The sequence below is a fragment of the Streptomyces sp. NPDC030814 genome (assembly GCF_055572155.1).
Window position 1 is genome coordinate 228735 of sequence record NZ_JBVIDX010000011.1, and the last position, 55459, is coordinate 284193.

Annotated in this window: 55 protein-coding genes and 1 pseudogene (2 of these 56 only partly in view); 26 read left to right on the top strand and 30 right to left on the bottom strand. The window is 71.7% G+C overall.

Annotated features, from left to right (window positions below; all coding sequences use genetic code 11):
* A protein-coding gene (locus ACZ43N_RS24050; protein ID WP_468100336.1) for a thymidine phosphorylase crosses the window boundary here: on the top strand, positions 1-435 show its final stretch. 843 nt of this gene lie to the left of the window's left edge; 435 of the gene's 1278 nt are visible here — the last part of the coding sequence; its start codon lies off the left edge, out of view; it ends in the stop codon at positions 433-435.
* A 42-nt stretch (positions 436-477) separates the two neighbouring features.
* On the top strand, positions 478-867 hold the full coding sequence (locus ACZ43N_RS24055; protein ID WP_468100337.1) for an STAS domain-containing protein: 390 nt from the start codon (positions 478-480) through the stop codon (positions 865-867).
* Here the strand turns inward: ACZ43N_RS24055 and ACZ43N_RS24060 are convergent.
* Both ACZ43N_RS24060 and ACZ43N_RS24065 read right to left on the bottom strand, forming a co-directional pair.
* The gene (locus ACZ43N_RS24060) at positions 760-1770 is read right to left on the bottom strand and encodes a sigma-70 family RNA polymerase sigma factor (protein ID WP_468100243.1); all 1011 of its coding nucleotides are present in this window, start codon (positions 1768-1770) and stop codon (positions 760-762) included. The two genes, ACZ43N_RS24055 and ACZ43N_RS24060, sit on opposite strands and share 108 nt — an antisense overlap.
* 142 nt (positions 1771-1912) lie before the next feature.
* Positions 1913-3214: an MFS transporter gene (locus ACZ43N_RS24065; protein ID WP_468100245.1), complete on the bottom strand. Its 1302-nt coding sequence runs from the start codon at positions 3212-3214 to the stop codon at positions 1913-1915.
* Positions 3215-3280: 66 nt separating this feature from the next.
* Between ACZ43N_RS24065 and ACZ43N_RS24070 the strand changes: the two genes are divergently transcribed.
* Together ACZ43N_RS24070 and ACZ43N_RS24075 are read left to right on the top strand one after the other, a co-directional pair.
* Positions 3281-4378 carry a LysR family transcriptional regulator gene (locus tag ACZ43N_RS24070; RefSeq protein WP_468100247.1) on the top strand — a complete coding sequence of 366 codons (1098 nt, stop codon included), beginning with the start codon at positions 3281-3283 and terminating at the stop codon, positions 4376-4378.
* 83 nt (positions 4379-4461) lie between these two features.
* On the top strand, positions 4462-5430 hold the full coding sequence (locus ACZ43N_RS24075; RefSeq protein ID WP_468100248.1) for a hypothetical protein: 969 nt from the start codon (positions 4462-4464) through the stop codon (positions 5428-5430).
* A 56-nt stretch (positions 5431-5486) separates the two neighbouring features.
* Here the strand turns inward: ACZ43N_RS24075 and ACZ43N_RS24080 are convergent, their stop codons facing one another.
* On the bottom strand, positions 5487-6257 hold the full coding sequence (locus ACZ43N_RS24080; protein ID WP_468100250.1) for a prolyl oligopeptidase family serine peptidase: 771 nt from the start codon (positions 6255-6257) through the stop codon (positions 5487-5489).
* 113 nt (positions 6258-6370) lie between these two features.
* On the opposite strand from ACZ43N_RS24080, the gene ACZ43N_RS24085 reads away from it, so the two are divergent.
* The gene (locus tag ACZ43N_RS24085) at positions 6371-7531 is read left to right on the top strand and encodes an adenosine deaminase (RefSeq protein WP_468100251.1); all 1161 of its coding nucleotides are present in this window, start codon (positions 6371-6373) and stop codon (positions 7529-7531) included.
* A 136-nt stretch (positions 7532-7667) separates the two neighbouring features.
* Positions 7668-8036 carry an ATP-binding protein gene (locus ACZ43N_RS24090; protein ID WP_468100253.1) on the top strand — a complete coding sequence of 123 codons (369 nt, stop codon included), beginning with the start codon at positions 7668-7670 and terminating at the stop codon, positions 8034-8036.
* Positions 8037-8124: 88 nt separating this feature from the next.
* Here ACZ43N_RS24090 and ACZ43N_RS24095 read toward each other — a convergent pair whose 3' ends face one another.
* The 5 genes from ACZ43N_RS24095 to afsQ1 all read right to left on the bottom strand — a co-directional run bounded on the left by ACZ43N_RS24095 (position 8125) and on the right by afsQ1 (position 12039).
* Entirely contained in the window at positions 8125-8325 is a 201-nt protein-coding gene (locus tag ACZ43N_RS24095; RefSeq protein ID WP_468100255.1) for a PspC domain-containing protein, read from the bottom strand.
* A gap of 122 nt (positions 8326-8447) precedes the next feature.
* Positions 8448-8999: a VanZ family protein gene (locus ACZ43N_RS24100; protein WP_468100257.1), complete on the bottom strand. Its 552-nt coding sequence runs from the start codon at positions 8997-8999 to the stop codon at positions 8448-8450.
* 87 nt (positions 9000-9086) lie between these two features.
* Entirely contained in the window at positions 9087-9686 is a 600-nt protein-coding gene (locus ACZ43N_RS24105) for a hypothetical protein (RefSeq protein WP_468100338.1), read from the bottom strand.
* An 86-nt stretch (positions 9687-9772) separates the two neighbouring features.
* The gene (locus tag ACZ43N_RS24110) at positions 9773-11365 is read right to left on the bottom strand and encodes an ATP-binding protein (RefSeq protein WP_468100259.1); all 1593 of its coding nucleotides are present in this window, start codon (positions 11363-11365) and stop codon (positions 9773-9775) included.
* The gene (afsQ1, locus tag ACZ43N_RS24115) at positions 11362-12039 is read right to left on the bottom strand and encodes a two-component system response regulator AfsQ1 (protein ID WP_201452638.1); all 678 of its coding nucleotides are present in this window, start codon (positions 12037-12039) and stop codon (positions 11362-11364) included. Before afsQ1 ends, ACZ43N_RS24110 begins: the two co-directional genes overlap by 4 nt.
* A gap of 276 nt (positions 12040-12315) precedes the next feature.
* Between afsQ1 and ACZ43N_RS24120 the strand changes: the two genes are divergently transcribed.
* Positions 12316-13071, top strand: a complete 756-nt coding sequence (locus ACZ43N_RS24120) for a SigE family RNA polymerase sigma factor (protein ID WP_468100260.1) — start codon at positions 12316-12318, stop codon at positions 13069-13071.
* A 226-nt stretch (positions 13072-13297) separates the two neighbouring features.
* On the opposite strand, the gene ACZ43N_RS24125 is transcribed toward ACZ43N_RS24120, so the two are convergent.
* The 4 genes from ACZ43N_RS24125 to deoC form a co-directional block, all read right to left on the bottom strand.
* Positions 13298-13927, bottom strand: a complete 630-nt coding sequence (locus ACZ43N_RS24125) for a uridine kinase family protein (protein ID WP_468100262.1) — start codon at positions 13925-13927, stop codon at positions 13298-13300.
* Between the two features lie 227 nt (positions 13928-14154).
* Positions 14155-15048, bottom strand: a complete 894-nt coding sequence (locus ACZ43N_RS24130) for an aldehyde dehydrogenase family protein (protein WP_468100264.1) — start codon at positions 15046-15048, stop codon at positions 14155-14157.
* A complete protein-coding gene (locus tag ACZ43N_RS24135) occupies positions 15041-16477 on the bottom strand; it encodes an aldehyde dehydrogenase family protein (RefSeq protein WP_468100266.1) in 1437 nt (478 codons plus the stop codon). The genes ACZ43N_RS24130 and ACZ43N_RS24135 overlap by 8 nt, the downstream gene beginning before the upstream one ends.
* 21 nt (positions 16478-16498) lie before the next feature.
* Positions 16499-17449 carry a deoxyribose-phosphate aldolase gene (gene deoC / locus ACZ43N_RS24140; RefSeq protein WP_468100340.1) on the bottom strand — a complete coding sequence of 317 codons (951 nt, stop codon included), beginning with the start codon at positions 17447-17449 and terminating at the stop codon, positions 16499-16501.
* Between the two features lie 503 nt (positions 17450-17952).
* Here deoC and ACZ43N_RS24145 point away from each other — a divergent pair.
* Positions 17953-18516, top strand: coding sequence for a PH domain-containing protein (locus ACZ43N_RS24145; RefSeq protein ID WP_468100341.1), 564 nt, complete (start codon positions 17953-17955; stop codon positions 18514-18516).
* Between the two features lie 244 nt (positions 18517-18760).
* The gene (locus ACZ43N_RS24150) at positions 18761-20626 is read left to right on the top strand and encodes a hypothetical protein (protein ID WP_468100268.1); all 1866 of its coding nucleotides are present in this window, start codon (positions 18761-18763) and stop codon (positions 20624-20626) included.
* A gap of 91 nt (positions 20627-20717) precedes the next feature.
* Here the strand turns inward: ACZ43N_RS24150 and ACZ43N_RS24155 are convergent, their stop codons facing one another.
* The 3 genes from ACZ43N_RS24155 to ACZ43N_RS24165 form a co-directional block, all read right to left on the bottom strand.
* The gene (locus tag ACZ43N_RS24155; RefSeq protein WP_468100270.1) at positions 20718-22349 is read right to left on the bottom strand and encodes a phospho-sugar mutase; all 1632 of its coding nucleotides are present in this window, start codon (positions 22347-22349) and stop codon (positions 20718-20720) included.
* A 274-nt stretch (positions 22350-22623) separates the two neighbouring features.
* Complete coding sequence (locus ACZ43N_RS24160) at positions 22624-23448, bottom strand: purine-nucleoside phosphorylase (protein ID WP_468100271.1); 825 nt, start codon at positions 23446-23448, stop codon at positions 22624-22626.
* Between the two features lie 195 nt (positions 23449-23643).
* Entirely contained in the window at positions 23644-24081 is a 438-nt protein-coding gene (locus ACZ43N_RS24165; protein ID WP_107463474.1) for a gamma-glutamylcyclotransferase family protein, read from the bottom strand.
* 682 nt (positions 24082-24763) lie between these two features.
* Here ACZ43N_RS24165 and ACZ43N_RS24170 point away from each other — a divergent pair.
* Positions 24764-26212, top strand: coding sequence for an NAD(P)H-quinone dehydrogenase (locus tag ACZ43N_RS24170; protein ID WP_468100273.1), 1449 nt, complete (start codon positions 24764-24766; stop codon positions 26210-26212).
* A gap of 144 nt (positions 26213-26356) precedes the next feature.
* Entirely contained in the window at positions 26357-27358 is a 1002-nt protein-coding gene (locus ACZ43N_RS24175) for a DeoR/GlpR family DNA-binding transcription regulator (RefSeq protein ID WP_468100274.1), read from the top strand.
* Positions 27359-27775: 417 nt separating this feature from the next.
* On the opposite strand, the gene ACZ43N_RS24180 is transcribed toward ACZ43N_RS24175, so the two are convergent.
* On the bottom strand, positions 27776-28339 hold the full coding sequence (locus ACZ43N_RS24180; protein ID WP_468100343.1) for a TetR/AcrR family transcriptional regulator: 564 nt from the start codon (positions 28337-28339) through the stop codon (positions 27776-27778).
* Between the two features lie 205 nt (positions 28340-28544).
* Positions 28545-30320: an acetyl/propionyl/methylcrotonyl-CoA carboxylase subunit alpha gene (locus tag ACZ43N_RS24185; protein WP_468100275.1), complete on the bottom strand. Its 1776-nt coding sequence runs from the start codon at positions 30318-30320 to the stop codon at positions 28545-28547.
* Positions 30321-30701: 381 nt separating this feature from the next.
* On the opposite strand from ACZ43N_RS24185, the gene ACZ43N_RS24190 reads away from it, so the two are divergent.
* On the top strand, positions 30702-31250 hold the full coding sequence (locus ACZ43N_RS24190; RefSeq protein WP_468100276.1) for a hypothetical protein: 549 nt from the start codon (positions 30702-30704) through the stop codon (positions 31248-31250).
* Between the two features lie 7 nt (positions 31251-31257).
* Here ACZ43N_RS24190 and ACZ43N_RS24195 read toward each other — a convergent pair whose 3' ends face one another.
* The 4 genes from ACZ43N_RS24195 to ACZ43N_RS24210 all read right to left on the bottom strand — a co-directional run bounded on the left by ACZ43N_RS24195 (position 31258) and on the right by ACZ43N_RS24210 (position 34008).
* Positions 31258-31881 carry a Maf family protein gene (locus tag ACZ43N_RS24195; protein WP_468100277.1) on the bottom strand — a complete coding sequence of 208 codons (624 nt, stop codon included), beginning with the start codon at positions 31879-31881 and terminating at the stop codon, positions 31258-31260.
* Positions 31882-31985: 104 nt separating this feature from the next.
* Positions 31986-32114, bottom strand: coding sequence for a morphogenic membrane protein MmpB (mmpB, locus tag ACZ43N_RS24200; RefSeq protein ID WP_468100278.1), 129 nt, complete (start codon positions 32112-32114; stop codon positions 31986-31988).
* 71 nt (positions 32115-32185) lie between these two features.
* Positions 32186-32395 carry an acyl-CoA carboxylase epsilon subunit gene (locus ACZ43N_RS24205; RefSeq protein ID WP_468100345.1) on the bottom strand — a complete coding sequence of 70 codons (210 nt, stop codon included), beginning with the start codon at positions 32393-32395 and terminating at the stop codon, positions 32186-32188.
* A gap of 14 nt (positions 32396-32409) precedes the next feature.
* Positions 32410-34008, bottom strand: a complete 1599-nt coding sequence (locus ACZ43N_RS24210) for an acyl-CoA carboxylase subunit beta (protein WP_468100279.1) — start codon at positions 34006-34008, stop codon at positions 32410-32412.
* 186 nt (positions 34009-34194) lie between these two features.
* Between ACZ43N_RS24210 and ACZ43N_RS24215 the strand changes: the two genes are divergently transcribed.
* Both ACZ43N_RS24215 and ACZ43N_RS24220 read left to right on the top strand, forming a co-directional pair.
* On the top strand, positions 34195-35064 hold the full coding sequence (locus ACZ43N_RS24215) for a biotin--[acetyl-CoA-carboxylase] ligase (RefSeq protein WP_468100280.1): 870 nt from the start codon (positions 34195-34197) through the stop codon (positions 35062-35064).
* 240 nt (positions 35065-35304) lie between these two features.
* A complete protein-coding gene (locus tag ACZ43N_RS24220; RefSeq protein ID WP_468100281.1) occupies positions 35305-36435 on the top strand; it encodes an adenylate/guanylate cyclase domain-containing protein in 1131 nt (376 codons plus the stop codon).
* 205 nt (positions 36436-36640) lie between these two features.
* On the opposite strand, the gene ACZ43N_RS24225 is transcribed toward ACZ43N_RS24220, so the two are convergent.
* The gene (locus tag ACZ43N_RS24225) at positions 36641-37300 is read right to left on the bottom strand and encodes a hypothetical protein (protein WP_468100283.1); all 660 of its coding nucleotides are present in this window, start codon (positions 37298-37300) and stop codon (positions 36641-36643) included.
* A gap of 584 nt (positions 37301-37884) precedes the next feature.
* On the opposite strand from ACZ43N_RS24225, the gene ACZ43N_RS24230 reads away from it, so the two are divergent.
* The 3 genes from ACZ43N_RS24230 (at position 37885) to hutH (ending at position 42024) form a co-directional block, all read left to right on the top strand.
* A complete protein-coding gene (locus ACZ43N_RS24230) occupies positions 37885-38712 on the top strand; it encodes an enoyl-CoA hydratase/isomerase family protein (RefSeq protein ID WP_468100285.1) in 828 nt (275 codons plus the stop codon).
* Between the two features lie 175 nt (positions 38713-38887).
* Complete coding sequence (locus ACZ43N_RS24235) at positions 38888-40057, top strand: GGDEF domain-containing protein (RefSeq protein WP_468100286.1); 1170 nt, start codon at positions 38888-38890, stop codon at positions 40055-40057.
* Between the two features lie 428 nt (positions 40058-40485).
* The gene (gene hutH / locus ACZ43N_RS24240; protein WP_468100347.1) at positions 40486-42024 is read left to right on the top strand and encodes a histidine ammonia-lyase; all 1539 of its coding nucleotides are present in this window, start codon (positions 40486-40488) and stop codon (positions 42022-42024) included.
* Between the two features lie 67 nt (positions 42025-42091).
* Here the strand turns inward: hutH and ACZ43N_RS24245 are convergent, their stop codons facing one another.
* Positions 42092-42424, bottom strand: coding sequence for a hypothetical protein (locus ACZ43N_RS24245; RefSeq protein ID WP_468100288.1), 333 nt, complete (start codon positions 42422-42424; stop codon positions 42092-42094).
* 110 nt (positions 42425-42534) lie between these two features.
* Between ACZ43N_RS24245 and ACZ43N_RS24250 the strand changes: the two genes are divergently transcribed.
* From ACZ43N_RS24250 to ACZ43N_RS24260, 3 genes and pseudogenes are all read left to right on the top strand, one after another.
* Complete coding sequence (locus tag ACZ43N_RS24250) at positions 42535-42879, top strand: hypothetical protein (RefSeq protein ID WP_468100289.1); 345 nt, start codon at positions 42535-42537, stop codon at positions 42877-42879.
* A gap of 221 nt (positions 42880-43100) precedes the next feature.
* Positions 43101-44366, top strand: a complete 1266-nt coding sequence (locus ACZ43N_RS24255) for a L,D-transpeptidase (protein WP_468100290.1) — start codon at positions 43101-43103, stop codon at positions 44364-44366.
* Between the two features lie 196 nt (positions 44367-44562).
* Positions 44563-44709 (top strand): annotated as a pseudogene (locus ACZ43N_RS24260) (ABC transporter permease); the annotation flags it as partial.
* A 37-nt stretch (positions 44710-44746) separates the two neighbouring features.
* On the opposite strand, the gene ACZ43N_RS24265 reads toward ACZ43N_RS24260, so the two are convergent.
* Positions 44747-45673: a helix-turn-helix domain-containing protein gene (locus ACZ43N_RS24265; RefSeq protein WP_468100292.1), complete on the bottom strand. Its 927-nt coding sequence runs from the start codon at positions 45671-45673 to the stop codon at positions 44747-44749.
* A 174-nt stretch (positions 45674-45847) separates the two neighbouring features.
* Between ACZ43N_RS24265 and ACZ43N_RS24270 the strand changes: the two genes are divergently transcribed.
* Positions 45848-46891: an NAD(P)-dependent alcohol dehydrogenase gene (locus ACZ43N_RS24270; RefSeq protein ID WP_468100294.1), complete on the top strand. Its 1044-nt coding sequence runs from the start codon at positions 45848-45850 to the stop codon at positions 46889-46891.
* 208 nt (positions 46892-47099) lie between these two features.
* On the opposite strand, the gene ACZ43N_RS24275 is transcribed toward ACZ43N_RS24270, so the two are convergent.
* Together ACZ43N_RS24275 and msrA (ACZ43N_RS24280) are read right to left on the bottom strand one after the other, a co-directional pair.
* Positions 47100-47924 carry a hypothetical protein gene (locus ACZ43N_RS24275; RefSeq protein WP_468100295.1) on the bottom strand — a complete coding sequence of 275 codons (825 nt, stop codon included), beginning with the start codon at positions 47922-47924 and terminating at the stop codon, positions 47100-47102.
* A gap of 9 nt (positions 47925-47933) precedes the next feature.
* Entirely contained in the window at positions 47934-48626 is a 693-nt protein-coding gene (gene msrA, locus ACZ43N_RS24280) for a peptide-methionine (S)-S-oxide reductase MsrA (protein ID WP_468100296.1), read from the bottom strand.
* 210 nt (positions 48627-48836) lie between these two features.
* Between msrA (ACZ43N_RS24280) and ACZ43N_RS24285 the strand changes: the two genes are divergently transcribed.
* The 5 genes from ACZ43N_RS24285 to ACZ43N_RS24305 all read left to right on the top strand — a co-directional run bounded on the left by ACZ43N_RS24285 (position 48837) and on the right by ACZ43N_RS24305 (position 51587).
* Positions 48837-49673, top strand: a complete 837-nt coding sequence (locus ACZ43N_RS24285) for an MBL fold metallo-hydrolase (protein WP_468100298.1) — start codon at positions 48837-48839, stop codon at positions 49671-49673.
* 239 nt (positions 49674-49912) lie between these two features.
* The gene (locus ACZ43N_RS24290) at positions 49913-50113 is read left to right on the top strand and encodes a hypothetical protein (protein WP_468100299.1); all 201 of its coding nucleotides are present in this window, start codon (positions 49913-49915) and stop codon (positions 50111-50113) included.
* Between the two features lie 366 nt (positions 50114-50479).
* Complete coding sequence (locus ACZ43N_RS24295; protein WP_468100300.1) at positions 50480-50932, top strand: DUF5707 domain-containing protein; 453 nt, start codon at positions 50480-50482, stop codon at positions 50930-50932.
* Positions 50933-51030: 98 nt separating this feature from the next.
* Positions 51031-51387 carry a hypothetical protein gene (locus ACZ43N_RS24300; protein WP_468100302.1) on the top strand — a complete coding sequence of 119 codons (357 nt, stop codon included), beginning with the start codon at positions 51031-51033 and terminating at the stop codon, positions 51385-51387.
* A complete protein-coding gene (locus ACZ43N_RS24305) occupies positions 51384-51587 on the top strand; it encodes a hypothetical protein (RefSeq protein ID WP_468100303.1) in 204 nt (67 codons plus the stop codon). Before ACZ43N_RS24300 ends, ACZ43N_RS24305 begins: the two co-directional genes overlap by 4 nt.
* A 42-nt stretch (positions 51588-51629) precedes the next feature.
* On the opposite strand, the gene msrA (ACZ43N_RS24310) is transcribed toward ACZ43N_RS24305, so the two are convergent.
* From msrA (ACZ43N_RS24310) to ACZ43N_RS24325, 4 genes are all read right to left on the bottom strand, one after another.
* A complete protein-coding gene (msrA, locus tag ACZ43N_RS24310; RefSeq protein WP_468100305.1) occupies positions 51630-52340 on the bottom strand; it encodes a peptide-methionine (S)-S-oxide reductase MsrA in 711 nt (236 codons plus the stop codon).
* Between the two features lie 101 nt (positions 52341-52441).
* Complete coding sequence (locus ACZ43N_RS24315; protein WP_468100307.1) at positions 52442-53536, bottom strand: hypothetical protein; 1095 nt, start codon at positions 53534-53536, stop codon at positions 52442-52444.
* Positions 53533-55176 (bottom strand): M48 family metalloprotease, encoded by a 1644-nt coding sequence (locus ACZ43N_RS24320; RefSeq protein WP_468100309.1) that lies wholly within the window; start codon positions 55174-55176, stop codon positions 53533-53535. The genes ACZ43N_RS24315 and ACZ43N_RS24320 overlap by 4 nt, the downstream gene beginning before the upstream one ends.
* Positions 55177-55429: 253 nt before the next feature.
* Positions 55430-55459: the 3' portion of a hypothetical protein gene (locus ACZ43N_RS24325; RefSeq protein WP_468100311.1), read on the bottom strand. It continues 1089 nt past the right edge of the window; 30 of the gene's 1119 nt are visible here — the last part of the coding sequence; its start codon lies beyond the right edge, outside the window — the gene reads right to left on this strand; the stop codon is at positions 55430-55432.

The window sequence follows — 55459 nt, forward strand, 5'->3', positions numbered from 1 at the left end:
GCGGCCGGTGTGAAGGACGCAGACCCGGCGAAGGCGCTGGCCGACGGCTCCGCCATGGACGCCTGGCGTCGCATGATCGCGGCCCAGGGCGGTGACCCCGACGCGGAGCTGCCCACCTCCCGCGAGCAGCACGTCGTGAAGGCCCCGTCCTCGGGTGTCCTGACCCGCCTCGACGCCTACGACATCGGCATCGCCGCCTGGCGTCTCGGCGCAGGCCGGGCCCGCAAGGAGGACCCGGTCCAGGCCGCCGCGGGCGTCGAGATGCACGCCAAGCCCGGCGACACCGTGACCGAGGGCCAGCCCCTGCTCACCCTCCACACGGACACCCCCGAGCGCTTCTCCTACGCGCTGGAGGCCGTCGAGGGCTCGTACGACATCGCGGCCGCGGGCACGCCGTTCACCGCGAACCCGATCGTGCTGGACCGCATCGCCTGAGCGGACCGCGCCGCCGTCGACTGTGCTGTCGTCGTGTCCGCGATGAGTTCCGGGGGCCGCTCCGGTCTACCGATCGTGGATGCGACGACACCCGCCGTACTCGTGTTGCCAGGCCCCGTCACCCGGGACGAGGTGCCTCGGCTCTGTGCCGAGGTACGCGCGCGACTGGAGGCGAACCGGGCAGGCGGCGTCGTGGTGTGCGACGTCGCTGGGATCGGCCCGCCCGGCCTGGGCGCCGTCGACGTCCTGGCCCGGTTGCAGCTCGCGGCGCGACGGGCCGGGGGCCGCATACGGCTGAGGGACCCCGACCCGGCGCTGTGCGCGCTACTGCGCCTGGTCGGGCTTGCCCTCGATGTGGAGGGGCAGGTCGAAGAGGGGGAACCACCGGGCGGTGTCCAGGAAGCAGTGGAACCCGGCGATCCGGCCCTCTGATATCTCCAGCACCTGCACGGCCCAGGCAGTGAAGCCGCCCTTCTCCGGATCGGGCTTGTACTGCGCGAAGCCCGGCAGTCCGTTCACCGCGACGGGCACCAGATGTGATCCGGCACAGGCGGCGCCCAGCGTGGTCATGAATCCGGTGATGTCGCTCGTCCCGGTCAGCCACAGGTCGAACGGCGGCATCGTCATCACCGCGTCCTCGTGCAGCAGCGCCGTCAGCGCCGTCATGTCGTACCCCTCGAAGGCGGCGACATAGCGCTCCAGCAGCTTCTGCTGCTGCTCGTCGAGCGGGTCGGAGACATCACCCTCGGCCACCCGGCCGCCGCCCTCGCCGAGGGTCGCGCGCGCCCGCTGGAGCGCGCTGTTCACCGAGGCGACCGAGGTGTCCAGCAGTTCGGCGACCTCGCTCGCCTTCCAGGCCAGCACCTCGCGCAGGATGAGCACGGCACGCTGCTTGGCGGGCAGCTGCTGCAGGGCGGCGACGAAGGCGAGCCGCACGGACTCCTTGGCCACGGCCGCCTCCGCCGGGTCGGCGGTCGTCGGCAGCACCCGGGCGTCCGGGACGGGTTCCAGCCAGGTGTTGTCGGGGCGGGGAGCGAGGGCCGCCTGGGCGAGGGGTGTGGACTCGGTGAGATCCATGGGACGAGCCCGCTTGTTCCCCGCGGTGAGCATGTCCAGGCAGACGTTCGTCGCGATGCGGTACAGCCATGACCGAAGGGAGGACCGGCCCTCGAACTTCTCGTAGCTCCGCCAGGCCCGGATCATCGTGTCCTGCACGGCGTCCTCCGCCTCGAAGGACGAGCCGAGCATCCGGTAGCAGTACCCGGTCAGCTCGACCCGGTGCTTCTCCAGCCGGACGTCCAGATCCGCCGTCGCCGTCGCCGTACCGTCACTCATGGCCAACCCACCCCTGGCTCACTCCGTCACACGCACCTGTGCGCGCCAACACTCCGGAAGCTACCGCAGCCCACTGACAATGGCCCCCGGAGCGGGAAGAGGGCCAGGTCAGCGGGCTGTCGTAGAACGGGGCGGGGAGGTGTCAGACGGTGGCGAGCCTCCGCTGCACCCGTGCCGCACGCGACCCCACCACGGTGATCGCCACGACCCCCAGCACCGCCAGCAGCCCCATGGACACGGTCCCGAGCCAGCCGCCCGCGTGGAACGCCACCGCGCCGAGCGTGCTGCCCGCGCTGGACCCCACGTAGTAGGCCGACTGGTACAGCGCGGACGCCTGCGCCCGACCCTGCTTCGCCGTGTGGCTGACCGCCGACGACGCCACCGCGTGCCCCGCGAAGAACCCGGCGGTGATCAGCACCAGGCCCAGCAGTACCAGCGGCAGCGAACCGGAGAGCGAGACCAGCAGACCGGCGGTCGTCGTACCGCCCGCCAGGTACAGCGCACCCCGCCGCCCCAGCCGCGCCACCAGCTTCCCGGCGGTCGAGGCGGACACCGTGCCCACCAGGTACACCAGGAAGACCGACCCGATGACACCCTGCGGCAGCGAGAACGGGGCCTCGGTCAGCCGGTAGCCGATGACGGTGTACACACCGCCGAAGACGGTCATGAAGAGCGCGCCGATGGCGTACAGCCGCCGCAGCAGCGGGTCGCCGAGGTGCGAACGGACCGTACGGACCAGCACCGCCGGCCGCAGCGACCCGGCCACGAAGTGCTTCGGCGCGGGCAGCAGCAGCCGGAAGGCCACCGCGCACCCCACCGCGATCAGCCCGAGCACCCCGAGCGCGACCCGCCAGCCCCACTCCTGCGCGACCCAGCCGGTCACGACCCGCCCGCTCATGCCGCCGACGCTGTTGCCGGCGACGAACAGACCGATCGCGGTGACGAGGGCCCTGGGCCGGACCTCCTCCGCGAGGTAGGCCGTCGCCGAGGCCGGCACCCCGGCCAGCGCGGCGCCCTGCACCGCACGCAGCACCACCAGCGCACCCAGCGAGGGCGCGAAGGGCACCAGCAGCCCGACCGTGACCGCGACTGTCAGCGACGCCGTCATCACCGTGCGCCGCCCGAACCGCTCCGACAGTGCGCTCATCGGCAGCACGAACAGCGCCAGCGCCCCGGTCGCCGCCGACACCGTCCAGCTCGCGGTGCTCGCCGTTCCTCCGAAGTCGTTCGAGATCAGCGGCAGCAGGGCCTGCGTGGAGTAGAGGAGGGCGAAGGTGGCCACCCCCGCGAGGAACAGCGCCAGGCTCATCCGGCGGTAGCCGGGACCTCCCGGCGCCACGCGGGAATCGGCGGCGGTCTCACGGGTGGTGGGGACGGACGGCGTGCGGGGGACGGCTGGGGCGGCGTCCACGGTGGTGGACGCCCCGGTACTGGCGGAAGGCATGCCTCGAAACTACGTACGGCATCGCTCATCCGTCCAATGCATGGAACCCTCATAATCGTTCCTGTGATGCATGAGCAGAGGTCAGAGCGGCGGCTGTCACAGTCCAGTGACACAGAACAAATCCATGGCCATTCCATCGATCGCCCCGGAAGCGCCGATCACCCTGCAGGTGCCGATCGCCCCGGAGGTGCCGATCGCCTCGGAGGCGCCGATCGCCCCGGGAGGGCCGGGAGCCCGGTCGCCGCCGAGAGCGAGGACATCGAGGACATCGTCCTGCGGCTCGCTCCCCGCCTCGCCTACTTCGCCGGTGTCGCCCGCACCGAGCACGTCACCCGGGCCGCGCAGGAGATGCAGGTCCCGCAGTCGACCCTGTCGCGGGCCATGGTCCGGCTCGAACAGGACCTCGGTGTCGATCTGTTCGCCCGCCGTGGCCGCACGGTCTCCCTCACCCACGCCGGCCGCACCTTCCACGCCTCCGTCGAACGCGCACTCGCCGAGATCGAGCGGGCCGCCGACGAGGTCCGCGCCGACGCCGACCCGGCCACCGGCAAGGTCGCCTTCGGCTTCCTGCACACCATGGGCGCCGAGACCGTCCCCGGCCTCCTCCAGGCCTTCCGCGCCGAGCACCCCCGCGTCCGCTTCAGCCTCGTCCAGAACTACGGCGAGGCCATGATCGAACGCCTGCGCGCGGGCGAACTCGACCTCTGCCTCACCTCACCCGTCCCGGACGCCCCCGACCTCGTCGCCCGCCGCCTCGACGAACAGAAGCTCCGCCTCGTCGTCCCCGCCGACCACCGCCTGGCCGCCCGCAAACGCGTCCGCCTCGCCGAGGCCGCCGACGAAACCTTCGTCACCCTCGAACCCGGCTACGGCATGCGCCGCATCACCGACGACCTCTGCAAACAGGCGGGCTTCAAACCCCGCATCGCGTTCGAGGGAGAGGAGGCCGAGACACTGCGCGGCCTTGTCGCCGCCGGTCTGGGCGTCGCCCTGCTGCCCCCGCCGGCCGTCCCGAGGCCGGGCGTCGTCGAACTGACGGTCACCGCACCCCGCGCGGCCCGGGAGATCGGCGTCGCCTGGCTGGCCGGCCACCCGGACACACCCCCGGTGGCGGCCTTCAAGAAGTTCCTGCTGTCGAGAAAGGGCCGCCTCCTCCATGACTGATGATGTCTCCAGGGTGAGAGCGCCCCGGTTCAGGGGCGAGGGGCCCCGGAGTGAGAAAATCTGCCGGAGGCTAACCTCTGGACGTGGCTCGACCTACTGGCCCTCTCAAGGTCATCACGCGGCTCGTTGACGGAAGCATCTGCGCCTACGACCTGGCTGCCGATGTCCGCGGTCTGCTGACGCCCGACATGATCTGCCGGCCTTCTGCCGAGGACGACGTCGTGGACCACGCGGTTCCTGCTGATCTTCAGCGCGTCTACTACACGACGCTGAACGCGGTCGTGTGCGTGACAGCAGACGGGGCCGAGGTCTGGCGCTCAGAGTTCACGCCGCCGTCGGACCAGCAGTTCGGACACCGTCCCAGCTGCGCGCTCTCGTGGGACGGACATGTGGTCTGGGTCTACCGGCCTGACGCCATGGCCGGCCGCAACCGCCCCGACCAGTGGGTCGCCCTGGATGCCACGACCGGAGCGGTCGTCGCGCAGGCGGATCTGGACACCGTCGGGCATGGCGGTCAGCAACTGGTGCACCAGGCGGGCGACGAGATGTTCCTCGATGTGGGAGAAGGGCAGGACGGCTCGGTCATCCACCGCGCGTCGCTGGCCGGGGGCCGGATGGATCTCATCCGCTATCCCTGGGGCGACCGATGCCTCATCGACCTGGCGCCCGACGGACGCCAGTTCATGACGGTCGACCACGAGCAGGCAGACGTCGCCATTCACACCTGCCCGGACGGCGAGGTGACGTTCACCCTCTCCGTCGACGACTTCGGACACGACCCTGACGAGATCTGCGTGGAATGGAGCGGCGGCTACCTGGACCAGGACACCGTCATCGTCACTCTGGCCGGCGAAACCGAGGACGAGGAGGAGTGGTTCCGCCATTACCGCGTCGAGGTGAGCTCCGGCCAGGTGCAAGCTGCGTTCGACGCGCACGGAACGAATCCCTACGACATCCAGCCTCTCGGAGACGGATCCTGGCTCACCACGGATCCATCCGGTCACCCGATCCGCTGGAGCGACTCCTGGAGGACCCCGCGGCAGCGTCATTGACATCCACCGGGTGTGCGGAGGCAGCTCCCGGCTCCCTCTCGGTCGCGTAGCCCCCCTCAACCGCCCCACCGCGAGCGAACCATCCCGAAGCCGGAGGCGAGCGGCATCCGCAGTCCCAGCGGCGGCGGCGCGGCGAGCGCGTCCTCCACCGGGCGGGAGAACGCCCGCCCGAAGAGCACGCCCATCACGAAGTCCGAGGCGAGCGCGTGCACCTCGTCCCGGTACTGCGTCAGCCCGTGCCGGTCCGCGTGCACCTCGAACCGGCAGATGCCGGGGTTCGTCTTCTTCGCCCGCGCGGCGAACCGGAACGACAGCTCGGGATCGACCCGCTCGTCGTTCGTGCCGTGCACGATCAGCACCCGCCGTCCCGCGAGCTGTTTCACCGGTTCGGGCGGCGCGGCGGCGTCTTCTTCCGGCAGCCAGGGAGCGATCGCCAGTACGGAGTTGACGGCTTCGTGCCCCCCGGCGTGCAGCGCGGCGCGTGCTCCCATGTGGAGCCCCACCAGACACACCGGCACGTCCCCGTAACGCCGGACCACCTCGTCCGCGGCCCACTCGGCGTCCCGCGCCAGCCGCGCCTCCGTGCCGTTCCAGCCGCGGTACCGGTAGTGCACGACATGGGTCGCCAGGCCCTCGTCCCGCCCCGCGCGGGCGAGCCTGCGGCCCAGGGCGCGTACGGAGGCGGTGGCGACCATGGGGGAGGGTCTGCGGGCGGAAGCCTCGTCGCCGGCCGGGAGAAGCAGGACCACTCCGCCGACCGTGCTCGGCTCCGGGCCGAACGTCCGCCCAAGTCGGGGCGTACGTACCGGCATTGCTTGCTGCGCCATGACAGAACAGTGTCAGAAGAGATGGTGTACGCCACCCGTCCTGCGGGTCACCGTTGGGTATCGGCGGCACCTGCCGACGGGTGATCTACGCGCGTAGGCTATATGGTGCGAAAATGACGAACCAGACTGACCGGACCGGAACCGCCCCGGACTCGGACCAGATCCGCCGGGCGCCCAAGGTTCTGCTGCACGACCACCTCGACGGCGGGCTCCGCCCCGGCACCGTCGTCGACCTCGCCCACTCCTCGGGCTACACCCCCCGGCTTCCGGAGACCGACCCCGACCGGCTCGCCGTCTGGTTCCGCGAGGCCGCCGACTCCGGTTCCCTGGAGCGGTATCTGGAGACCTTCTCCCACACCGTCGGCGTCATGCAGACCCGCGACGCGCTCTTCCGTGTGGCCGCCGAGTGCGCGGAGGACCTCGCCGAGGACGGTGTCGTCTACGCCGAGGTCCGCTACGCCCCCGAGCAGCACCTCGACGGCGGCCTCAGCCTCGAAGAGGTCGTCGAGGCCGTCAACGAGGGCTTCCGGGCGGGCGAGCGCCGGGCCTGGGAGGCGGGGCGGCGCATCCGCGTCGGCGCCCTGCTCACCGCCATGCGGCATGCCGCCCGCGCCCTGGAGATCGCGGAACTCGCCAACCGCTACCGCGACCTCGGTGTCGTCGGCTTCGACATCGCCGGCGCCGAGGCCGGCTACCCGCCCACCCGGCACCTCGACGCCTTCGAGTACCTCAAGCGCGAGAACAACCACTTCACCATCCATGCCGGGGAAGCCTTCGGACTCCCCTCCATCTGGCAGGCGTTGCAGTGGTGCGGGGCCGACCGGCTCGGCCACGGTGTCCGCATCATCGACGACATCCAGGTCCACGAGGACGGCACCGTGAAGCTCGGCCGTCTCGCCTCCTACGTCCGCGACAAGCGCATCCCGTTGGAACTGTGCCCCAGCTCCAACCTCCAGACGGGCGCCGCCCGTTCCTATGCCGAGCATCCCATCGGGCTGCTGCGGCGGCTGCACTTCCGCGCCACGGTCAACACCGACAACCGGCTGATGTCCCACACCAGCATGAGCCGCGAATTCGAGCACCTGGTCGAGGCCTTCGGGTACACACTCGACGACATGCAATGGTTCTCGGTCAATGCTATGAAGTCAGCATTCATTCCTTTCGACGAACGACTGGCAATGATCAATGACGTGATCAAGCCCGGATATGCCGAGTTGAAATCCGAATGGTTGTTCCGTCAGACGGCCTCCACCAGCGGTTCTGTCAACGATTGACGTCCAGCAATCACTTCGGGGAGCGGTCGCGCGGAGGGTGACGCGGCCGCTTTTCGATGGTTGCCTCCAGCGGGTCTTTGGTGTTTACGTTTCGACACCGCTCACCCGTCAAACGCATTCCAAGGACGCATTCAACATGAAGCAGTCTGCTGCCAAGACCCTCGGTGTCGCCGCCCTCGGTGCTGCCATCGCCGCCGCGGGCGCGGGCGCCGCGAACGCCGCCCCGAGCGTGCCGGCCGCTCCCGACACCTCCCAGGCCGTGGGTACCGCCGCCCAGTCGCTGCCGATGGAGAACGCGTCGAAGCTGCCGGGTGCCGGCGGGGCCGTCACCCAGGGGCAGCGCGCGCTCGGCGCCGGGCTGGAGTCGGCCCAGCCCACCGTCACCGACCCCCTCGCCGACGGGCCGACCGCCCCCGCCGGCCCACTGCTCGGCGGGCTCCCCGCCGGCAAGACGCTGCCCACCAAGGGCCTCGGCCCGAACGGCCTGCCCATCAGCGGCGCCTGAGCGGCGCCGGAGCGGACCGCTCGACACGTACGCCCGTGGGGCGCACCCTGCCAGGGTGCGCCCCACGAGCGTGGTCAGCGAATACGCGTCACCACGCCGCGCGGGCCTTTCCCTCGGACGGGAAGAGGGTCCACAGGGCTATGTAGAGCAGGAACTGCGGGCCCGGAAGCAGGCACGACACGAGGAACAGGACACGCATCGTGGTCGCGGAGGTGCCGAAGCGCCGCGCCAGCGCTGCGCACACTCCGCCGATCATCCGGTCATCCGTGGGGCGGGCAAGGCGGCTCATGAGGGCTCCTTCGTCAGCGTCGGCGCCGGCCGTGGCCGACGGTGGGGCGGGGCCTTCTGGCGGCCGCCGCTCTCTTTTCCACACCATCGACGCTACGGTGACGAAGCGGACGAAGCATCACTCTATGGAGCCATTCCGACCCTGGGAATCGTCGGGGTCCGACCCTGAGAAGGCTCCTCGCGGGGGTGGTCCCTCCGGACCCGGGTCTCCGCCCTGCGACGGAGCGCGGCCCTGACCGCCGGGACGACGGCGAGATGAGCGAGACCCACACCGACCGTGTTCAGCAGGATCGAGTCGATGTCCACGACCTGGCCCGGCACCCCGGTCTGCAACAGCTCGATGGCCAGCGACAGCAGGGCCCCCGTCGCGACCGACCGGGCCAGCGAGGCGACGGGCGACACCGACAGCCTGCCGTGCACCATGGGCAGCAGCACACCGAGCGGTGCCAGCAGCGCGAGCCCCTCGCCGATCCGCAGGGCCGCCTCCGGCCAGCCAAGCGCCAGATCCGCTCTGATCCCCGCGAAGGGCCGCATGTTGGTCGGGCTCACCCAGGCGACGTCCAGCGGGCGCAGCGTGATCCAGGCAACGACCGCGAGATGTACGGCGAGGAGGACACCCCCCGCCGCACGAACACGGACCGCGGCACTACCGCCGCTCGTACCTTGACGCTGCACGCCCCCCAAGACGCGCCCTCCGGCGCGATCGGTTCCGCTCGATTTCCCGGCGGTCCGTAAGGGCTGTCCCGTAGGCGGCGGCCGACCTCAGGAAACCGCGACCTCCGTCGAGGGCGGTATCCCCGCCCCCGGCTCCGACTGGACGTCCGAGGTGCACTCGTACCGGCGCAGCGACTCGGCGCTGGTGCTGCCCAGGACGACCGAGCCGTTGTCACCGGTCGCCGCCGTGTCCGCGAAGGTGCACACGATCTGCGCGAGGGCGTACCTCGGCAGGGCGTCGGGCGCGGTGGACAGCCGCAGCGTGTCGTCCGGGTCACCCGAGCGGGGGCCGGTCACCGTGATGCCGGGCGGCACGGCGGTCCGGTAGCCGGCCTCGTCCTCGACACCCGACGGCGTCTCGCCCAGGGCGTCCAGGAGCCCCTGGGCCACCACCACGCGCCGCTTCGCCTCGTCCGTGCCGTCGGCCACCCGCACCGAGCGGTCCACTCGGACGAGTGACCCGGAACAGAGCAGGAACACCTCGACCGGCATGCCGGACGGGCTGGCCTGCGTCGCGATGTCCGTCACCGACGACTCGCAGGGCACCATCGAGGGTGCCGGACCGAAGTCCGTGGGCACCTGGGTGGCCCGGATCCCACAACCCGCCAGCATCCCGGTGAGCACCCCGCCCGCGGCCAGGATCCGTATGCTCCGCACGCGCGCGGCCCGCCCTCGGCCCTCTCGCGTCCGTTTCGCCGGCTCGCGTATGCCTTTCGCGGGCGCCTCTCGTATCGTCACTGCCCGTCCCCTTCGGTGTCCTCCGTGCCGCCGTCGCCCTGGTCCCCGTCGCGTTTCTGCGCGATCAGCGGGGCGGCGTCCCTGGGCAGGCGGAGGGTGAAGACGGCGCCGCCCTTGGGGGAGTTGGCCGCGGTGATCCCGCCGCCGTGGATGTGGGCGTTCTCCAGGGCGATCGACAGGCCGAGGCCGCTGCCCTCGGAGCGCGGACGGGAGGCGCTCGCCTTGTAGAAGCGGTCGAACACATGCGGGAGGACGTCCTCGGGGATGCCGGGACCGTGGTCCTGCACCTCGATCAGCAGGTCCTCGCCCTCCAGGCGCACCGAGACCCGTACCGGCGAACCGCCGTGCTTGAGGGCGTTGCCGATGAGGTTGGCGAGGATCACGTCCAGGCGGCGCGGGTCGAGGTTGGCCTTGATGCCGCGCTCGGCGTCCAGCTCCACCGCGTCCAGCCAGGCGCGGGCGTCGATGCAGGCGGTGATCTGGTCGGCGATGTCCACGTCGTCGAGGACCAGCCGGGCCGTGCCCGCGTCGAAGCGGGTCACCTCCATGAGGTTCTCGACCAGGTCGTTCAGGCGCCGCGTCTCGCTCACCACGAGCCGTACCGCGGGCTCGATCATCGGATCGACGCTGCCGGTCTCCGCGTCCAGCTCCTCCTCCAGTACCTCAGTGACGGCGGTGATCGCCGTCAGCGGTGTACGGAGCTCGTGCGACATGTCGGCGACGAAGCGGCGGGACGCCTCCTCGCGGGCGCTCATGTCGTCGACCTTCTTCTCCAGGGACTCCGCCGCGAGGTTGAACGTCCGGGAGAGGTCGGCCAGTTCGTCCGTGCCGGAGACACGCAGCCGGGTGTCGAGCTTGCCCTCACCGAGCCGCCGGGCGGCGAAACCGAGGCGCTGCACCGGCTTCAGCACGGTCGTCGCGGCGGCCTGCGCGAGCAGCGCCGAGCCGATCAGCGACAGCCCCGTCGCGATCCCCAGCGACCAGGCCAGCGAGTTGAGGTCCTCCGCCTCCTTCTCCAGCGACTTGCGCATATAGGCGGTCGGACCACCGCCGATCATCTTCGCGCCGCCCACCAGATAGGGGGTGTCGCCGTCGATGACGCGCTGCCAGTACACGTGGTACGGGTGCTGGTTGCCGGAGGTGATCTTCTGCCGCTTGTTGACGGCCTTCTGCAGGGACGCGGGCACGTCCTTGAGGGAGAAGCCGTTCAGCGCGTTGTCGGTCGAGGAACCGGACACCGCCCGGCCGTCCGCGGCCTCGTCGATGAGCAGCACACTGAAACGCGCGCCGCCGTCCGACATCTTCCTTGCGGCGACGCGCAGTTGCTCCTGCGTCGGGTTCGGGCGCAGCGTGCTCACATGGCTCTGCAGCTCCTGCTCGAAGTCCTCGAGCGCCGCGTCCTGCGCCCGGCTCTGCACGGCCTCGCGGTTGAGCCAGTACGCGATACCGGACGCCGACACGGCGGCCGTGAGCGCCACCAGCCCGAAGACCACCACCAGGCGCAGCCGCAGGCTGGTGAAACGAATGCGGGACTGGACTTTCGTACGCGTCGCGGACCAGCCGCGGATCCCACCTCGAGCCTTTGTCACTGAGGAACGTCCAGCCGGTAGCCCACACCACGGACCGTACGGATCAGGGTCGGCGACGACGGCACGTCCTCGACCTTCGCGCGCAGTCGCTGGACACACGCGTCGACCAGCCGGGAGTCGCCCAGGTAGTCGTGCTCCCACACCAGGCGCAGCAACTGCTGCCGGGACAGGGCCTGTCCGGGGCGCCGGCTCAGCTCCAGGAGCAGCCGCAGTTCGGTCGGCGTCAGCTGGAGGTCCTCGCCGTTCTTCGTCACGGTCATCGCCGCGCGATCGATCACGAGGTTGCCGAAGGTCGCCGCGTCGTTGGCCTCGCGCTCACCGCGCCGCAGCACCGCGCGGATCCGGGCGTCCAGCACCCGCCCCTGCACGGGCTTGACCACGTAGTCGTCCGCACCGGACTCCAGACCCACCACGACGTCGATGTCGTCGCTCCGGGCGGTCAGCAGGATGATCGGCAGCTGGTCGGTACGCCGGATACGACGGCACACCTCGAAGCCGTCGATGCCGGGCAGCATCACATCCAAAACGATCAGATCCGGCCGCTGTTCGCGCAGCAGCTTGAGACCATCCTCGCCGGTGGCGGCGGTGGCGACACGGTGCCCCTGGCGCGTCAGTGAGAGCTCCAGGGCCGTGCGGATGGCGTCGTCGTCCTCGATCAGCAACAGGGAAGGCACGGGCTCATTCTGGCCCATGGCATGGCCACGAATCGACCGTTGAAGCGCTCCCACGCGACACCCGCACACGATCGTCCCGTTCGCGTAGCCGTACGACTCTTCTCTGTGAGCGCCGTGTGTCTTCCCAGGGACCCGCCCCTGTGACAGGTCTGTGACAGTCGGCGGACACGGCCATGAAAGTGGCCGGGCAATCTTTTCGGCACAGGCAGGAAGCACCGCGGAGGCGAAGCGCCGGAGCGGGGCGAGAGACCGGAACTCCACGACGGGGGGCGCGAGATGAACACGCTGCACAGCAACAGCACTAGCGCAGTTGTCACGCGTCTCCACGACGTCATCCGGAACTCGGAGAAGTCCGGTGCCGTGAGCGGGCGGGGGTGCGCTCGCGGCACCGGGCGTCAGCACACCACGTACATGTCGGTGGTTGACGCACACGTGGGGGGAACCACGGGGGTGGCTCACGGGGGAACGGGGGCCGCGTACGGGGAGGGCACGGGGGAACGCCGTTCTGTGTCGGAGGCGGAGTTCACCGCCTACGTCCAGGAGCGTCGTGCCTCCCTGTACGCAACCGCCTACCACCTGACCGGTGACCGCTTCGAGGCCGAGGACCTCCTCCAGAGCGCCCTCTTCTCGACGTACAAGGCGTGGGACCGGATCAGTGACAAGGCCGCGGTCGGGGGCTACCTCCGCCGCACCATGACCAATCTGCACATCAGCGCGTGGCGCCGCCGCAAGCTGAACGAGTACCCGACCGAGGAGCTGCCGGAGACCGCCGGAGACACGGACGCGATGCGCGGCACGGAGCTGCGCGCCGTCCTGTGGCAGGCGCTCGCCCGCCTCCCCGAACTCCAGCGGACGATGCTGGTCCTCCGTTACTACGAGGGCCGCACCGACCCGGAGATCGCGGAGATCCTCGACATCAGTGTCGGCACGGTGAAGTCCAGCATCTGGCGGTCCCTGCGCCGCCTGCGTGAGGACGAGGTCCTCAGCTTCGGCCGTGACGAGGAGGAGTCCTTCGGGGAGCTTGTCGCCTGAAGGTCCGGGGGGAGCAGGGTAAGCGGGGGGAAGCAAGGGGATCACGGGGGATCCAGGGGAGATCGCGGTGGCGCGGGGGAGCGCCGCCGCGACAACCGGGGGGAACCGACGGGACCACGGGGGACACGGGGTCACGACGGGGAACAACGGGGGAAGCGGGGCTGGAGGGCCGGGGGGTCCGTCCAGTCCCGCTTTTGCGATGCCGCGGTTTCCGGACCAGCGGTTTCTAGGCCGGCGTCTGCGCGTGGCGGCCCGCGGCGGCCGACGCCAGCCGTCCGAGCGCCTCGTCCTTGTCACAGGGGTGGGCGCCCAGCTCGGCCTGCCGGGCCACGATCGAACGCTCCAGACGCATCAGCCGCCAGCCGCGCCGCAGCAGGAAGGGCACCGACTTGCGGCCCTCCTTCAGATCGCGCAGGAAGCGACGGCGGAACGTGGTCACCGGACCCCGGGTCAGGCACAGCGCGTCGCCGAGGACGCCGAGTTCGCGGCAGCGCCCCACGATCTCCGCGGCGAAGATGCCCTCGGCGATGAACAGCGGGGTCCGCTCGATGTACAGGGTCTCCGCGCCGGTACGCGCGCTGAGGGAGATGTCGTACGTCGGCACGGTCGTACGCCCCGTGCGGCACAGCTCCTCGATCGCCGCGACGGCGGTGTCCGCGTCCCAGGACAGCGGGTGATCCCAGTCGATGTCCGTGCTGCCCTCCACCAGCGGCAGCGTCGGGTCGTCGCCCTCCTTGTAGAAGTCGTCGAGCCGCAGCACGGGCAGGCCGGAGCGGGCGGCGAGGAGGGACTTGCCTGAGCCGGACGGACCGGACAGCAGGACGACCCGGGTCGGTATCGGGGGATGCGAACTCACGAGAGTCCAGTGTGAGGCATCGCGCGGCTCCCGCCGAGTGGCCGGGTCGCCCTTGGAGCGCACATCACACACCAACTACCGTGTGTGCCTTCCTTCTTGCTTTCGGTAGCCGGAGGGGATCGCGCTCATGGTCTCGGCACTCTGTGCTCCGAGCGCCGTTGCCCGGCCGTGACGACCCAGGTCGTCACGGCCGGGCCGGCGATGCTCCCCGCGTCCGTCAGTATCCGTCAGTACGAGGAACCCGACGCTCCCAGCGACCCCGTCGGGTGCCACACCGTCTTCGTCTCCAGGAACGCCGTCATGCGGTCGATCCCCGGAGTCGCCGACCAGTCGTCCACAGGCTGTGGACGCAGCACCCGCTTCAGGTTGTCGGCGGCGGCGATCTCCAGCTCCTTGGCGAGCAGGTCGTCCGCACCGGCCAGGTCGATCGCGTTGACGTCCTGGTGGGCGGCGAGCGGCGTCGCGATCTCCGCCGTACGGCCGGACAGGACGTTCACCACGCCGCCGGGTACGTCGGAGGTGGCCAGGACCTCGCCCAGCGACAGTGCCGGCAGCGGGGACTTCTCGGAGGCCACGACGACGGCAGTGTTGCCCGTGGCGATGACGGGGGCGACCACCGACACCAGGCCCAGGAAGGACGACTCCTGCGGGGCGAGGACGGCGACGACACCGGTGGGCTCGGGGGCCGACAGGTTGAAGTACGGGCCCGCCACCGGGTTCCCGCCGCCCACCACCTGGGCGATCTTGTCGGTCCAGCCCGCGTACCAGACCCAGCGGTCGATCGTCGCCTCCACCTGGGCGGCGGCCTTCGACTTCGACAGGCCCTCGGCGTCGGCGACCTCGTGGACGAACTGGCCCTTGCGGCCCTCCAGCATCTCCGCGACCCGGTACAGGACCTGACCCCGGTTGTACGCCGTCGCGCCGGACCAGGCGGCGAACGCCTTGCGGGCGGCGACCACCGCGTCACGGGCGTCCTTGCGGGAGGAGAGCGGCGCGTTGGCCAGCCACTTGCCCTTTGCGTCGCTCACCTCGTACACCCGGCCGCTCTCCGAACGCGGGAACTTCCCGCCGACGTACAGCTTGTAGGTCTTGAAGACGCTCAGACGGTTCGGTTCAGACATCGAGGTACGCCTCCAGGCCGTGGCGGCCGCCCTCGCGGCCGAAGCCCGACTCCTTGTAGCCGCCGAACGGCGAGGTCGGGTCGAACTTGTTGAACGTGTTGGACCAGACGACGCCCGCGCGGAGCTTGTTCGCGACGGCCAGGATCCGGGAGCCCTTCTCGGTCCAGATGCCCGCCGAGAGGCCGTACTGGCTGTTGTTGGCCTTGGCGACGGCCTCGTCCGGGGTGCGGAAGGTCAGCACCGACAGCACCGGGCCGAAGATCTCGTCGCGGGCGATGGTGTGCGCCTGGGTGACGTTCGTGAACAGCGTCGGCGCGAACCAGTAACCCGCGGCGGGCAGTTCGCACGCCGGGGACCAGCGCTCGGCGCCCTCCGCCTCGCCCTTCTCGACGAGCGAGGTGATCCGGGTCAGCTGCTCCTCGGAGTTGATCGCCCCGATGTCCGTGTTCTTGTCGAGCGGGTCGCCGAGGCGGAGCGTCGACAGGCGGCGCTTCAGGGAGTCCAGCAGCTCGTCCTGGATCGACTCCTGGACCAGGAGGCGGGAGCCCGCGCAGCAGACCTGGCCCTGGTTGAAGAAGATGCCGCTCACGATGCCCTCGACGGCCTGGTCGATCGGGGCGTCGTCGAAGACGATGTTCGCGCCCTTGCCGCCCAGCTCCAGGGTGAGCTTCTTGCGGGTGCCGGCGACCGTCTTCGCGATCTCCTTGCCGACGGCCGTGGAGCCGGTGAAAGCCACCTTGTTGACGTCGGGGTGCGCGACCAGGGCCGCGCCCGTGTCGCCGTAGCCGGGGAGGATGTTGACGACGCCCTTGGGCAGGCCCGCCTGGCGGCAGATGTCCGCGAAGAACAGCGCCGTCAGTGGAGTGGTCTCCGCCGGCTTGAGGACGACCGTGTTGCCGGTGGCCAGGGCCGGGGCGATCTTCCACGCCAGCATCAGCAGCGGGAAGTTCCACGGGATGACCTGGCCCGCGACACCCAGCGGCCTGGGGTTCGCGCCGAAGCCGGCGTGGTCGAGCTTGTCGGCCCAGCCGGCGTAGTAGAAGAAGTGCGCGGCGACCAGGGGCAGGTCGGCGTCGCGGGTCTCCTTGATCGGCTTGCCGTTGTCCAGCGTCTCCAGGACCGCCAGCTCACGGCTGCGTTCCTGGATGATGCGGGCGATGCGGAAGAGGTACTTCGCGCGCTCCGAGCCGGGCAACGCCGACCACTTCTCGAATGCCTTGCGGGCCGCCTGCACGGCGCGGTCGACATCGGCCTCACCGGCCTGGGCGATCTCGGAGAGGACCTCCTCGGAGGCGGGGCTGACGGTCTTGAAGACCTTGCCGTCGGCCGCCTCGGTGAACTCGCCGTCGATGAACAGGCCGTACGAGGGCGCGATGTCGACGATCGCGCGGGACTCGGGGGCCGGGGCGTACTCGAATACGGGTGACATCTTTTCCATGGTCATGGGGTCTCAGTCCACCGTCACGTAGTCGGGGCCGGAGTAGCGGCCGGTGGCCAGCTTCTGGCGCTGCATCAGCAGGTCGTTCAGGAGCGAGGAGGCGCCGAAGCGGAACCAGTGGTTGTCCAGCCAGTCCTCGCCGGCGGTCTCGTTGACCAGGACCAGGAACTTGATCGCGTCCTTGGACGTGCGGATGCCGCCGGCCGGCTTCACACCGACCTGCACACCGGTCTGGGCGCGGAAGTCGCGGACGGCCTCCAGCATGAGGAGGGTGTTGGCGGGGGTGGCGTTGACCGCGACCTTGCCGGTCGAGGTCTTGATGAAGTCCGCGCCCGCGAGCATGCCCAGCCAGCTGGCGCGGCGGATGTTGTCGTACGTCGAGAGCTCGCCCGTCTCGAAGATGACCTTCAGGCGGGCGGCGCCGCAGGCCTCCTTCACGGCGACGATCTCGTCGTACACCTTCAGGTAGCGGCCCGCGAGGAACGCGCCCCGGTCGATGACCATGTCGATCTCGTCCGCGCCGGCGTCCACCGCCTCCCGGACGTCGGCCAGCTTGACCGACAGGGGGGCGCGGCCCGCCGGGAAGGCGGTGGCGACCGAGGCGACCTTCACGCTGGACCCCGCGACGGCCGCCTTGGCGGTGGCGACCATGTCGGGGTACACGCAGACCGCCGCCGTGGACGGGGTCGTGCGGTCGGTGGGGTCGGGGTGGACCGCCTTGGCGCCGAGGGCCCGGACCTTGCCCGGGGTGTCCGCGCCTTCCAGCGTCGTCAGGTCGACCATGGAGATCGCCAGGTCGATGGCGTACGCCTTGGCGGTCGTCTTGATGGAACGGGTGCCGAGGGAGGCGGCGCGCGCCTCCAGGCCAACCGCGTCCACACCGGCCAGTCCGTGGAGGAAGCGGCGCAGTGTGCTGTCGGACGCGGTGACGTCGGCTAGGGCGTGGGGTGCGGCTGTGGACATGGTCACCAGACGAGCATATCTACGCGCGTAGCGGGTGTACACCCCCGGAGTCTCGTCGAACTGTGCGGGACGGGATGGCGTCCGGAGCGGCGCGGGGGGCCGGTGGCTTGTGGGGGTCGGGCCCGAAGCGGTGTGCGGGCCGCGCCGGGCTGCGGAAGGGCGGAGCCCGGGGGCCTTGCGGTGGTGGGGGCCGGTGGCCCGGCAGGTGAGAGCCAGGGGTGGGGAGGGAGTGGACCGGGGGCCGTGCGAGGGCCCCGTTCGGGGTGTCGTGCAGAATCGGGAGCATGACCACCCCGGATCGACCGTCGTCCCAGCAGCAGCCGGAATCCCGGAAGCGCTCGCAGGCCTCGACGTCATCGCAGGGCACGCCGTCCTCGGAGACCCCGAAGGCCGAGCGGGCTCCCGAAGCCGCGAAAGCCCGGCCGCAGCAGGCGCCTCCGGCGGCCCCCCGGCCCGCCAAGCCCGTCTACAAGGACCGCGCCTACCGGTCGCCCGGCGGGCTCGTGGGCGGTGTGCTGCTCCTCGGGCTCTTCGGATGGCTCGGCGCGGACGCGGTGATCACCGGGGATGGGCGTACGCCCTGGCTGGCGCTGGCGGCGATGCTGCTGGCCGTGCCGCTGGTGGTGGCCTTCTCGGTGCGGCCCGCCGTCTTCGCCAACGACGACCGGCTCCGGGTGCGCAATCCGTTCCGCGTGATCGAACTGCCCTGGGCCTCGGTCGCCTCGCTGCGGTCCGGTTACTCCAACGAGGTGATCGACGAGGCCGGGACCAAGTACCAGCTGTGGGCCGTCCCCGTGTCGTTGCGCGCCCGCAAGAAGGCCGCCCGGCAGCAGGCCCGGGAGTCCGGCAGGGCTGCCAAGGGCGACAGCAGCGGCCGTACGTCGCTGGAGCCGCGGACCGTCCGCGCCGAGACCGACCAGATCATGGCCGACCTGCGCGAGCTGTGCGAGGCGCGCGCGAAGGCGCCGGGGTCCCAGGGGGAGCCGACCGTCCGCTGGGCCTGGGAGGTCATGGGACCGGCGGCGGCGGGAGCCGTACTGCTGGCGATCCTGATCGCGCTGGGGTGAGCGCCGGGGCCTTCGCTCGGATCATGCCGACTTCGTGCCGGGCGTGGCTCCGGAACTGCCCGTCATGGCTCCGGGGCGGTCCGCAAAGGTGACGGAACGGTCCCCAAAGGCACCGGAACCCGCAAAACACCCTGGAACCGCCGCTTCTCGCGCCGTAGGGCACCCGTACTGAGGGTCCGTCAGGCTTGGGCCGTACGGTCGTACGAATGACGAGCACCGTTGCGGTCCGAGTGTCTAGGTAGCGATGAGTACGAATATCGAGTCCCCGGGGCAGCCGTTGCGGCGGCTGCCCGAGTCCGCCGTGCCCGAGGGCTGCCCGGCCTGGAGCGGGGAGAAGGCGCGTCTGTGGGCGCGGGCGCAGCCCCCGGCGTGGGTGCCGGTGCGGATGAGGTCCCTGCACCTGCTCGCCCTGGCCATGGTCGGACTGACGGCCGGCTTCTGGCTGGCCAACTCCCGTGACGTGCCGCCCGCACTCGCCGCGCTCGTTCCCCTGCACCTCGTGTGGACCCTGGCGCGCCCCGAGGCCCTGCGGGTCTCCGGCCCTGTGCTGACCCTCGTCCTCGCCTGGTACGCCGGCACGCACGACCTTCCGGTCCTCGTGGGCTTCCTCCTGGTGAACGCCGCCTGGGCGCTCGCCGAGTTCCGGATGAGCGCGCGGCGGATGCAGCGGCAGTGGGCCGTGAGCGCCGCCGAGGGGGTCACCGCCGTGGTGCCGGACGGCGTCGGGCCGCTGCGGCGCGGGCGGTTCCTCATCGCGCTGGGGCTGGTCCTCGCGGTCCTCGGCGGGGCGTTCGTCGCCGTCGCGTCCGGGTGGGAAGCGGCCACCGACCGCCGGGAGGCCATGCTGGCCGGGTGGTTCGTGGTCGGCTGGGGGCTCACCGCGCTGGCCTCCGGCCGGCTCGCCCGTCGCCGCGCCGCCGGGCTGCGGGGCACCCCTGTCCCGGTCCTGCGGGTCCTCGTGCGCGACGGCGCCAACGGCGACGTGGAGGTCTTCACCGCCGACGATGTGGCGGCGCTGCGGCCGATGTTCACCGTCACGGCCGAGGAGTGGTACGACGACGATGACGAGGATGAGGACGAGGAGGCCCGCCTGCTCAAGGAGAAGGAGGTGGAGGCGCTCCTCGACTCCCTCGACGGTGACGCCGACGAGGTGACACAGCCCGGGCCGCTGCGCGAGGCCGTGCTGTACGGAGCGCCGTACGACGGCGGGGAACTCGTGATCGTCAGCGCGCCCGAGGACGCCCGGAACGGCGCCGACGAGGGCAGCGAGGGGGGCCAGGAGGCGGGCGAGGGCGAGGCAGAGGCGCCGCAGCGGGGTGCCGAGCCCGCGGGCCCGGCCGGCGTGCCGGCGGTGGTCTCGGAGGGTGCAGGCGCCGGGGCGGAGCGCGCGGAGGAGCCGGAGGGGAGCGGCGGTTCGGGGGACGAGGAGTGCGTCGTCGAGTCGTCCATGGGGCCCGTGCGGGCCCTGTCCGAGCGGGCGGTACGGCTGCGGACCGCGGCGGAGAAGGCACGGGCCCGGCGGGCCGCGGTGTACGCGGACCGGCGCGCGGCCGCGGCCGACGGAATCACCGAGCGGCTGGCGTCCGGGGCGGTACGGCGGTGGCGGGCCGGTTGGCTGGACTGGTCCGTCTGCCTGGTGGTCGTGCTGTGGGCGTCGGCGATGGTGCTGTCCGAGGGCGGCGGCTGGCGGTACGTCCCTGGCGCCCTCCTCGGGCTCATCGGCGTCCTGCTGCTGCCGCGCATGGCCGCGTGGCGTATCACCGCCGACCGGGACGGGCTCTGGTTCAACGGCATGCTCGGGGTCCGGCACATCGAGTGGGACCACATCATGACCGTGCGGTGCGAGGGCGGCGAGCTCAAGGTGGACAGCCGCCGGCCCCGGTTCGGCGCGGCCTGGAGGGCGCACGCGCCCCGCTGGGCCCGGCTGGAGCGACGGTGCGGGCTGGTCCACCCGTACGAGCGGACGGCCGCCGAGATCACCGCGATGTGGCAGGACCCGGCCCTGCGGCCCACGCGGGCGAGCGGCGAACGCGAACGGGGCCGGGCGCTGTGGCCGCTGGGCGTGGTCCTGGGGTTGGTGTGGGTGGCGGCGTTGGTTCAGGTGCCGTAGGGCGCCGCGACACCGGGCGACATGGCGGAAGCCCCGGCCGACGATCGTCGGCCGGGGCTCGGCGTGCTGCTCGGGGCGGAGCGCCGGGGGCTCAGATGCCGGCGGCGGCCGAGAGGTCCTGCTTGATCTTCGCCAGGAGGTCCGTCGCCGTCGCGCGGGCCTCGGGGAGGTCGGCGTGGGCGGCGACCGGGACGACCACCTCCAGGTAGCACTTGAGCTTGGGCTCGGTGCCGCTGGGCCGGACGATCACGCGGGCGCCGTCGAGCGTGTAGCGCAGGCCGTCCGTGGGCGGGAGCCGGTCCGTGCCCCGGGTGAGGTCCTCCGCCTTGGTGATGGCGAGGCCCGCGAGGGTGGTCGGCGGCTGCTCGCGGAGCTGCTCCATGGCGCGTGCGATGACCGACAGGTCCTCGACGCGGACGGAGAGCTGGTCGGTGGCGTGCAGACCGTGCTCGACGGCGATGTCGTCGAGGAGGTCCAGGAGGGTGCGGCCCTCCTCCTTCAGCTGCGAGGCCAGCTCCGTGATGAGGAGGGCGGCGGTGATGCCGTCCTTGTCGCGCACGCCCTCGGGGTCGACGCAGTAGCCGAGGGCCTCCTCGTAGCCGTAGCGCAGGCCGTCGACGCGGGCGATCCACTTGAAGCCGGTGAGGGTCTCCTCGTAGGGCAGGCCCGCCTTCCCGGCGATACGGCCGAGGAGGGAGGAGGAGACGATCGACTCGGCGAAGGTGCCCTGGGCGCCGCGCCGGACCAGATGGGTGGCGAGGAGCGCGCCCACCTCGTCGCCGCGCAGCATGCGCCAGTCCGCCCCGTCCTTGACGGCCACGGCGCAGCGGTCGGCGTCCGGGTCGTTGGCGACGATCAGGTCGGGGTCCGTCTCGCGGGCCTTCGCGAAGGCCAGGTCCATCGCGCCGGGCTCCTCCGGGTTGGGGAAGGCCACGGTCGGGAAGTCCGGGTCCGGCTCGGCCTGCTCCGCGACCAGCACCGGCTCCGGGAACCCGGCCCGGGCGAACGCGGCGAGCAGGGTGTCCCTGCCGACGCCGTGCATCGCCGTGTAGACGGTGCGCGCGGTCCGGGGGGAGCCCTCGGCGAGGACGGCGTCCGTGCGGGCCAGATAGGCGCCGAGGACGCTGTCGTCCAGGGTCGCCCAGCCGTCGTCGGGGCGGGGGACGTCGGCGAGGGAGCGTACGGCGTCGATCTCGGCCGCGATCTCCGCGTCGGCCGGGGGCACGATCTGCGAACCGTCGCCGAGGTAGACCTTGTAACCGTTGTCGCGGGGCGGGTTGTGGCTGGCCGTGACCTCCACGCCGGCCACCGCGCCCAGGTGCCTTATGGCGAAGGCCAGGACCGGGGTCGGGAGCGGTCGGGGCAGGATGGCGGCGCGCAGACCGGCGCCGGTCATGACCGCGGCGGTGTCGCGGGCGAAGTCCGCCGACTTGTGGCGCGCGTCGTATCCGATGACGACGAGGCCGCCGGTGGAGCCCTGCTTGTTCAGGTACGCGGCGAGACCCGCCGCCGCGCGGATGACCACCGAACGGTTCATGCGCAGGGGGCCCGCTCCGAGTTCCCCGCGGAGGCCGGCGGTGCCGAACTGGAGGGTGCCGCTGAAGCGTGCGGCGAGCTCCGCGGTGTCCCCGGCGTCGATGAGCCCGGCGAGTTCCTCGCGGGTCTCCGCGTCGGGGTCCTCGGCGAGCCATGTCCTGGCCCGTGCGATGAGTTCGTCCTGCACGTCGGGGTCCAACCTCTCTTGTTCGTCGGCGTCGGGTTCGGGGCCGAGGGCGCCCAGTGGCTCAAGGGTGCGGGGCTTCGTTGGCGGGTGCGAGTGGGTGGGGGGTGTTCGCGCAGTTTCCCGTGCCCCTGAAGGGTTGGGCCCGCGGCCCGCCCTTCATCCGGAAAAGCACGGGGCGCAGCCCCGGTCGATTTTCAGGGCGCGGGGAACTGCGCGAGGAACCACATACCACCCGCGCCCGCCGACGTCCCGAGCCCTCCGAGCTCTGCCGCGGCTACAGACGGTCCAGCACCTGCGTCAGCAGCTCGCCCATCCGGGTTGCGGAGTCGCGGCCCGCCTGGAGGACCTCCTCGTGGTTGAGGGGCTCGCCGGTCATGCCGGCCGCCAGGTTGGTGACCAGGGAGATACCCAGGACCTCCGCGCCCGCCTCGCGCGCGGCGATGGCCTCCAGGACCGTCGACATGCCGACGAGGTCCGCGCCGATGACGCGGGCCATGCGGATCTCCGCCGGGGTCTCGTAGTGCGGGCCCGTGAACTGCGCGTAGACGCCCTCCTCCAGGGAGGGGTCGATCTCCTTGCACAGGGCGCGCAGCCGCGGCGAGTACAGGTCCGTCAGGTCGACGAAGTTCGCGCCGACGATCGGCGACGTCGCCGTCAGGTTCAGGTGGTCGCTGATCAGAACCGGCTGGCCGGGGCGCATGCCCTCGCGGAGGCCGCCGCAGCCGTTGGTCAGCACGATCGTCTTGACGCCGGCGGCGACGGCCGTACGGACGCCGTGCGCGACGGCGGCGACGCCGCGGCCCTCGTAGTAGTGGGTGCGGCCCAGGAACACGAGAGCGCGCTTGTCACCGATCCTGTACGAGCGGATCTTGCCGCCGTGGCCCTCCACCGCCGGGGGCGGGAAGCCGGGCAGCTCGGTGACCTGGAACTCGGCCTCGGGGGCGCCGAGCGCGTCCACGGCCGGGGCCCAGCCGGAGCCCATCACGAGGGCGACGTCGTGGGTCTCGGCGCCCGTGAGCTCCCGCAGGCGCGCGGCGGCGGCGTCGGCGGCGGCGTAGGGGTCGCCCTGGATGTCGTCCGGAAGAAGAGAAGCGTTCACGCGACGAGAGTATCCGTTCTCGGCCTACGCGCGTAGATGACAAGCCTCACGGGATTGGGATCGTTGTCTTGTCGTTTCCCGCCAAAGGGGGCGCCGGGTGGGCCGCACGAGGGGTGCCAGGCGGACCCGACGCGCCCTGTCGAGCGGGGTCGGACACCGGCGCGCGGGAACGCCGGACGAGAGGTGGCGTGGACCTCAGCACGGTCGCTTGCGAAGTTCCATCACATAGTCGTGCGGGGCTCCAGCGGACTCCGCGGCGTCGGCGATCTCGCCGAGGTAGCGGGCGGAGGGCAGGCCGCCCTCGTAGCCGTTGAGGACGTAGACCCAGGCCGGCTCCTCGCCCTCCAGGGTGTGCACCCGGACCCTCATCCGGCGGTATATGTCGAGGCCGACACCCACCCACCGGTCCATCGCCTCCTCGTCCATCGGGGCGATGTCGTACAGCGCCACGAAGACCTGGGAGCGGGGGGCCTCGACGACCGTGGCGAGCGCGCCCTCCCAGCCCATGTGCTCGCCGCCGAAGGTCAGGCGCCAGTCGTTCAGCCAGCCGGTCGCGCGCAGCGGGGAGTGGGGGGCGCGGCGGGACATCAGGCGGGCGTCGAGGTTGCCGGCGTAGGCGGCGTAGAGCGACATGGGGGAGAGCGTAAGCGCTCCGCCGGGGTGGGCGGGGCGGGAGGGGGCGGGGGAGGGGGTGCGTCGGCGGGATGCGTGTCCGTTGTGGCAGGTCGCGCAGTTGCCCGCGCCCCTGGACGGCCCCCCGGGCCGGTCCGGCGCGCCCCCGGGTGCGCGCCCGTGTGTTCATCGCGGCCGACCCCCGGTTGCCGAGCGCTCCTCCGCGCCCCGTCCCGCGAGCCTTCTGCCGCCGGTTCCCTGGGTGCCCGCCCCTCGGCGGCTGACTCCCCGGGTGCCTGAGTGCCCCCGGCCGCCGGCTGGCCGGTTGCCGAGCGCCTCCGAGGCCGGTTCCGCGCTGCCCGAACGTCCCTCCCGCGGCCCGTGCCCCGGTGCCCACCCCCTCGCAGCCGGCTCCCCTGCTGCCGAGCGCCCCCGGCTGTCGCTTCCCGGTTGATGAGCGCCTCCTGAGGCCGGTGCCGGTTGCCCGAGCGTCCCCGCGACCGATCCCACGGCCGCCGCCGGAGCCCCCGCGCCGGGTTTCCCTGCTGCCCGGGCGGTCTCCCCGCGCCCGGTCCGCCCCGGCCGCCCGCCCCCGGATCCCTTCCCCCCGCTGCCGCTCCGGAGAGGCCCAAGAAGCCGCTCCCCCCGTCGTTGACGGGACCGCAGGACCCCGACTCCGTCGCATCGGGGTTCGTGCGGGAGAATGGAGTACGTGACTCGGATCGTGATCATCGGTGGCGGACCCGGCGGCTATGAAGCGGCGCTGGTGGCCGCGCAGCTCGGCGCGGAGGTGACCGTCGTGGACTGCGACGGTCTGGGCGGGGCGTCGGTGCTGACCGACTGCGTGCCGTCGAAGACGCTCATCGCTACCGCCGAGGTGATGACCACCTTCGACTCGTCGTACGAGGAGCTGGGCATCATCGTCGCCGACGACACCCCGTACATCGACACGCCCGCGCGTGTCGTCGGGGTCGACCTCGGCAAGGTCAACCGGCGTGTGAAACGGCTCGCGCTGGCGCAGTCGCATGACATCACCGCCTCCGTGACGCGCGCCGGCGCGCGTGTCATGCGCGGGCGCGGGCGGCTGGTCGGGCAGCAGGATCTCGACGGGTCGCGCAAGGTCGTCGTCAGGGCGGCCGACGGGTCCGAGGAGACCCTGATCGCCGACGCCGTCCTCATCGCCACCGGTGGCCATCCGCGTGAGGTGCCCGACGCACAGCCCGACGGGGAGCGGATCCTCAACTGGACACAGGTGTACGACCTCGACGAGCTGCCCGAAGAGCTGATCGTGGTCGGGTCGGGTGTGACGGGTGCCGAGTTCGCCGGTGCCTATCAGGCGCTCGGTTCGCGGGTCACCCTCGTGTCCAGCCGTGACCGCGTGCTGCCGGGCGAGGACCCCGACGCCGCCGCCGTTCTGGAGGACGTGTTCCGCAGGCGCGGCATGAACGTCATGGCGCGCTCGCGGGCCCAGTCCGCCAAGCGGGTCGGCGACCGGGTCGAGGTGACCCTCGCGGACGGGCGCGTCATCAGCGGATCGCACTGCCTGATGGCCGTCGGCGCCATTCCGAACAGCGCCGGCATGGGGCTGGAGGAGGCCGGGGTCAAGCTCAAGGACTCCGGGCACATCTGGACCGACAAGGTCTCGCGGACGTCGGCCCCGGGCGTGTACGCGGCCGGTGACGTCACCGGCGTGTTCGCCCTCGCCTCCGTGGCCGCCATGCAGGGCCGTATCGCCATGTACCACTTCCTCGGCGACGCGGTGGCCCCGCTGAACCTGAAGACCGTGTCGTCCAACGTCTTCACCGACCCCGAGATCGCCACCGTCGGCTACACCCAGGCCGACCTCGACGCCGGGGTCATCGACGCCGTCGGCGTGAAGCTGCCGCTGCTGCGCAACCCGCGCGCCAAGATGCAGGGCATCCGCGACGGTTTCGTCAAGATCTTCTGCCGGCCGGGCACCGGCATCGTCGTCGGGGGCGTCGTGGTCTCCCCGCGCGCCTCGGAACTGATTCACCCCATCTCGATCGCGGTCGACAACAACCTGACCGTCGAACAGATCGCGAACGCCTTCACCGTGTACCCGTCCCTGTCGGGCTCGATCGCCGAGGTCGCCCGCCAGCTCCACACCCGCAAGTCGGGCGGCGGCGTCTGACGAGGTCGAACGGCAGCACAGGAACGGGTCCGAGCCGGCCGGCGGCTCGGACCCGTCGCGTTTACGTCCCGGATGGTCCCTATATCACTCCTCGCCCCACGGTGCGAACAACTTCTGTTATTCGGCGCAAACTGCTGAAAGCAGATGGTCGTTGGCGTTACTGTCAGTTTCGTGTTCGCTGCAGAACGTCGCCAATTGATCCTCGAAATGGTGCGTGCCAACGGAGCCGTGTCGCTCCGTGAGCTCGCCCGCGTCGTCCAGACCTCCGAAGTGACCGTACGGCGGGACGTGCGCGCTCTGGAGGCAGAAGGACTCCTCGACCGCCGGCACGGCGGTGCGGTATTGCCGGGCGGGTTCACGCGGGAGTCCGGCTTTCCGCAGAAATCTCATCTCGCGACCGCCGAGAAGACGGCCATCGCCGACCTCGCCGCGAGCTTCGTCGAAGAGGGCGAGGCCATCGTGGTCGGGGCGGGGACCACCACGCAGGAGCTGGCACGCCGGCTCGCGCGGGTTCCCGGGCTGACCGTCGTCACCAACTCCCTGCTGGTGGCTCAGGCGTTGGCCCACGCCAACCGTGTGGAAGTCGTGATGACCGGTGGCACCCTGCGCGGTTCCAACTACGCCCTGGTCGGCTCCGGTGCCGAGCAGTCCCTCCAGGGGCTGCGCGTCTCCAAGGCCTTCCTCTCCGGCAGCGGGCTGACCGCGGAGCGCGGCCTGTCCACGTCCAACATGCTGTCGGCGTCCGTCGACCGGGCGCTGGTCCAGGCCGCCGCCGAGGTGGTCGTCCTCGCCGACCACACCAAACTGGGCACCGACACCATGTTCCAGACGGTGCCGACCGATGTGATCACCCGGCTGGTCACCGACGACCCGCCCGGTCACGACGACCGCGCGGTGCCCGAGTTGCAGGCCCTGGCCGATCAGGGGGTGCAGATCTCCGTGGCCGGGGCGTCCGGCGGCGGCACGGGCCAGGATGCCGTCCCGGCGCGCCAGTCCCGCCGGGACATGCCGCTCCCGGGCCCCCGCCGGAACCAGGTCCACGGCACCGCGCCGCAGTTGCGCAGCGCCACGGTGGTGGGGGAGCCGCCGACCGGCGAGCGCGAACGGGAGCGAGCGGCCCGCGTGGCGGACCTGCGCCGCCGTTGATTCGGCCGTTCCGCCGCAGGTGAGCCACGGGGGCAAAGGCTGCCGCCGTCGGCCGGCGGGCCCCCCCGCCGAACGGGGTTACGCCAGGGCGGCGGTGGAGTCGGGCAACGGGCCGACGGCGTACCAGTAGTCGTCGGGTACGCCGGAGGGCGGCGAGGCGTCGCGGACCGGTAGCCGTCGGCTGCGCCAAGGACGTCGAGGGCACCGCCGATCCGACCGGGACCGTCCGCGGGTGTGGGGCGCCGGGCGCTCCGCGGCGAAGCCGCGGGCCCATGGCGCCGGACGGGCCGACTGTCCGCCAGGTCGTGTCACCAACGTCCTGGGACAGCCCTTGAGGGCTGTCCCGTAACCCCCGGCGGGCGCACGACGCCGGCTACGGCACCTCGCATCCACCGCGGACTACGGGACAGCCCTTGGTTAGGGCTTCAGGCCCCGCAGGGTCAGGCCAAGCAGGCGGTCGGCCAGCTCCGGGTCGTCCGGGGTCTCCTCGGCGGCCAGCGCGATCGCGTGGGTGAGCTGGAGCAGATCGGCGATCGACACGTCGTCGCGCACGGCGTGGGCCTGCTGAGCCCGCGTCAGGAGGGCGGTGCCCGCCGCGTGGATCGGGGCGCAGCACCTGGCCAGGTCCGAGGCGTCCCCCTCGGTGCGGGAGTCGGCGTACGACACCGTCATGAGTGCCTTCGCCAGGCCACGGTATTCACTCGCACGAGTGATGATGTCACGCAGCCAGGTGACCAGTGCGGTGCATGGCTGAGGCGCGTCGAGCTGCTCCCGGGCTCGGGTGAGCAGTTCCTGGACCGCCCCCTCGAAGACCGCGCCGAGAAGGGCCTCGCGGTTCGGGAAGTGGCGGTAGAGGGTGCCGATCCCGACGTCCGCGCGGCGGGCGATGTCCTCCAGCGAGGCGGTCGTGCCATGGGCGGCGAACGCGAGGCGGGCCGCCGTCAGGAGGCGCTCGTGGTTGCGGCGGGCGTCGGCCCGCATGGGACGGGCGCCCGCAGGGGGCCGGGCCGCGGGGGGCCGCGCTCCTGCCGGGGGCCCGGCCGGGGTGGTGCTCACCGTGGCCTCACCTGCTCTCTTCGCCGGGATGACTTCAGCCTAAGAGGTCGGATGGGCGGGGGAGTTGTACGGGTACGACGACACGACCCCCGCGGCCCTGACGGGCGCGGGGGTCGCTGCGTGCGGATTCTCAGTCCTTGATCTCGCAGATCGCCGCGCCCGAGGTGATGGAGGCGCCGACCTCCGCGCTCAGGCCCTTGATCGTGCCGGAGCGGTGGGCGTTGAGGGGCTGCTCCATCTTCATGGCCTCCAGGACCACGATGAGGTCGCCCTCCTTGACCTCCTGGCCCTCCTCGACGGCGACCTTGACGATCGTGCCCTGCATCGGGGAGGCGAGGGTGTCGCCGGACGCCGCCGGGCCGGACTTCTTCGCCGCACGGCGCTTGGGCTTGGCGCCCGCCGCCAGGCCGGTGCGGGCCAGGGTCATGCCCAGGGCGGCGGGGAGGGAGACCTCCAGGCGCTTGCCGCCGACCTCGACGACGATCGTCTCGCGGTCCGTCTCGTCCTCGGACTCGGTGGTGTCCGCGGGGGCGGCGAACGGCTTGATCTCGTTGACGAACTCCGTCTCGATCCAGCGGGTGTGGACCGTGAACGGGTCGGTCGAGCCGGTGAGTTCGGGGGCGAACGCCGGGTCCGTCACCACCGCGCGGTGGAACGGGATGGCCGTCGCCATGCCCTCGACCTGGAACTCCTCCAGGGCGCGCGCGGCACGCTGGAGGGCCTGCTGCCGGGTGGCGCCGGTGACGATCAGCTTGGCGAGGAGGGAGTCCCAGGCCGGGCCGATGACGCTGCCGGACTCCACGCCCGCGTCCAGACGGACACCGGGACCGGACGGCGGGGTGAACGTGGTGACCGTGCCGGGTGCCGGGAGGAAGTTGCGGCCCGGGTCCTCGCCGTTGATGCGGAACTCGAACGAGTGACCGCGCAGCGGCGGGTCGTCGTAGCCCAGCTCCTCGCCGTCGGCGATCCGGAACATCTCGCGGACCAGGTCGATACCGGTGACCTCCTCGGTGACCGGGTGCTCGACCTGCAGACGGGTGTTGACCTCCAGGAAGGAGATCGTGCCGTCCATGCCGACGAGGAACTCCACCGTGCCGGCGCCGACGTAGCCGGCCTCCTTCAGGATGGCCTTCGACGCGCGGTACAGCTCCGCGTTCTGCTCGGGCGACAGGAACGGCGCCGGAGCCTCCTCGACCAGCTTCTGGTGGCGGCGCTGGAGCGAGCAGTCACGGGTCGAGACGACGACCACGTTGCCGTGCTTGTCCGCCAGGCACTGGGTCTCCACGTGGCGCGGCTTGTCCAGGTAGCGCTCCACGAAGCACTCGCCGCGGCCGAACGCCGCGACCGCCTCGCGGACGGCCGAGTCGTACAGCTCGGGGACCTCTTCGAGGGTGCGGGCCACCTTCAGGCCGCGGCCGCCGCCGCCGAACGCCGCCTTGATGGCGATGGGCAGACCGTGCTCCTCGGCGAACGCCACGACCTCGTCGGCGCCGGAGACCGGGTCGGGGGTGCCCGCGACGAGCGGGGCGCCCGCGCGCTGCGCGATGTGACGGGCCGCCACCTTGTCGCCCAGGTCGCGGATCGCCTGCGGGGGCGGGCCGATCCAGTTCAGGCCCGCGTCCAGCACCGCCTGGGCGAACTCCGCGTTCTCCGAGAGGAAGCCGTAGCCCGGGTGGATCGCGTCCGCGCCGGAGTCCTTGGCTGCCTGGAGCACCTTGGCGATGTCCAGGTAGCTGGTGGCGGGGGTGTCACCGCCCAGGGCGAACGCCTCGTCCGCGGCACGCACATGCAGTGCGTCCCGGTCCGGATCCGCGTACACGGCCACGCTCGCGATCCCGGCGTCCCGGCACGCCCGGGCGACGCGGACAGCGATTTCGCCTCGGTTGGCGATCAACACCTTGCGCACGATGGCTCCCTCTCCTTGAAACAAGCCGAGTTTAGGGACTGCCGACACGGCGTTTCGACCCGTCCTCAATGGTGACCTTGCCCACACGGAGCGTGAATCGAGGCTCGCTCGACCGGCGAAATCCCTTGTCGTACCGCATCACGCAGGACTCCACGCGAAAACCCTAGCCCTCTACTGTGGTCAAGGTCTCTGTGCGGCCGTGCTGCGGCCGGTTGGGTTTCTTTGTGGAATCCCTACTAATGGCCCAACGATTCTTTGCTCTCGCGGGAACCCTTGTCCCCGGGTTTACCCGTTAGTAGCGTTCGCGATGTCTCGAACACGTACGCGGGGTAACAGTGCCCCGGCGAGAACGGCGCGGCAGGGAAAGTGGGGTGGGTGGCGGTGATCCGCAGACCTGTGGCGGTGGTCACGGCGGTCGTACTGTTCGCGGAGGGCCTGGGGATCGCCCTGCTCCAGTGGTTCCTCGGCACCGTCGTGGACCGGCAGGAGATGTCCCTCGCCGGGCTGGACCCCGACGCGATGTCGCTCTCGTCGAAGGCCGGGGGTGTCGTCTTCGGGCTCTACTTCGCGTTCTGCGGGTTCGTCGCCCTGCTCGTGGCGGTACGCGACCGGCCCGCCGCCGGGCTCGGGCGTGTCCTGCTCATCAGCGTGGCCGTCGTGCACGGGTTGCTCGGTGCGCTCACGGTGGGGCTGGTGGGATGGGGCGCCTTCGTCTTCATGATGGTGGTCCTGGCGCTCGTGGTGCTCACGCTGATGACGTACGACCGGCAGGGGGGCGCCGGGGACGCGGGCGTGGGAGCGGGCGGCGAGGGTGCGCCGAAGCCGGACGGTCAGGGTGTGCCGGGAGCGGACGACCCGGGTGCGCCGACGGCGGATGAGCGGGGCGCGCCGGCCACGCCTGCCGCGCCGCCGGCCGCCGGTACGCCCTGAGGCACCTCTACTGGGCTCGGGGTGTCCACAAGTCCGTGATGGCCACGCCCAGTTGGGCCAGGAGGCGGCGGACCAGGGGGAGGCTGATGCCGATGACGTTGCCGTGGTCGCCGTCGATGCCGTCGATGAACGGGGCCGAACGGCCGTCGAGGGTGAACGCGCCCGCGACGTAGAGGGGTTCACCCGACGCCACGTACGCGGCGATCTCCTCGTCGCTGGGGTCGCCGAAGTGGACGACGGTGGAGGCGGTGGCGGAGGTGTAGCGGCCGGTCGTCGTGTCGTAGACGCAGTGGCCGGTCTGCAGGGTGCCGGCGCGGCCGCGCATCGACTTCCAGCGGGCCGTGGCCTCCTCGGCGTCGGCGGGCTTGCCGAGGGCTTCGCCGTCCAGGTCGAGCACCGAGTCGCAGCCGATGACGAGGGCGCCCTTCACCTCGGGCTTCGCCGCGACGACGGAGGCCTTGGCCTCGGCGAGGGCGAGGGCCAGGTCGGCGGGGGTGGGGGCGGTGACGGCGTCCTCGTCCACTCCGCTGACGATCACCTCGGGGTCCAGGCCGGCCTGGCGGAGCAGGTTGAGGCGGGCCGGGGACTGGGAGGCGAGCACGAGACGACGGCGGGGATGCGGTTCGGTCATGCGGTCAGGGTAGCGGCGGGGGGCGGGCGCCCGGGGCGCGTCGTGGGGCGGCGCCGTGCCGGCGGGTGTCGGCCGACTGCTGCCGCGCCGCCGTTCCCGGCCGCTCAGAGAACGCCCAGGACCAGCATCGCCAGGAGCATGGCCAGGGCCATGAGGATGCTGAGCCGGCGGAGCATGTCCTGGGTGTCTCGGAGTTCCTTCGGCGGCTTGTTCTCAGGGTCGGACCACAGCATGATCCGATGGTGCGGGGCGCTGTGGTCCGGACGCCTGAGTACGCGTACTCAAGTGAGGTCGGCGGTTCCGCTCAGCCGGGCCAGTAGGTGCGGCTCCACGCAGTGGGGCCCGGGGCCGGCAGGCGGTGCGCGGCGATGCGGGACGGGTCGGACCAGGAGTCCCGGGGTGCGGGCGCGCCGGACGGCTGCGTGGCCGCCGCCGCGGCGCGCGCTTGGACCACCGCCAGGGCGGCGGCCAGCTCCTCGGGGGTCGGATTGCCCCGTACGACCTTGATCACGATGGCTCCCGTCAGGTCTAGAGGGGGATGTTGCCGTGCTTCTTCGGCGGCAGGGACTCGCGCTTGGTGCGGAGCTGCCGCAGGCCCCGGACGATGTGGCGGCGGGTGTCCGAGGGGGTGATCACGGCGTCGACGTAGCCGCGTTCGGCCGCCGTGTAGGGGTTGAGGAGGGTGTCCTCGTACTCCTGGATCAGGCGGGCGCGCACGTCCTCGCGCTCCTCGTCGGAGGCGGCCGCGATGGTGCGGCGGTGCAGGATGTTGACCGCGCCCTGGGCGCCCATGACGGCGATCTGGGCGGTGGGCCAGGCGAGGTTGAGGTCGGCGCCGAGGTGCTTGGAGCCCATGACGTCGTAGGCGCCGCCGAAGGCCTTGCGGGTGATGACCGTGATCAGGGGGACCGTGGCCTCGGCGTAGGCGTAGATGAGCTTGGCGCCGCGGCGGATGATGCCCTCGTGTTCCTGGCCGACACCCGGGAGGAAGCCGGGGACGTCGACGAAGGTCAGCACCGGGACGTTGAAGGCGTCGCAGGTGCGGACGAAGCGGGCCGCCTTCTCGGAGGCGTCGATGTCCAGGCAGCCGGCGAACTGCATGGGCTGGTTGGCGACGATGCCGACGGGGTGGCCCTCGACGCGGCCGAAGCCGGTGAGGATGTTCGGCGCGAACAGGGCCTGGGTCTCGAAGAACTCGGCGTCGTCCAGGACGTGCTCGACGACCGTGTGCATGTCGTACGGCTGGTTGGCGCTGTCCGGGACGAGCGTGTCGAGTTCCCGGTCCTCGTCCGTGACGGAGAGGTCGGCCTGCTCGGGGAAGGCCGGGGGCTCGCTGAGGTTGTTGGAGGGGAGGTAGGACAGGAGCTGCTTGACGTACTCGATCGCGTCCTTCTCGTCGCCCGCCATGTGGTGGGCGACACCCGAGGTCGCGTTGTGGGTGCGGGCACCGCCCAGTTCCTCGAAGCCCACGTCCTCGCCGGTGACCGTCTTGATGACGTCCGGGCCGGTGATGAACATGTGCGACGTCTGGTCGACCATGACCGTGAAGTCGGTGATCGCGGGCGAGTAGACCGCGCCGCCCGCGCAGGGGCCGACGACCAGGCTGATCTGGGGGATCACGCCGGACGCGTGGGTGTTGCGGCGGAAGATCTCGCCGTACATGCCGAGGGCCATGACGCCCTCCTGGATGCGGGCGCCGCCGGAGTCGTTGATACCGATCACGGGACAGCCGGTCTTCAGGGCGAAGTCCATCGCCTTCATGATCTTCTGGCCGAAGACCTCGCCGAGGGAACCGCCGAGGACGGTGAAGTCCTGTGAGAAGACGGCGACGGGGCGGCCGTCGACCGTGCCGTAGCCGGTGACGACGCCGTCGCCGTAGGGGCGGTTGTTCTCCATGCCGAAGTCGGTGGAGCGGTGTCGGGCGAACTCGTCGAACTCGACGAAGGAGTCCTCGTCGAGGAGCAGTTCGATCCGCTCACGGGCCGTCAGTTTGCCCTTGGCGTGCTGCTTCTCCACCGCGCGCTCGGAGCCGGCATGCGTCGCCTCGTGGATACGGCGCTGCAGATCCGCGAGCTTCCCCGCGGTCGTGTGGATGTCGATGGTCGCTGGCTCTTCCGGCTCGGACATCGGGATGCGGCTCCCTGCCTGCTCAGTGGGACGTGGGACGTGAGGACTTCGGGTGCGTGCTTGCTCGGGGTGAGCGCTGATGCTGTCTCAGTAGGTGCTCAGAAGTGGGGGCGGTTACTCATCCGTAGCGTAGTGCTGCCCCTACGGTTCGGCAGTGCGGCGTTTACCACACCTAGGGTGGGTTGCATGACGCCGCGAGATGCTTCAGACGACAACCGCTGGTCCGACCTCGACCGCCCGCCGCTCAACGGGGCCGCGCTGCGTCGGGCGCTGGTACGGGACGGCGGACACGGGGGCCTGTACTGCGATGTGGAGGTCGTGCAGCGCACCGGTTCCACCAACCACGATCTGGTGGGCCTCGCGGTCCGGGGGGACGCCGAGGAGGGCGCGGTCCTGGTCGCCGAGGAACAGACGGCCGGCCGGGGCCGCCTCGACCGGCAGTGGTCGGCACCGGCCCGCTCCGGACTCTTCTTCTCCGTCCTCCTCAAGCCCACCGAGGTACCCGTCCACCAGTGGGGCTGGCTCCCGCTGCTGACCGGTGTCGCCGTCGCCACGGGGCTGTCCCGGGCCGCCGGCGTCGATACGTCACTCAAATGGCCGAACGACCTGCTGGTGACCGTGGGCGGAGAGGAACGCAAGGCCGGCGGCATCCTCGCCGAGCGCGCGGGGGACGACGGGGTCGTCATCGGTATCGGCATCAATGTCAGTCTGCGGGAGGACGAGCTGCCCGTGCCCACCGCCGGCTCGCTGGCCCTCGCGGGCGCCGTGACCACCGACCGCGATCCGCTGCTGCGCGCCGTGCTGCGGGCACTGGAGGACTGGTACGGCCGCTGGCGGCGGGCCGGGGGCGACCCGGCGGTGAGCGGGTTGCAGGAGACCTACGCGGCAGGGTGCGCGACCCTGGGGCGCAAGGTGCGGGCCGAGCTGCCGGGCGACCGGTCGATCGTCGGCGAGGCCGTGGCCGTCGACGGCGACGGGCGGTTGGTGCTGGCCACCGGTGAAGGGGTGCAGGAGCCGGTGGGGGCCGGGGACATCGTGCACCTGCGCGCCGTGTGAGAAGGCGCCAATCCTGAGGCTGGTGGTGTGTGTGGGGCGCCTGTTGTCCGGGAACCCGGTGACGGCGTCCGGCCCGCCCGTCGGCCGCGGACGAGCCGCTGAGCGCGGGTGGCGGCGGGGCCGTACGGTCAAGGAGCACACCCCTGTCAGTTGCACCTTACGGAGTGAGCTGGCGCACACCTGCCGTAGAGTTGAGGCCGGTCGAGTACGTGACCGCGGGAGATCGGAAGGGCAGCTGGCGTGAGCGTCGAGGACACCGGCACGGACGCGCAGGGCCGCGTGGACCCGCCGGACCCCCAGGGCGCGGACGGCGGCGAGGAGGACCCGCTGGCGCTGCGGCTCGAAGGGCTGATCCTCGGTGCCGAGCGTCGTTACACCCCCTTCCAGGCGGCCCGTAGCGCGGGCGTGTCCATGGAACTGGCGTCCCGGTTCTGGCGGGCCATGGGCTTCGCGGACATCGGCCAGGCCAAGGCGCTCACCGAGGCGGACGTCCTCGCTCTGCGGCGGCTCGCCGGTCTCGTCGAGGCGGGGCTGCTCAGCGAGGCCATGGCCGTGCAGGTGGCACGTTCCACCGGTCAGACCACCGCGCGGCTCGCCGAGTGGCAGATCGACTCCTTCCTGGAGGGACTGACCGAACCGCCGGAGCCGGGCATGACCCGAACCGAGGTGACGTACCCCCTGGTGGAGCTGCTCCTGCCGGAGCTGGAGGAGTTCCTCGTCTACGTCTGGCGGCGACAGCTCGCCGCCGCCACCGGCCGGGTCGTGCAGGCCGCCGACGACGAGGAGATGGTCGACCGGCGGCTCGCGGTCTGCTTCGCCGACCTGGTCGGCTTCACCCGGCTCACCCGCCGGATGGAGGAGGAGGAGCTCGGCGAGCTCGTCGAGGCCTTCGAGACGACGGCGGCGGATCTCGTCGCGGCGAACGGGGGCCGGCTGATCAAGACCCTGGGCGACGAGGTCCTCTACGCCGCCGATGACTCGGGTGTGGCCGCCGAGATCGCCCTGCGGCTGATAGAAACCATGGCGAACGACGAGACCATGCCCGAACTGCGCGTCGGAATGGCCTTCGGGACCGTCACGACCCGGATGGGCGACGTCTTCGGTTCCACGGTGAACCTCGCGAGCCGGCTGACCTCGATAGCGCCCAAGGACGCGGTCCTCGTCGACGCCGCCTTCGCCGAGGAACTGATCCGCTCCGGCGAGGCCCCCGCGTCCGAGGCGGAGGCCGCCGAGGCCGCTGCCGCCGCCGAGAAGGAGGGCGAGGAACCGCCGACCTACCGGTTCGCCCTCCAGCCCATGTGGCAACGCCCCGTACGAGGTCTGGGCGTGGTGCAGCCGTGGCTGCTCACCCGCCGACCCGGTAAGGCGTAGGCCTCGGCGAGGGGGACGGCCGGTTGAGAGCCGAGTGAGGCTTTCGGATCAGGGCCGAGGGCCTGGTGGGGCTTTTTCCGGCACCTGCTGCTGACGCCGGGGCAGGGGCGGGCGGTCGGGGCCGGGGCCCGTGTCGCCGGTGCCCTGGGACTCGTCGTTGTCGTCGGCGTGCCCTGGGACCTCGTCGTCGCCTGGAGGGCCGTCCTCACCTGCCACCCGGCGTGCCGTCGACGCACAGGCCGACGATCGGCACGCACCTGCCCGGCCCCTGCCGTCGGGGCGGCCCGGTCGTGTGGTCGAGGGTCACCGGGGAGCCGGGGGCGGCCGATTGCCGGGACGAGGCCGGCTGTGGGGTGGGCGCGGACCGGGTGGGGCGGGGGGCCTCGGGGGCCGACTGGGTCCCCGGGGGAGTGGCGCGGGCCGCGGGGGAGCGGCGGGCGAAGAGGCCGTCGCGGAGTTCGATGCCGATCGAGGGCACGGACGACGTCGCCGCCGGGGCGGGCACGGCGCCGGCCGAACCGGGAGACGGGGGTGCCGTCGGCGTGGGGCTGGTGTCGCCGGTCGGGGCGTCGGCGGTCGGCTCCGCCGAGGGCCCCCTGTCCGCCGTCGTCCAGGCGCTGGTCGCCGTGTCCGTGACGCCGTCCGCCGCCCTCGGTGCGGCACCGGCCGCGCCGCCGACCGGGTCCGAGGCCAGCCGCAGCAGGCTCAGCGCACCTGCCGCCAGGACCATCCCGCCGACCACGAACAGCGCCTTCCGGGGGCGCGGACGCCGGTGGCGGCCCCGAGGGCGGACGGCGAGGGGAGCCGGGGCCGGCCGGTCCCCGCCCGCGCCCGTGACCGAGGCGGTCGATGCCGACGAAGCCATGGACGCCGAGGACGTCCCGCGCGCCCCCGACGGGGCCCACGGCGCCGAGACGCCCCGAACCGCTTCCGGCGGTGGGATCCGCGGCCTCGGCGACCGGGACGAGGCCCGCGCCGCGGGCGACCCGTCCGGCGCCTGCGCCCCGCGGGGCCTTGGGCCCCTCCCGGGCGCCGCGGGTCGGGCCGGCGTGTTCGGCCGGGGCGGGGCTTTCGGGGCCTGCGCCGTGGGTGAACCGTGCGGCTGCGGCGGCTGCGGCGGCTGCGGCGCCGCCGCTGGTGTTCCCGGCTTCGTCTCCCTGGTGGGCGTCGTCGGCCTGGTCACCGGGTTCGTCTTCATGGTCCGTCCTCCCTCCGCGCCCGTGTCCCCCGGTGCGCCTGGCGGAGCGCAGGCTATGCAGCGAAGGGGGCGATCCGGCCTGTGAAGGGCCGGATGTCACTCGAACGGGGAAACGGGCCGACGCGTTGTCGGGCGGGGGCGTCGGACGCGTCGTCCTCAGGGCCCCGCGGCGGATCCGGGGTTTTGCGGGGCGGGCCGGGCTGCGATGATCGGGGCGACGGTAGTTAACCCGCGTTAACCAGGAGGGTGTCATGGGCGTCGGTGTCGAGGTCACAGAGGGGCCGGGCGACGAGCGGCGGTACGGCGAGTTCGTGGTCGTGCGGCGGCACGCCCACGTCACCGAACTCGCCCTCGACCGGCCGAAGGCCATGAACGCCGTGTCCACCGACATGGCCCGCTCCATCGCCGCCGCGTGCGACGCGCTGGCCGCCGACCGGGACGTACGGGTGGTCGTGGTGACGTCGACGCATGAGCGGGCGTTCTGCGTGGGGGCCGACCTGAAGGAGCGGAACTCGTTCACTGACGCGGAGCTGGTGCGGCAGCGGCCCGTCGCGCGGGCGGCGTACACCGGGGTGCTGGAGCTGCCCATGCCGACGATCGCCGCCGTGCACGGCTTCGCGCTGGGCGGCGGGTTCGAGCTGGCGCTGTCCTGCGATGTGATCGTGGCCGACCGCACGGCGGTGGTGGGGCTGCCGGAGGTGTCGGTGGGGGTGATTCCGGGCGGCGGCGGTACGCAGTTGCTGCCGCGTCGGGTGGGGGCCGCGCGGGCCGCCGAGCTGATCTTCACCGCGCGTCGGCTGGAGGCCGCCGAGGCGCGGGAGTTGGGGCTGGTGGACGAGCTGGTGGACGAGGGGCGGGACCGTACGGAGGCGTTGGCGCTGGCCGGGCGGATGGCCGCCAACTCGCCCGTGGGGCTGCGGGCCGCGAAACGGGCGCTCCGGCTCGGGCACGGGCTGGATCTGCGGGCGGGGCTGGACGTCGAGGACGCGGCGTGGCGTTCGGTGGCCTTCTCGGGCGACCGGGCGGAGGGCGTGGCCGCCTTCAACGAGAAGCGGAAGCCGGAGTGGCCGGGGGAGTGAGCTGGGGCCCGGTCGGGGGCCACGTGGTGCGTCCGGGGCGGTGGGGCGCTCGCGCCGCTCGCCGAGCCCTGGAGAACGGTGGCCGCGCCAGTGACCGGGGCGTGCGTCGCCGAGCCGTACCCCTGTTCGCCCCACCAACGTCTCACATCGGACCAAAGCTCCCTAGCCTGGAGTGGTGGGCGAGGACAGACGGCTGAAGGCCGTGGTGGCGTTGGCGCGGGGCATGGCCGCCGCGCACACGCCGCGTGAGTCGTGGCGGGCGGCCGCGGACGGGGCCTGTCGGGCCCTGTCCGGCAGTTTCGCCGCGCTGTCCGTGTGGGAGCGGGAGCGCGGGCTGCTGCGGGTGCTCGTGAACGTGGGCAACCGGGCGGCGGACGAGGAGGAGTTCCCGGAGGACGAGACGTACCCCGTGCACGAGTTCCCGGAGATCGCGGAGTTCCTCCACGAGCGGTGGCTGGAGGGCGGTGAGCCCAACGCCTGGGTGGAGACGGCGGCCGGGCCGGTCGCCGAACGGCGCCGGGGCGGCTACTGCCATCAGCGGGTGGCGACGCTGCGCCGGCGCGGCCGGGGCTGCTGCGTGGTGGCGCCCGTCGTGCTGAACGGCAGGGCGTGGGGCGAGCTGTATGTGGCCCGGCCCGCCGGGGAGCCCGTCTTCCACGGCGACGACGCCGCGTTCGCGACGGTGCTCGCCTCAGTGGTGGCGGCGGGGATCGCACAGTCCGAACGGCTGGAGGAAGCCAGGCGGCTCGCCTTCACCGACCCCCTCACCGGCCTCGCCAACCGGCGCGCGGTCGATCTGCGGCTGGACGAGGCGATGGAGGCGCACCGGCGCGACGGCACGGTGATCAGCCTGGTGGTCTGCGACCTCAACGGCCTGAAGAAGGTCAATGACTCCTACGGGCACGCCATCGGCGACCAGGTCCTGGAGCGGTTCGGATCGGTGCTCTCGTGCTGCGCGGCGGAGCTGCCCCACGTCCTGGCCGCGCGGCTCGGTGGTGACGAGTTCTGTCTGCTCGCGGTGGGCCCGTCGGCGGACGAGGTGGTACGGGTCGCCGGCGATCTGTGCGTCCGGGCCCGCGCGTTGGAGCCGGGGGAGGGCGTCGCGTGCGGGGTCGCCTCCACGGGGGACCCGATCGGGCCGCTGCGCTCGGCCCGTCGGCTGTTCCGGCTCGCGGACGCCGCGCAGTACCGGGCCAAGGCCGCCGGTTCCATCGAGCCGGTCGTCGCGGGCCGGGAGGGCGACGGGGGCGAGGACCCGGTCATCCGTCTCGCCGACCGGCCGCCCGCGCCCGTCGATCCGGTGCACCCCGGGGACCGGCGCCGCATTCGAGGGCGCCGGTCCTAGGGCGGGCCGCGCGGCTGTTCGAGGTCGCGCGCGGCCCTCGGACGCCTACGGCCCGGGTCGCGTCGCCGGGGCCGTAGGGGGACCCACGGCCGACAGGGGGGAGTGGAGGCCGTGGGACCCGGGGTCATCCGAGGCGTCGACTCGTCGTGTGCGCGCAGGGGAGGGCGTGCATGGGAAGCGTCGACGCATCCGGTGCCATGACCGTAACCCTCCGCCTCACCCGGAAAGTCGGTTACCTGCGAGTTTCTGATCGTTCTTTGACCGAATTCCAAGCATGTTCTGAGCGATCTCTGATCTACGCGAGTTGCTTCGTCCGTGAATGTCGCGGATCGTGTCATGGGTGGCGGCGGGGTAAGGAGCCCTTCCGGCAATCGGTCGTGACATTCGACGATTCAGTCCCTACGATCCTGAATATGGATATGCACTCTGTGGACACGGTGGTGCTCGGGACGTCCGGTGTCACCGCCGCCGACGTCCTCGCCGTGGCGCGCGCCGGCGCCCGGGTCGAGCTCTCCGAGGAGGCGCTGGCGGCCCTCGCCGCGGCCCGCGGGATCGTGGAAGCGCTGGCAGCCAAACCGGACCCCGTCTACGGGGTCTCCACCGGCTTCGGCGCCCTCGCGACCCGGCACATCAGCCAGGAGCTGCGCACCCAGCTCCAGCGCAACATCGTCCGTTCCCACGCGGCCGGCATGGGGCCGAGGGTGGAGCGCGAGGTCGTCCGCGCACTGATGTTCCTGCGACTGAAGACCGTCTGCTCCGGACGTACCGGCGTACGCCCCGAGGTCGCGCGGACGATGGCCGACATCCTCAACGCCGGGATCACCCCCGTCGTGCACGAGTACGGCTCCCTGGGCTGCTCCGGCGACCTCGCGCCGCTGTCGCACTGCGCGCTCACCCTCATGGGCGAGGGCGACGCCGAGGGCCCCGACGGCCTCGTACGGCCGGCCGCCGAACTGCTCGCCGCGCACGGCATCGCCCCCGTCGAACTGCGCGAGAAGGAGGGGCTCGCCCTCCTCAACGGCACCGACGGCATGCTCGGCATGCTCGTCATGGCGCTCGCCGACCTGGAGACGCTGTACAAGTCGGCCGACGTCACGGCCGCGATCTCCCTGGAGGCGCTGCTCGGCACCGACAAGGTCCTCGCCCCCGAGCTGCACGCCATCCGGCCGCACCCCGGGCAGGGCGCCTCCGCCGCCAACATGCTCGCCGTACTGCAGGGTTCGGGGCTCACCGGGCACCACCAGGACGACGCGCCGCGGGTGCAGGACGCGTACTCGGTGCGCTGCGCCCCGCAGGTCGCCGGGGCCGGACGGGACACCATCGCCCACGCGCGGCTCGTCGCCGAGCGGGAGCTGGCGTCGGCCGTCGACAACCCCGTAGTCCTGCCGGACGGCAGGGTCGAGTCCAACGGCAACTTCCACGGCGCCCCGGTCGCGTACGTACTGGACTTCCTCGCCATCGCGGTCGCGGACCTGGCCTCGATCGCCGAGCGGCGCACCGACCGGCTGCTCGACAAGAACCGCTCGCACGGGCTGCCGCCGTTCCTCGCGGACGACGCCGGTGTCGACTCCGGGCTCATGATCGCGCAGTACACCCAGGCGGCACTGGTCAGCGAGCTGAAGCGGCTCGCCGTACCGGCCTCGGCGGACTCGATCCCGTCCTCCGCGATGCAGGAGGACCACGTCTCCATGGGGTGGTCGGCCGCCCGCAAGCTGCGCACCGCCGTCGACAACCTCACCCGGGTGCTGGCCGTCGAGCTCTACGCCGGGACGCGCGCCGTGGAACTGCGTGAGGGGCTCACGCCCGCGCCCGCCACCCGGGCGGTGGTCGAGGCCGTACGGAAGTTCGGGGTCGAGGGCCCCGGGCCGGATCGTTTCCTCGCCCCCGACCTGGCGCTCGCGGACGCGTTCGTCCGGGACGGGCGGCTGGTCGCGGCCGCCGAGTCGGTCACCGGGCCGCTGGCCTGACCGGGACGCGCAGGGGGCACCGCCATGTCGGCGGTGCCCCCTGGGTACGCGCGTCGCTGTCGCGCCGTCAGTACGCCTCCAGGCGCCCCTGTCGTACCGAATACGCCACGAAGCCCGCGCCCAGGCCCAGGAAGAGGGTGCCGCCGACGATGTACGGCGTGGTGTTGGGGCTTCCGGTGTCGGCGAGTTGGGCGGTGCGGCCCGCCGACTCCTCGTCCTCCGTCGAGCCGGAGACCGTCGTCCCGTCGGAGTCGGTCGTCGTCTGCTGCCGTATGTCCGGGGCCTCCTGGGTCGCGTTGGCCGACGGCACGAACCACAGGGCAGCCAGAAGGGTCCCCGCGGCGGTGGCGGTCAGCAGCGATCGGCGGGCGGTGGGCGACGCGCGACGTGCTACGGACACGGAATATCGATCCCCTTGTGAAGCTGGCGAATTGGCCGTGGACAGCGATGCTAATGAAAGTCGCGGGTCGTGGGAAAGTCGCGGGGCATGTGAGCCGTACGCTCCGACGCATGACTACAGCTGAGACATCACAGTTTGTCCGTCTTCGCCTGGAATTGGTGGTGGAGGTCGAGAACGTCGAGACCGTCACCGGCGCCGCGCTGCGGCGGATCGCCGACGATCCCGATATGCCGGGCGACGAACGGGTACACGCCGAGAGCGCGGTGGCGGAGGACACGGCGGAGGCGCTCGCCTACCTGATCGACCCGTTCGACCTGGTCGACGAGGTGCCGGGCGTCGAACTCGCCCAGGCCTCCTGGAGCAGTGAGAGCATCGACTACGACCCCGATTCGCCGGAATGGGGCCTCGACGAGGATGATGACGGCGAGGACGACGAGGAAGACGGACGCGGCTGACGCGCCTTGGGAGTCACGACCCCGGGCGGCAACCGCCGCCCGGGGTTCTCTCGTCTCAGGGGGAGCACTGGCCACTCAAGCACCACCGCCGGGGGCCGTCGACGACGCGGAACAGGCGGAGTGGCGTACCCCACACATCGGCGCCAAGCGGAACGGCTCGATGCCGTAGTGGTGTTTTAGTGCTTACGGGGATTCTCGGCTCTTTGGGGATTTCGGCAACGATGGAGAAGCGTGTGATGACGAACAGTAAGCGGCGCAAGGGCCTGACGGTCGCGTCCGCACTGCTCGGCGGGGTGCTGGTGCTCTCTGCGTGCAGCGGGGGCGACGGCGACAACGCGTCCGGGAACGACGGCGGGGACTCGCAGTCCAAGGTCGACGAGGCGGCGGCCAAGAAGACCTCCGAGGCCGATATCAAGATCACCCCTAAGGACGGCTCGAACAACGCCTCCATCAACAACTCCGCCAAGGTCACCGTGAGCAAGGGCAAGCTCACCAAGGTGACGATGACCACCTCCGACGGCACCGCCGTCCAGGGTGAGATATCCGCCGACAAGAAGAGCTGGGCGCCGAGCGTGCAGCTGGAGCGGTCCACCAACTACAAGATCACCGCCACCGCCGAGGACTCCGAGGGCCGCGAGGCCCACGAGAACGCGGCGTTCACCACCGTCTCGCCCGCCAACAGCTTCATCGGCAACTTCACGCCGGAGGACGGCTCCACCGTCGGCGTCGGCATGCCGGTGTCGATCAACTTCGACAAGGCGATCACCGACAAGGCCGCCGTGCAGAAGGGGATCACCGTCTCCACCAGCTCCGGCCAGGAGGTCGTCGGCCACTGGTTCAACGCCAACCGCATCGACTTCCGGCCCGAGGACTACTGGCAGGAGGGCTCCACCGTCACGCTGAAGCTCGCGCTCGACGGTGTCGAGGGCGCCGAGGGCGTCTACGGCGTCCAGCAGAAGACGGTCTCCTTCAAGATCGGCCGCAACCAGGTCTCGATCGTCGACGCCAAGACCAAGCAGATGAAGGTCACGCAGGACGGCAAGGTCGTCAAGACCATCCCGATCTCCGCCGGCTCACCCGAGAACAAGACGTACGAGGGCCAGATGGTGATCTCCGAGAAGTTCAAGGAGACCCGGATGAACGGCGCGACGGTCGGCTTCACCGACGACGACGGCAAGGGCGAGTACGACATCAAGGACGTACCCCACGCCATGCGTCTGACGACCTCCGGCACCTTCATCCACGGCAACTACTGGGGCGCCGACTCCGTCTTCGGCAACGTCAACACCAGCCACGGCTGTGTCGGTCTGAACGACACCAAGGGCGCGAACGACCCCGACACCGAGGGCGCCTGGTTCTACGACAACTCGATCGTCGGTGACGTGGTCGTCGTCCAGAACACCGGCGACAAGACGGTCTCCCCGGACAACGGCCTCAACGGCTGGAACATGAGCTGGGCCGACTGGAAGGCGGGCTCGGCGGCCTGACCCACCGCCCGAGCGGCGCCGCGCCGGTCACCGCACGTGGCACCGACCCGGTCTGACCCTGTGACACCCGATGCCGCCCCCAGGGGCGGCATCGGCGTTCCCGCAGCCGCGCACAGGGTTCTCATCCGGTATCGAGGGCTGATCCCCTCATCACGTGGCCTCCCTCAGGGCTGTCCCGTGATCCGCGGTGGAGAACGGCGGGGACGCCGGGCAGCCGCAGGGGCGCGTCGAGGGCGGCGGCGCCGAGTTCGACGTCGACGACTACTGCGTGTACGGCACGGACGTCACCGAGCCGGACCTCGGCCCGCTGACCTCCTCGAAGACCACCGGCGGACGTACGTTCATAGACCTCCGATGTCACGGTATCGCCGCAGGCGGCGCTACGGTGTCGTGGTCGGGGCGCGGGTCGCGTCCGTGCCCCAGCTGGCCAGCAGGCGCAGTGCCTCGGCGGACGGGGAGCCGGGCTCCGCGTGATAGGTGATCAGCGTCTGCTCGTGATCGTCGGGGAGCCGGAACGACTCGAAGGAGAGGGCCAGGTCACCGACCAGCGGGTGGCGCATGCGCTTCACCCCGTGGCTCTTCTCCCGCACGTCGTGCGTGGCCCACAGCCGCCGGAACTCCTCGCTCTTGACCGACAACTCGCCGACCAGCGCGGACAGCCGCGGATCGTCCGGGTGGCAGCCGGCGTCCATCCGCAGGTAGCTGACGATGTCGGCGGCCTTCTGCTCCCAGTCGACGTACAGGTCCCGGTACTCGGGCCGCAGGAACACCATCCGCGCCCAGTTCCGCTCCTGCGCCGGCAGCTCCGACCAGTCCCCGAACACGGCCGCCGCCATCCGGTTCCAGACGAGGATGTCCGAGCGCCGCCCGGTGATGTACGCGGGGATGCCGTCCAGCGAGTCGATCAGCTGCCGCAGGGCGCCCCTGACCTGCTGCGGACGGGCCGACGGCTTCTTCTTGTGGGCCTTCGGCTTGGCGAGGTGCGTGAGGTGGGCGTGCTCGGCGTCGCTCAGCCGGAGGGCGCGCGCGATGGAGTCGAGCACCTCCGCGGACACATTGCGTCCGTTGCCCTGCTCCAGCCGCGTGTAGTACGCCACCGACACGCCCGCCAGCTGCGCCAGCTCCTCCCGCCGCAGCCCGGGCACCCGCCGGTGTCGGCCGAACTCCGGCAGCCCCACGTCCTCCGGCTTCAGCCGGGCCCGCCGCGTCCGCAGGAACTCGCTGAGCTCGGCACGCCGGTCGAGGGGGGCTCCGGTGGGGCCGCCGGGCCGCTGCCGGTCCTGTGCGGCTTCGGGCTGTTCGTCCATACGTCAAGTATTCATGGTCGTACGCCCAGGAGCCTGACCCCGCCAGTGGTAGGACCAGCGGACGTACGCAGAACCGTGGCCTGGGTGAACGCCGTGGCATCGGGCAGGCTGACATCCGTGCACCGGCCGGAAGGCAGGCCGGTGCACGGATACGACGGCTAGGAGAACCCCGGCATGACCACCACTGTCGCCGCCTACGCGGCCCCCTCTGCCAAGGCTCCGCTGGAGCGCACGACCATCGAGCGCCGCGAGGTCGGTGAGTTCGACGTTCTGATCGACATCAAGTTCGCCGGTATCTGCCACTCCGACATCCACCAGGCCCGGGAGGGCTGGGGCGAGGCGATCTTCCCGATGGTGCCGGGCCACGAGATCGCCGGTGTCGTCGAGGCCGTCGGCTCCGGCGTCACCAAGTTCGCCGTCGGCGACCGCGTGGGCGTGGGCTGCATGGTCGACTCCTGCCGCGCGTGCGAGAACTGCGAGGCCGGGCTGGAGCAGTACTGCCTCAAGGGCAACGTCGGCACGTACAACGCCCTCGACAAGAACGGTGAGCCCACCTACGGCGGCTACTCCGAGAAGATCGTCGTCGACGAGGCCTTCACCGTGCGCATCCCCGAGGGCATATCCCTCGACGAGGCCGCGCCGCTGCTGTGCGCCGGCATCACCACGTACTCCCCGCTCAGGCACTGGAACGCCGGCCCCGGCAAGAAGGTCGCCGTCGTCGGTCTGGGCGGCCTCGGGCACATGGGCGTCAAGCTCGCCCACGCGCTCGGCGCGGAGGTGACCGTCCTGTCCCAGTCGCTCCGCAAGCAGGAGGACGGGCTGAAGCTGGGCGCCGACCACTACTACGCGACCAGCGACCCGGCGACCTTCGAGGAGCTCCGGGGTTCGTTCGACCTGATCCTGTCGACGGTCTCGGCGCCGCTGAACCTGGACGCGTATCTGTCCCTCCTCAAGACCGACGGCGCGTTCGTGAACGTCGGCGCGCCCGAGGAGCCGGTCGCCCTCAACCTGTTCTCGGTGATCGCCGGGCGGAAGACCCTCGCCGGGTCCGGCATCGGGGGCATCCGTGAGACCCAGGAGATGCTCGACTTCTGCGCCGAGCACGGTCTGGGCGCCGAGATCGAGCTGATCCGGGCGGACCAGATCAACGAGGCGTACGAGAGGGTGCTGGCCAGTGACGTCCGCTACCGCTTCGTGATCGACACGGCGACGATCTGATCGGGGCGGGTCGTTGGGACCGGGCCTCGGGTGCGGGTGCGGGTGCGGGTGCGGATGCCGATGCGGGTGCTGGTGAGTGGGGGGTGCTCGCGCAGTTCCCCGCGCCTCTGAAGGGAGCCCGTGCCTCTGAAGGGAGCCCGTGCCTCTGAAGGGAGCCCGTGCCTCTGAAGGGAGCCTGCGGCTCCCCCATCGGCGCGGGGCCGTCTCCCTACACCCCGACCCGGCCCACCCCCTCCGCGCCGCCGCGCAGCAGCTCCGCATGGCTGATCACGAAGTCCCCGTTCCGCAGGGGACCGTCGAAGTGCCGGCCCACGACCGTGTCGGGCAGATAGCCCCGCAGACTGTGGCGCATGGAGGGGGCGTGCTCGACGGGCGAACCCCAGTCGGCCGGGGCCTCGTCCGTGCCGAGGATCACCCAGTGGTCCGTGTCCACCAGCGCGGCCGGATCGGGCGCGGCCCCGGTGTGGCAGTCGAGCGCGGGCAGGGTGAGCACATCGGGATCGTGCGGCTGGTACCACATGAGCAACGGCTTGGCCTGGGCCGCCTCCGCGTTGTCGAAGCAGCAGACGGCGATCGCGTGCGAGGGGAAGCACTCGGCGTAGAACGCGAACAGCTCCGGGGTGAGCGCGGGCCGTCGGTCCTCCGGCACCTCGGCGAGTGCCGCCGGGACGGCGCGCGGGTCACGGGCCAGGACCACCGTGTACACGTCGTGCTCGAACACCTCGACGGCCGGTGCCCGGTCCGCTCCCATCCAGGCGATCGAGTCGTCGACCGCGTCCACCGAGATCGGTCGTACCGCGTCCACCATCCGTTCCAGCACGTCGGAACTACGGCCCACGGAGAGGAAGTTGCGTCGGCTCATCTGCCGCGCCGGCAGATGCAGCAGCATGGCGTTGGGGCCCGGGCCCACGGCGAGATTCGCGGCGGTGTTCTGATAGCCGAGGACGTGGATCAGCCCGTGCTCGGGGTGGTGCAGCCGCCCGCAGTACAGGGTGGTGCCGGTGAACTCGGCGGGGGCCAGGGAGACACACATGCCGGAAAACTATCGAACGGCGTCCTCGCCGCCCCCGGGCAGGGGAGCCCCGCCGTCCGGCAGGGACACCCCGGTGCCCCCGAGCCCGCAGTAGCCCGCCGGTTCCCAGTGCAGGTACTGCTGGTGCCGGGCGCTCGCCGGATAGAACGGGTGCTCCTCGGCGGCCACGATCTCGGTCGTGACCGCCCCGTACCCGGCCGCCGACAGCGCCGCCTGATACCGCTCGCGGGTCTCCTCGGCGGACACCCGCTGCTCCGGCGAGTACGTGAAGACGACCGAGCGGACATGGGTACCGACGTCGTTGCCCTGGCGGAAGCCCTGGGTCGGGTCGTGCCCCTCCCAGAAGACACGGAGCAGCCGCCCGTACGAGATCTCGGTCGGATCGAACACCACCCGCACCGTCTCCGCGTGTCCCGTCAGCCCCGTCCGCACCTCGTCGTCAACCGGGTACGGCGTGTATCCGCCCTGGAACCCGACGAGGGTGGTGCGCACCCCGCCCGGCAGCTGCCAGAACCGGCGCTCGGCGCCCCAGAAACAGCCCATCGCGAAAGCGGCGACCTCGCATCCCTCGGGGTACGGCTCCCGCAGCGCCGTCCCCAGCACGGCATGCGTCTCGGGCACCTCGTACGCGAGAGCGGGCCGCCCCGGCGGCGCCTCCTCGGCCGTGGGCATCCGCGGCTCCCGACCCCTTCCGAACAGCATGGGCACCCCTCGTCCGTATCCGTGTCGTCCGTGGCTCCGCCGGTACCGGTCCCGCCACGTCCTCGTGCGTCGGCCCTCACCATTCTTCCCGCGTGCCCACGGCAGCGGATGCGCCACCGCCCCCACGGCCGGACGATGGAGGCGGAGGCATCAGCGGAGGCATGCGGTCGCGGCGATCATCACCCGGGGGGTTTCCGAGGTGTGAGTGACATGCCCCTTCAAAAGGTCCGCCCGGGTACCGTGCACCGGCTGCGCCCGGACATCAGCGTTATCGCCGACAGCCTGGAGGTGCCGGGCATCGGACACATCCCCGTGAACGCCTTCGTACTGCTCGGCACCCAACCCGTGGTCGTGGACACCGGGTTGGGGCTGCCCGACCGGAACTTCGTCGAGGCCCTCGGCACCGTGCTCGACCCGGCCGACGTCCGCTGGATCTGGCTCACCCACCCCGACCGCGACCACACGGGCGGGATCTTCGACCTGTTGGCGGCGGCTCCGAAGGCGCGCGTCGTGACGACGTTCGTGGGTGCCGGGATCCTCTCCTGTGAGCATCCGCTGCCCCTCGACCGGGCCTACCTCGTGAACCCCGGCGAGACGCTCGACATCGGGGACCGCACCCTCACCGGGTTCCGTCCGCCACTGTTCGACAACCCCGCCACCGTCGGCTTCTTCGACGACCACTCCGGTGTCTGCTTCAGTTCCGACTGCTTCGGCGCCCCGCTGCCGACCGCCGACCTCGCCCAGGCCGACGACGTCCGCGACGTCGCGGCCGAGGACCTGCGCGCCGCCCAGCTCCTGTGGGCGACGGTCGACAGTCCCTGGGTCCAGACAGTCGATGTCGAGAAGTACCTGAGGACCTTCGACTCCCTGAAGGACCGCAAGCCCGACCTGGTCCTCTCGACGCACCTCCCGCCGGCCGCCGGCATCACCGGCGCCATGCTGGACACCCTCGCCACCGCCCCGTCCGCGCCCCCCTTCGTCGGCCCGGACCAGGCGGCACTGGAACAGATGCTGGCGAGCTTCCAGCCGGACGGGGGCGGCCCTTGAGGCTGTGGCGCGCAGGATCCCTGGCCGGCGGCCGCCGTTCGGATCACCCGAAGCGGTCCTTCAGGTGACTGCCGGACGCCTCCTGAGCCAGACGAGCGTCGCCGGGGTACGACGTCCCGGCAGACGACCAACCCAGAACAGAGTGCGGAGCTTGGGATGTACGCAGCGGTGCGGCGGTACGAAGGGGTGACTGATCCGGCCGAGGCGGCACGCCTCGTGAACGAGGGGTTGTGCCGCTCATGCGCCAGGTCTCCGGCTTCATGGCCTACTACTGGATCGACGCCGGGGACGGAGTGATGGTCTCGACCAGCGTCTTCCAGGACCAGGCCGGCGCCGAGGAATCGATCTCCAGGGCTGCGGACTTCGTGCGGGACAACCTTGCGTCACTCCTTCCCAGCCCTCCCGACGTCATGGCCGGCGAGGTGGTGGCTTCCGCATGACAGCCGGGCTGCCGCCCGGGCCCCTCCCCCCGAGGACGCGGCCGGCGTCGAACATCTGAAAGCGGCACAGATTCATCAGCTCCGGGTCACCGTCCCTCCGGTCCTGCCGCTCCAGCCGGGCACGAACGGTGCGCCGCCGGTCCTGCCCGGTCCTCTCGGATCAGCCATCGGCTTCGGCGACGCCGATCGGGCAGGACACGGTGCCGCCGAGTCTTCGCTGCCATGTGCCCCGTGGACGCCAACACTGGCCTACTCAGCCTGAGTCGAGTAGGTGCGCTCATGTCCGGCGGACCCCTGTGCGGCGAGTATCGGTGAAGCGGCGCGGTCGACGAGCGCCGACCCGATACAGGACCTTACGGAGATCCCATGTCCCGACGTACCGCTCTGTCCGTGATCGCCGGTGTCGTTGTCCTCGGCGGCGCCGGTGCCCTCACTCTTGCCTACGCCGGGGACCAGCCGTTGAAGCTGGCGCACAGCACTGCCCGCTACACCGCGCCCGCCGGCGACCGCGACGGCTCGTTGACCTTCGACACCGACGTCACGGCGTCCTCCGGCGTCAAGAGCGTGAAGGTGCTGGCCTGGCCGCAGCACTCGTCCTTCACCGAGGACGAGCTGACCGCCAAGGACATGGCCGGCGTGGAGTCGGCCGTCTGCAAGCCCTCCGGAAAGGACACCGTGCACTGCACGTACAGCGTCAAGGTCACCCCCTCCGACGCGAAGGCCTCCCCGCGCGGTGCCTGGCACGTCGCCGTCCTGGCCACCGCCAAGGACGGCACCACGACCCTGGACAGGAAGGCAGCCGACTTCACCGTCAGGTAACCCGGCCGGGCACGTGGCCGGGGGGACGGCCGACTCCGTCGTTGGTCTGGTCATGGGCGGGGACCTTGCTGATGTCGGGCGGTGGGCGGGCGAACCGGATGAATCGGATCGACCGCACACCGCCCAGCACCATGGCCTGCGCGGTGTCCCCGGCCGCGCTGCACGGTGCGACGCCGTACGCCGAGGCCTGGAAGACCGTGGCAGGTGTGGGACCGGACACCCCGTGCGACCGGGTCCTGCGCGACCACGCGTCTCTACCCGCCGCAGTGGCGGATTCCGCCCTGGAAGTCATTTACCCGGACCGGTTGGCCGAGGACTTCCCGGCGCTCACCATCCCGGGGCACGCCGTGTCCGCGCATCCGCCTGTGGTCCGGGCGCCGCGTCTGGCCGGGCTGTTGACCGGCGCCGTCGCGGGTCGGCCCGCGACGGCCGTTTCCCGTGTCTCTGCGCCATGACGGTCCTGACGGCGTCGGCGGCCCCGGGCCGTCGGCCGCACGTCGGGGATCTGCTCGACGAGACCTTCGCCGCGTCGCCGTACCTGGCCCGGACCGCGGGCAACGACGCGCTCGTGGGCCTCGCCCAGGTCGACCGGTTGCGTACGGACACGCTCGCGGCGGTGGCCGCCACCCTGCCGGCGCCGGGGTACGACCGGTGATCTGGTGGTCACCGGCGCAGGGTACGAGGACGCGGGCACGCTTCAGTTATCGGTGGGAGCGGGCTTGAGGCCCGTCGGGCAGGACGCCCCCCAGTTCGTCTCGAACGGGGTGCTCAGCTTGACTCCCGTCCCGCCGATGCCGCAGTAACCCGCCGGGTTCTTGTCGAGATACTGCTGGTGGTAGCCCTCGGCGGGGTAGAAGGCGCGGCCCTCCGCCGGGAGGATCTCCGTGGTGATCGTGCCGTAGCCGGAGCCGGTGAGGACCTTCTGGTAGGCCTCGCGGGAGGCCTCGGCGGCCTTCGCCTGGGCGGGGGTGTGGGTGTAGACGGCGGAGCGGTACTGGGTGCCCACGTCATTGCCCTGGCGGTAGCCCTGGGTCGGGTCGTGGGACTCCCAGAAGACCTGGAGGAGACGCTCGTAGGAGATGAGGGACGGGTCGTACACCACGCGGACGACCTCGGTGTGGCCGGTGAGGCCGGAGCACACCTCCTCGTAGGTGGGGTTCTCGGTGAAGCCGCCCTGGTAGCCGACAAGCGTGGTCCACACGCCCGCCGGAAGCTGCCAGAACTTCCGCTCCGCGCCCCAGAAGCAGCCGAGGCCGAAGTCGGCGGTCTCCAGGTGCTCGGGGTAGGGGCCGAGGAGCGGGGTGCCCAGCACGGTGTGCCGGTCGGGCACGGTGAACGGCAGCTCGGCGCGGCCACGCAGAGCCTGCTCGGGGGTGGGCAGCTGGGGCGTGCGGCCGAAGAGCATCATGACTCCCTGAGACGTGCGAGAACGAGCGGGCGGTACCTGGAGAACGTTCCGGGTACCGCCCGAATTCCGGCCGGCGGGTGGGCGCTGTCGGTCCGGCGCTGTCAGCCGTCCGTCTCCGCCGCCACCGCCTGCGCCGAGGCGTTGCGGATCCGGCAGTAGAACGCGGCCATCTCCTCCTCGCTGCCCCGGTAGCGCCAGGGCAGCGCGTTGACGTGGCCGTCGACCAGCCTGAACTGTTCGAGGGCCGCCGCGTCGCGGTTCTGGAGGGCGAGGTAGTACGCCAGGAGGTGGCGCAGCTCCGGCAGCCGCGGATGGGTCTGGTCGGCCGCGGCGGCGTCGGCGAGACCGGCGTCGACCCGGCCGATCATCCTGGGCGTGCGGTCCACCTCGCTGTCGTCCGACTGGTCGTGCTCGAAGTGGGCGATCAGCGGAAGCACCGTGAGCAGGCTGCCCAGCGGCGCGTTCTGCGCCGCCCGCTCGGCGAAGTCCGTCGCCAGTTTCTCCGAGCCCCGCCACTTCGCGCACCAGTACTGGAGCGCCATGTAGTGGGCCTCGTAGTGGTGCGGGGCGCGCGCGGTGATCTCTGTCCAGAGCCGGTCCATCTCGGCGTGCGGGTAGCCGAGCCCGAGGGCGACGGTGATCTCCGTGACGTACGGGGTGGGGTCGTCGGGGTTGAGCGCCGCGGCGCGCGCGATCTCCTCGCGGGAACGTTCAAGCATGCGGTGGAAGCCCGCGAACTGTTCGCCGGTCGTGTACTTGGCGCGTTTGGCGCCCCGCATCTTGCCGCCGAGGATGACCGTGCTGCGGGCGCGGACGACGGCCGCGTCCGGGTCGTCGGGCCGGTCGGCCTCCCAGGCGAGCAGCCACTCGTCGTCGTCGGCGGCGATCCCGCCCAGCAGGCCCGTCGCCCAGGAGCGGCGGTCCCAGTCCCGGCCGATGTCCTGGAGCAGCTTGGCGGCGGCCTTCCAGTCGCCGCCGCGCACGGCGGCGAGCGTCGCGTCGACCGCCGCCGGCAGCGGACCGGCGTACTTGGTGTTCTGCCGTTCGGCGGGGAGCAGGCCCAGTGCCTCGGCGGCGTCCGGGTCGGCGTCGCCGCTGGGGCGGAAGAACTCCTTGAGGAACACCCCGGCCAGCCACAGACCGATCAGGAGGGTGGGCACGGCCAGAACGGCCAGTATCCACAGCAGTACGGTCATCGAGGGGTGTCCGTTTCTCGTGCGGCGGGGCCTTGGGGAGCGGAGGGCAGCAGCGCGCGCAGTGGCCCGGTGTCCGGGTGGTCGGCGACCGCCGCCCCGATCGCGGCGCCGAGGTCGGCCTCGGAGCCGTCCGCGGCGGGCGGCAGACGCACCACAGCGGCTTCCGCCCAGGAGAACTCCCAGCGCAGCCGGGAGTGGGCGCTCAGCTCGGCGAGCACCATGGTCTGCAGCCCGTCCGCCAGGGCGGGCCGGACGAACTCGCGGAAGGCCCGGCCTTTCGCCTCCGCCGCCTGGTCGGACACCGGCAGTCGCCGTGCCAGCTGCCACAGTTGACCGTCGTCGATCACCTTGAGCAGCCCCCGCAGGGACGGGTGCTCCTTGGTGTACATGGCGAGCGCCCGGTGCAGCGCGGTGTCCACGGAGGCGAAGTTCGCCGCCATCGAACCGTCGAGCAGCTCCTGCCAGTCGGCGGTGCGGCCGAACCGCAGCACGTCGTCGGTGAGGACCGCGTCCTCCAGCTCCGCCAGCGTCCGATCCGGGTCCGCGAGCAGCACCAGTGCGGCAGCCCTCGCCTCGTCGGCACGGCCGTCGGCGGGCAGCGCCTCGATCCGTGCGACACGGTCGGCGATCGGCGGGTGCGAGTCGTACGGCGACGACGGTTCGGTCGGCAGATCGGCGCGCAGACCGACCAGTTCGAGCTGGCGGGCGGTCAGCATCCGGCCGAAGCCACCGAAGAACTCACCGCGCGGCGGCAGCAGCCGGGCCTCGGAGCCGAGCGTGGCGTAGCTGTTCATGTAGAACCCGAACGCGGCGGACAGCGCCGGGATCTCGCGCAGCGCCGACGCGGTGGCGTCGCGTCCGGCGATCCGGGCGGCCGCGGCGTCGGCGGCGTACTCCTGGCGGCGTGAGCCGGCGAGCGTGGCCCGGAAGTAGAGGTGGGCGTAGGCGACGTAGATCCGCGCCATCATCCGGTAGGTGACGCCCGAGTGGCGGGTGTCGATCTCCTTGGTCTTCTTGCCCTTGGCCGCGGCCTTGGCGTTCTTCTTCTCCTGCCGGGCCTGCTCACGTCCGGCGGTCTTGTCGGCCCGCTCCTCGAAGTGGTCGATGGTGCGCAGCACCTGGGCCCTGCCGCGTGCGGTGATCGCCGCGAGCCGGGTGTCGGAGTTCGAGTAGTGGCCCAGCTCATGGGCGAGGACCGCGCGCAGTTGTGCCTCGGTCAGGCCCTGCAGCAGCGGTACGCCGAGGTAGAGGCGGCGCGGTCCGGGCAGCAGGCCGAGCAGCCGGGCGTCCTCGCTGACGGCGGCGTTGACCTCGGGCGTCAGCAGGATGCGCGACGGGGCGCGGGTGCCGACCTGGTCGGCGAGCTCCCGCACGGTGCGCCACAGCGCGGGCTCGTCGGCCTCCGTCACCACCAGGCCGGGCCGTTCCTCGCCCTTCGGGGTCCGCAGCATGAACAGTCCGCGGATCAACGGCAGGGCCAGGAGTACGGAGACCACATACAGCTTGAGCGCCACGCCGGACGGCGCGTGCAGGTAGAGCAGGTAGTCGGCGCCGGCGAGCGCCGCGAGCAGGATCACGCCGAGCAGATAGAAGCCGGCGAGCAACACGAGAGCGCGCACTGCGCGCAGGGTTGCGCCCATCGGGCAGTTTCCCCCCACGGGATGATCGCGAACGATCACGAAATCAGCTAAATCGGTCGGTCGAGGACGTGTCCATGACCGAGAGGTGAGGGGGCGGAGTATTTCTCACAGGGTGTGAGGGTGGCAAGGCCTTACTGGAGGGGTCGCCAGGGGTTGTGAGGTTTCCGTGGGCCGGGGTGCGCGGCCATTCGCGGGCCGGGGTCCGCGGGCGCGGCCGGGCGGCGTGCGCGCGGGCGCCGCCCGGCCCAGGGCGTCAGTGCAGCAGCGTCGCCGGGCTGCCGCC

Bases quoted from the DNA above. Each gene is read 5' to 3' on its own strand.
- ACZ43N_RS24055 (WP_468100337.1), top strand. From the start codon at position 478: ATGAGTTCCGGGGGCCGCTCCGGTCTACCGATCGTGGATGCGACGACA.
- ACZ43N_RS24060 (WP_468100243.1), bottom strand. From the start codon at position 1,770: ATGAGTGACGGTACGGCGACGGCGACGGCGGATCTGGACGTCCGGCTG.
- ACZ43N_RS24065 (WP_468100245.1), bottom strand. From the start codon at position 3,214: ATGCCTTCCGCCAGTACCGGGGCGTCCACCACCGTGGACGCCGCCCCA.
- ACZ43N_RS24070 (WP_468100247.1), top strand. From the start codon at position 3,281: ATGCATGAGCAGAGGTCAGAGCGGCGGCTGTCACAGTCCAGTGACACA.
- ACZ43N_RS24080 (WP_468100250.1), bottom strand. From the start codon at position 6,257: ATGGCGCAGCAAGCAATGCCGGTACGTACGCCCCGACTTGGGCGGACG.
- ACZ43N_RS24085 (WP_468100251.1), top strand. From the start codon at position 6,371: ATGACGAACCAGACTGACCGGACCGGAACCGCCCCGGACTCGGACCAG.
- ACZ43N_RS24090 (WP_468100253.1), top strand. From the start codon at position 7,668: ATGAAGCAGTCTGCTGCCAAGACCCTCGGTGTCGCCGCCCTCGGTGCT.
- ACZ43N_RS24095 (WP_468100255.1), bottom strand. From the start codon at position 8,325: ATGAGCCGCCTTGCCCGCCCCACGGATGACCGGATGATCGGCGGAGTG.
- ACZ43N_RS24120 (WP_468100260.1), top strand. From the start codon at position 12,316: ATGAACACGCTGCACAGCAACAGCACTAGCGCAGTTGTCACGCGTCTC.
- ACZ43N_RS24130 (WP_468100264.1), bottom strand. From the start codon at position 15,048: ATGTCTGAACCGAACCGTCTGAGCGTCTTCAAGACCTACAAGCTGTAC.
- ACZ43N_RS24135 (WP_468100266.1), bottom strand. From the start codon at position 16,477: ATGTCACCCGTATTCGAGTACGCCCCGGCCCCCGAGTCCCGCGCGATC.
- deoC (WP_468100340.1), bottom strand. From the start codon at position 17,449: ATGTCCACAGCCGCACCCCACGCCCTAGCCGACGTCACCGCGTCCGAC.
- ACZ43N_RS24150 (WP_468100268.1), top strand. From the start codon at position 18,761: ATGAGTACGAATATCGAGTCCCCGGGGCAGCCGTTGCGGCGGCTGCCC.
- ACZ43N_RS24165 (WP_107463474.1), bottom strand. From the start codon at position 24,081: ATGTCGCTCTACGCCGCCTACGCCGGCAACCTCGACGCCCGCCTGATG.
- ACZ43N_RS24170 (WP_468100273.1), top strand. From the start codon at position 24,764: ATGGAGTACGTGACTCGGATCGTGATCATCGGTGGCGGACCCGGCGGC.
- ACZ43N_RS24175 (WP_468100274.1), top strand. From the start codon at position 26,357: ATGGTCGTTGGCGTTACTGTCAGTTTCGTGTTCGCTGCAGAACGTCGC.
- ACZ43N_RS24180 (WP_468100343.1), bottom strand. From the start codon at position 28,339: ATGCGGGCCGACGCCCGCCGCAACCACGAGCGCCTCCTGACGGCGGCC.
- ACZ43N_RS24195 (WP_468100277.1), bottom strand. From the start codon at position 31,881: ATGACCGAACCGCATCCCCGCCGTCGTCTCGTGCTCGCCTCCCAGTCC.
- mmpB (WP_468100278.1), bottom strand. From the start codon at position 32,114: ATGCTGTGGTCCGACCCTGAGAACAAGCCGCCGAAGGAACTCCGAGAC.
- ACZ43N_RS24210 (WP_468100279.1), bottom strand. From the start codon at position 34,008: ATGTCCGAGCCGGAAGAGCCAGCGACCATCGACATCCACACGACCGCG.
- ACZ43N_RS24215 (WP_468100280.1), top strand. From the start codon at position 34,195: ATGACGCCGCGAGATGCTTCAGACGACAACCGCTGGTCCGACCTCGAC.
- ACZ43N_RS24225 (WP_468100283.1), bottom strand. From the start codon at position 37,300: ATGGCTTCGTCGGCATCGACCGCCTCGGTCACGGGCGCGGGCGGGGAC.
- ACZ43N_RS24230 (WP_468100285.1), top strand. From the start codon at position 37,885: ATGGGCGTCGGTGTCGAGGTCACAGAGGGGCCGGGCGACGAGCGGCGG.
- ACZ43N_RS24250 (WP_468100289.1), top strand. From the start codon at position 42,535: ATGACTACAGCTGAGACATCACAGTTTGTCCGTCTTCGCCTGGAATTG.
- ACZ43N_RS24255 (WP_468100290.1), top strand. From the start codon at position 43,101: ATGGAGAAGCGTGTGATGACGAACAGTAAGCGGCGCAAGGGCCTGACG.
- ACZ43N_RS24265 (WP_468100292.1), bottom strand. From the start codon at position 45,673: ATGGACGAACAGCCCGAAGCCGCACAGGACCGGCAGCGGCCCGGCGGC.
- ACZ43N_RS24270 (WP_468100294.1), top strand. From the start codon at position 45,848: ATGACCACCACTGTCGCCGCCTACGCGGCCCCCTCTGCCAAGGCTCCG.
- ACZ43N_RS24275 (WP_468100295.1), bottom strand. From the start codon at position 47,924: ATGTGTGTCTCCCTGGCCCCCGCCGAGTTCACCGGCACCACCCTGTAC.
- msrA (WP_468100296.1), bottom strand. From the start codon at position 48,626: ATGCTGTTCGGAAGGGGTCGGGAGCCGCGGATGCCCACGGCCGAGGAG.
- ACZ43N_RS24285 (WP_468100298.1), top strand. From the start codon at position 48,837: ATGCCCCTTCAAAAGGTCCGCCCGGGTACCGTGCACCGGCTGCGCCCG.
- ACZ43N_RS24290 (WP_468100299.1), top strand. From the start codon at position 49,913: ATGCGCCAGGTCTCCGGCTTCATGGCCTACTACTGGATCGACGCCGGG.
- ACZ43N_RS24295 (WP_468100300.1), top strand. From the start codon at position 50,480: ATGTCCCGACGTACCGCTCTGTCCGTGATCGCCGGTGTCGTTGTCCTC.
- ACZ43N_RS24300 (WP_468100302.1), top strand. From the start codon at position 51,031: ATGAATCGGATCGACCGCACACCGCCCAGCACCATGGCCTGCGCGGTG.
- ACZ43N_RS24305 (WP_468100303.1), top strand. From the start codon at position 51,384: ATGACGGTCCTGACGGCGTCGGCGGCCCCGGGCCGTCGGCCGCACGTC.
- msrA (WP_468100305.1), bottom strand. From the start codon at position 52,340: ATGATGCTCTTCGGCCGCACGCCCCAGCTGCCCACCCCCGAGCAGGCT.
- ACZ43N_RS24315 (WP_468100307.1), bottom strand. From the start codon at position 53,536: ATGACCGTACTGCTGTGGATACTGGCCGTTCTGGCCGTGCCCACCCTC.
- ACZ43N_RS24320 (WP_468100309.1), bottom strand. From the start codon at position 55,176: ATGGGCGCAACCCTGCGCGCAGTGCGCGCTCTCGTGTTGCTCGCCGGC.